A 57,671-nucleotide genomic window follows, 5' to 3' on the forward strand; every position below is an offset into this window, starting at 1 on the left:
ATTTATTTTATAACGGTCAATTATCTCATTTTGACCGTTTAATTGATGATACGACTCAAAGGCAATTAGTAGGAAAAGTACAAACATTTTATTTGCGTACAGAAAGTGAAGCTCACAAGGTTATCATTCAATCAAATAAACCTGTTTTAGTGAGAATGAAGAGCAGAAAAAGTAACTTTAATTATCAGCGCACTATTTGTGATAAAGAATGCCCCAGCTCTGATGATTTATTTGATATTGCAGCATGGTTTGAGCAACAAGCAAATAACCATTACACTTTTAATGAACAAGAGCAGTTAATTAAAATCCGTTCTTTTTTAGAGCCCGATGAAATACAAACAAGGGAGACGTTTTATCATTCGCGTGAATTATTTGAGCAGTTAGCGATTTCAAATACAGCATTAGTAAATAGCCCCTCTCGGTATTATCAACCTATCAAACCTGCCACGGTATTTAATTATGGTTTAATTGATAGCACCTCGCTTATAAACGCTATCTCTAATGTTGAAAATACAACCCAAGCTTCTGTCATTGTTAAACAACAAAAGCACTCGGCAAAAGAGCTCAGTTTAGATAACGCAACAGCATCTCAACTCAGTGAAATAAAAAGTGATGCGCCGTTTGTATATCAAAACTGGCAAGGTAAACGACCTTGGGTAAAGCAACGTGTTTATAAGCTATCTGCAAATAAGCCGCTAAATGTCACGTTTGCCAACGATCAGCCTTTAAGTCTTGTGCTAAAGGCCTATTCACATCAAGCTAATCAATTAATTAACTTAGATGTTTCGCTGAACGCTAATTATGTCAAAGGCTTAACGCAAGAATATAGTATTACAAATAGCCATTACCGTTTATTCCCAAGTAAGGAAATTGACGCATTTTTAGTTCATCCGCAAGATAGTTTATTACATACCTACCCTGCACTTACTAAAACGATAAATGCTGATATCAAAAACCTTAAAAGTGTTTCTATCCTCAGCCAAACTGATATTTGGATCACTGTATTAGAAGAATATGCTACTGAAGAGCAAAAAATAAGGTGGTGGAATGAAGATAACCAATAAACTACTTTTTTCATTTTTATGTTTTGTCTGCAGCACGCCTGTTGCTGCCGAGAACTCATCACCAAGCATTGAATATCGTACGCTGCAACTACAGTTTTCTCAGTGGTTGAAGCATGCTGAAGATAAACAACCCATACAAGGTTTTAAAGAACAAGTTACCCGTACTTTAATAGCCGATAGCTCAGTGGTAAGTGGTGGGGAATTTAAGCTGCAAACAAAAAATAAACAGTGCGTTTCATTTGCGCCGCATCGTTTTTTTGACAAACTTACTTATAAAATTGCAAGCAGTCTATTTAACTCCCAGTGTAATGTATTAATTGCCAATACACTGCACAGAAAAAAAACGGATAATAACAATCTAAAAATAGATTTAGCAAGCTATCAAAACAGTGCTGCCAATGCGTTTTTAATGGCTTATAGTAAAACAGTAGAGCATTTTTTTATATATCAAATACATGGGTTTGATGCGAATAAACGTAAAACTCATGCAGCTAAAAATGCAGATGTTATTTTGAGTCAAGGGATAAAAGCGCCATCAAGAACATTACAAGCAGTAGCAAATTGTTTAAATTCAGACTTAAATTTAAACAGCCTACTTTATCCAAATCAGGTTAAAGAATTAGGCGCAACGAAAAACATTTTAAATATTGTCGCGCCAACAAACAGTACTTTTTTTCATATCGAGTTAAGCTACTCTTTGAGAAAACGCTTAACCTCTGAACCTAATTTTATGAGTAAATTTAGCCAATGCGTCACGCTTTCATAATTATAACTTTCATTACATTGCTTTTAAGCCATTCAAGTGCTTTTGCCAACGCTGAGTTTGTACGCCAATCACCAAAATGGCTAAATGAAACGGCTGCGTTAAAGGTGAAAGAAACACAGGATGTTATGCATTTTTCACCAAACCAAAGTCGTACGCTATGGTTGGCAAACTCACAATGGTTAGAAATTAATAAAGAAGCGTTCAATATATTTGATATTGCAATCGGCCGGAGCGAGCAAGCCCTGCAGAAGGTAACTTTGCTCAATGATTTTAATTGTCAGCAATCACAATGCCAATTAGCTGCTACGGATTACAACCGTGTTGTTGTTTTTAATAATAAAAAAGAGCAAACAAGCAAGATTCAACTTATGGTTGGAGAAAATATCCAACACCGAGATAGTTTTCGCCGCACGCTAAAACTACCTAGAGAAGTGACCCGCCTGCAATACGGCCAAAAAGTGGAGCATTATTACCATTTCAATAAAGGTGAAAGCGTTACATTATTTTTTCAACATGCACGAAAAATAAAAATATCAGTGCGCAAAGATTTAACGCAATTTGATGATACCGGTAAGGTATATGCTTATTTAGATAAAAAGCTCAGTGCCATAATAGCCACCCCAGTGAGTAGAGCAGCCGAATTTAAACAACAAATTGGTATTGTAAATAATGAGTATTTAGCTGTTGCTAAGGGCGAATATTTAACCCTCACTAGCCAAACTGATGCATATATAAAAATAGAGCAAAGTCACAGAGGGATTTATGACTCAAGTGTTATGGAAAAACAGCAAGAGGCACTTTATCAACCCTACTGGAATAATAATTTAGACAATACATTAAGCAAAATTTATTTTGATCATGATTTATCGCCACTTGATACGCGAGTCTTTGTAGATAACGATCCGCTAGCACAAAAACGATACCAGAATATCCTTTCAACAGTATCGAAAAATAGTTTTTTAACTCCTAACGGAACTGAAAATAACCAGGTTATAAACCATACTATTAAACATTTTAATAGCCTTTCACAATTGCGTTTAGTCGATGATACTTTATACCCTAGATTAACGTCACATTATGGCAATATCATCGAGCTTACAAATAATAGTCATACATTTGATATTTCACATATCAATAACGTTTCACCAACGCTGACGCTATTTGCTCAAAGCCACTCTGATAGCCAATTACTTATTAGTACCACTCATCAAACGTGGACATTATCGTTAAAGCACAATACTAATTTTTTAACATTTACACTCCCGATAGCAATCAATGAAAAACAAATAACAATTACAAATTTAAACCCGCAATCACAACCTGTTTCGTATGCAATCAGCTTTCGGGAATTAACAGATCTGCCAAATAATGAGCTTTTATATTCGCAGCCCTATCCGCTTATTAAAAAAAGTCCGCTTTTAAAACAGCTACTTACCTCAAAATTAACGCAATTAAGTGAGGAGTATTTAGCAAGCATTACGCCATATAATGTAAATCGAGAGGCTTTACCCTCTAATGATAAAAAAATGAGCACAATGACCTTTTTGCATAAATTAGGACAAGTAGAATATTTAGCAAAATCAGATCCGATAAACGCATTATTAAAACTTAAACACCTAGTAAATGCACCTACAACTGAACTATCAATAAAAGCTTGGAAGCTGCGTATACAACTATTACAAAAACAAAATAAAGGGTTACTGGCAAAAAGTTATTTAGAGGGATTATTTAAAAGCAGCCAAAATCATAAAATTAAACAGTATGCTGCCAGCTCGTTAATCACACAATACCAACACTTACAGCAAGATAATTTAATGCTAGGTTTATGTGCCAGTGCTTATACTTTATTAACACAATGTCCAAATGTAATAATTCAAATTGCCTTAAAACAGAATAAAAATTTGCTGGCTTTATGGCTTTCACATGACTTTTCAGCGCAAGCAAATAACGCAGTTGGATTTAGCCAACTAAATTGGCGTAATTTTGCCCCAAGTGCCCCGCTTAAAAGCGAGTATTCTGCACAGTATGTAGCGAGTCAACTTTTAACCAGCTCAGAAAATGCTTATTCCGCAGTTAAAATAGCAGAAAATCAACCCTTGGTTATTGAAGCTGGTACTGCGCCACTGACAATTTCACTTCGAGCACGAACAAAAAGCGTACAAAACGGGCAATATAAAATGGCTTGGCTTTACGCAAAGAGTAAACAACAAAATAAGTTATTACCTATTTATGCTGATATTGCATCAAATACAGCACTGAATGAGACAAAAGAAAGCTTATCCATTGCAGCCGATGCGCTATTAACGTTGCAACCTGGTGAGCGTATTGTACTTAAGAGTAACCAAACAACATTTGTTACTTATACGGTTATCCCTGAATATCAAAGCGAGCAATTTACTTATAAAAATAGCGCTGCGAATAACTTAGTTACACACGATTTTATGGCATTACTATATAGCCATGATGTTAGTTTGCACGATATATTGACTGATGCCCTGTACAAATTATCGCAAAAAAAATTGAGCATAAATGAATATACTCAACTACTTTCTCGTACCGAAGTAACCCCTATTTCAGCACTTCTTGGTACCCTTTACTCACGTATAACCAGCTATGGTGAATGGGTTTCTATCCCACAGTATAATGACTTCGCTGGTACACAATTAATCAATGTCGATGCCATAGAAATGGCCAGCTATAGTGATCAACTTGTACGAAGTAGTACAGTAAAACATGCTGAACAAGGTATTTTACTGAGACCTTTTCATGAACTTAATATTGATTTAACACAAACGCGATCAACACAAATAAGATTAAATTTTAATTTCTCTGCAGCAGAGCTGTCACAAAAAAGTGTCGCCAATGTCGCTATCAATACAGGTTCATCAAATTCAACATGGTCTGTACCGCACAATCAAACAAGTCAATTTGGTTTTAATAAAACTGAACTCAAAAACAATGTGTTATCTATGCGCTGGTTAAACCCTTACCTTTCGCAAACATTAACCGTCAGTGCCGAGCAATATATTAAGGGCCACTGGGAGAAATTACAGCTACCTAACAAGCTATTATTTTACACTGCAACTAAAGCGCAGCCCGTGACAGTTAATTTAAGTGCTGATCGGTTTATCAAATTAGAACAAGTAAGAAAAAACGGCACTCAATCGATGCAACGTACTGAGCAACGTTTTATACACCCTGCGGGTAAAGTGGAAATTAAAACAGATAAATTAACGCATGTGCGCCTATATCAGTGGCAGTTAAGTGAATTTAATTCAAAGATATCTACTTTTAAGCAACCTACGCTTAAGTTTGCCGATAAAATTGTTTATAAAGCACCTAAGGGCGAACAGTACACACAAAGCAATGCGACATTAAAACCCGAAGAGTTAAATTGGCAAGCCTTTGTCGGTTATGACCGCCAAGGTATTTTTGAATCAGCTGAAGGCATTGCAACTAAAGAAAACATCGATTTTGGAGCCCGCTTTCGTTTAAATTATAACGAGCACTGGTATCGTGTAGATATCGCTCAATCACTGAGCAATCAACAAACTGACGTCGTTTCTGTAGATGGTTATTATAAATGGCGAGATCACCAAACACCTTGGTACTTTAACGCAGCACTGCAAACGACTTGGCAATATGCTAATGAAGGTAATAAGAGCCAACGCTCAGCCTATACCTATTTAGAAGCGGGACAAATTTGGCAAATAAACTCGACTCATCGTCATCAATGGCAAGTGAGCCCATTTTACAATTATAGTAGTGCGGATCTCACTGATTACTTACTCGATGATAAATTAAACTCTGATATTTATAATTTTTATCGTGATGATCATCGCTCAGGCTGGCAGGGAGAATATAATTACCGCTACCAACCTTGGGTTGATAACTACTTAGAATTTGGTGTAGCAAGTACTTCTAATGAAGACTGGACTAGCCTTGATAATATTAGCTTTTCAACATCGTGGAATCAGTTTTATCATGGCCACATCTTTAAAGCAGGTTTAACCAGCGCTTATCTTTTTGCCGATGATGATAGAGCAATAGATACTTGGCAGTATATTTCGGGTTTATCTTGGCAGAAGCAAGTTTGGTTAGGTAACTTTTCTCAAGGATGGTTGAAATTAAGCTGGGACCAAAACTGGTTTCATAATAGTCATAATATTGGCCTGGAATTTTCTACGGGAAACATTTCAAGAACAGGTTTTGCTCCTTTTGCTGATAATGAAATTATTTTTCCCTCATTACAATTTAATCACTTTTTAGAGCAGTATAACAATGACCAAAGATGATTTAAAAAACCAACTAGAAAAGATTTTATTTTCTGATATTTCTAGTTTTTGGTTAGATCTTTATCGAAAAAAATATAGTCAGTTAGTCAACGACATTGCCGCTTGGGATTTGATTCAAGATATGCCCGAGGATGAAGATGAAAATGCATGGTTACTTTTACAGACAATTGCTTTTTTACGGTATGAAATAGAAACAAAACAACAAAAAATTGAAAAGCTTGATACTGATTATTTATTATTTATAAAACGCTTAAGTCATGGTGAAATTAAAGCTGAGCGTGAATTTCATATTCTCGATTATGCTAAACAGCTTGGGGCGACAGCAGAAGAATTAAAAGAGGATAAACTCGCATTCAACCGTTGGTTTGACGAAGGCGCGGTAATTAATCGCTACCAAGATTCCGTCGCCGAAATTGAGCAGACTCTTAAGTTCTTAATAGGCAAATTAGGTGATTTAACGAATAACTATATTAAAAATCACGCAACAAAAGCTGAAGATGCGTGGATTAAGTTGGACTTAGAAAACTTTATCAGCCAACTTTTAGATAAATCGGATAATGATCACCTGCGTAATGGCCTATATCGCGCTTTAGCAAATCAAGTTCAGTTAATGTACTCGCTCGATATTGCACCAGAACTAAGTGCAGATCTAATTGCGAGTTTGGTTTTATCTCTTGAATTAGAACAAACCCCTCACGATGCCAAAATCGATATCCTCGAGATTTTAGTATTACAAAGGCCGACTTTTATCCAAGGGTATATTCAAACGCAAATAGAATTAAGTACAGAACACACATTAACCCCCCATACCCACTCAAAATTACTTTTTTTACTGAGTGCTTTTCCTGCCATTTTAACTAAAACACCGCAGCTAACAAGCAGTACTGAGCAAATATTACTCCAATTAGCACAGCACCCTTTTGATAGAGTAAGGCAAAGTGTGTATGAACAAGCTATCCATTATAGTTTTAAGTTTTTAGTCCAGTTACTACATTTTGGGCTTCAAACAGAAAAAGAAGACGCGGTTCGCTTTACTATTTTTAAGCAACTAACATTAGCAAAATTAACCCAAGACAATGTTGCTTTTAACTCTTGGAAAAGTGCCCTACAAAGTAATGAATGCTTTGAAATAAAACGTTTGCTGCTTGAATTGAGCACCCGGATCATGTTTAACCAACAGGTTGAGTCTGAAGATTATGAATTAATATTTAATCAATATATCACCATATTAAATGATCAACTCGAACATGAGAAAAACCTTGCTGTTAAACGTATCATCACTCGCACTCGCGAGCAGTTATTTTGCTTTATGCATCAAAACCATATGGCTGAATTCGATAGTGCATTATTGACTGACTCGCAAATGACGATGTCAAAATCAATTATCGATGAGCAACTGTTAGGTCGTATTTTAAGTCGTAAAGCACAGCAACACAGTGGATTTAACGTCAGCAGCAATAGCAAACATTGGCACATTACTCACGGTTATCAATTTGGTTTTAGACTATGGCGTTTTTGGCATGAATGGCGTAATCCAAGCTCTGATAAACGTCAAAGTTATAACCATATTAAAGCAAGAAAACCATCTGCATTCATGCATGTACCTAGCTCTACGGTTGCTGAAATCAGTGAGACAAATGTACCCGGTGAACCATTCTTTCATAGTGAGGAATTTAGTACTCGCACACACCTGCCTTTACTTGATTTTCTTTTATCGGTATTAAGCCAAGACAATATAAAAGGGGATGCTAAAACTTATACTCCCGATGGGATACTTTGCGTTACCCCCCCTAAATCGACATTAAAAAGATTAAAAGTATATTTTTGGTTATCGATGAACTACGCACGCTTAGATGCCTTAAGAAAAAGTAATGCAATAGAACAAACCCATTACTTAGAGGAACTTAAAGGGCAAGGTTTTAAATTTACTTTTAATAGTTATGGCGATCAACTCAATAGTTCTTTTCCGGTTGAATCATCAATATCTGCTTTATATCAACGTTTGAGCATCACCCCTTTAATAGCAAATATTTGGCTCAGTTTTAAAGAGTATTTGTATTCAATTTATCAAAATACAATCGGGCAATTAGTCTTTTTTGTTACCGCTTTTATTTTATACTTTTGGGGCCGCCATATTCATGCTAGTCGCCGGATTCGCAATGATAGAAAGCATATTCCTGTCAGCATCGGGGGCTGGGGCACACGTGGTAAATCAGGTACAGAACGTTTAAAAGCCGCTTTATTTAGTAGTCTTGCGTTAAAGTCTGTTACAAAAACAACCGGTTGTGAGGCAACATTAATTTATGCCCGCTCCAATGGTGAACAATTTGAAATCCCCATATTTAGGCCATTTGATAAAGCCACAATTTGGGAGCAAAGTGATGTATTGCATTTTGCTAAAAATGTTAAAGCCGATGTTTTTCTATGGGAATGTATGGGGTTGACGCCTCGGTATGTGAAAATATTAAGAACATGGATGCAAGATAACTTTTCAACCATTACGAATGCCTACCCCGATCATGAAGATATTTTAGGGCCAACTGGGGTCGATGTTGCCAGCGAAATGGCTAATTTCATCCCTCCTAAAAGTTTAGTATTTACGTCTGAGCAAAATATGGCTCCCATACTCGAACTCGATGCTCATCAAAAACAAAGTAATCTTATTCAAGTTCACTGGGGAGATGGGTTTCAAATCACTTCTGATATACGTGCACTATATCCTTATGAAGAACACCCTGACAATATCGCTTTAGTTTGTAAAATGGCTGAGCATATTGGTATTAACAAAGACTATGTGTTTAAAGAAACAGCGAAACGTATTGTCCCTGACATTGGTGTTTTACAGCACTTTAATGCAGCAAAAATAGAAGATAGCTCGATCTCCTTTGTTAATAGTATGTCTGCTAATGAACGCTTAGCGACATTAGAAAACTGGCGCAGACTGGATTTATTTTCACTTAGTAATCAACCAGACAAGCAAATTATTGCATTAATTAATAACCGTAACGACCGTGTTTCTCGCTCAAAGGTGTTCGCACAAATACTCGCGCATGATCTTCCATTTGATAAAATGGTGGTGATTGGGACAAATATTGACGGATTTTATAGTTATTATTTACAAGCAGTAGAAAAAAGAATCGAAAAAATATTAGTGAATAATGATTCTCAAGAATTTTCAGTTCTGTGTAATCAATTGCAATTAATTGACAAACAACAGCTCAGAGCTATTTATAATTACGCACTTCCCGACATCGACAGTGATGTTTTAGTTAACGAGCTACTAGAGAGTACCCAGCCACACACAGTATTGAAACAACATGCGCCAAATTTAACTACCGTACGCTACAATGCCCTAGCGCAAAAGCTTGAGCATTATAATTATTCACAACAGATAAAAATATTAGAAGATGATTTACTCTCAAATAAAGACGTCATAACAGCGCTGTTATTAGCATTTATAAAATCAAAAGTGGTACTCGTTGAAGAAACCAATATCAACCCCGATGAACTGACATCACGTATTGTCGATTTAGCCACACCTCATTGCCATCAAGTGGTGGTTGGAATGCAAAATATTAAAGGTGTTGGCTTAAACTATGTGTATACATGGCAACAATGGCAGGATGTTTATCAAAGTGTAGAAACGCTTTTGAACCCACAAAGTAGCAGCCACGAATTTAAAAAACAGCTATTAAAACTCAGTTTAGTATCGAACTATAGTTTACTCGGCGTTAACTTTATTAGTGACTCCATAGATGAAATAAAAAAAGCCACTCATGCGCAAAATGAATTTAGCCAAACAGAGATATTAAAAATTTCTGAAAAAATAGCTTTAACTAAAAGTAAGCAATCTAGTACATATAAAAACAGCACAAGTAATGTGTTTACTCGATTCATTACCCAAGTCATAGAGTCTTTTTTAGAGGCTGGGGCCGCTATAAAGCGTAAAAAGGTTGCTAATCAAGTATATCAAGATATTGCACAGCAAAGGATCACACTTGAAAAGGCAATTGAAGTACTTGCAAAGTTAAATCGAAATCAAAAACCAGGTTGGTTGTCATTAAATAATAAAAAGGATAACAACCCAATTGATTAGAGGTAATTAGTTTGGATGATAGGTAGATAACTTAATATAAACATAAGTACTACCTATCATTTTTTTAATAAAAAAAACAAAAAAAGTTAAAACACGCCCTCACGCTAAATAACAAAACAAAGTAAATTAAAAACAACAACTTATGTAAATGACTTTATATTTTAAGTTAATTTATCAAAATAAATCTTTGTTTCAAATTTGACCACAAACAAATAAAACCACATAATAGTACCAATGAATATTAATATTATGTTAACAAAAGTAATCATTACTTTTTAACAGGAGATTATAATGAAAAAATTTAAACTGGCTGCTTTACCACTATTAGTTGTATCAGGCCTTGCGACAGCAAATACTAACTTGGTAGAAAATGGGTCATTCGAAACGGATGTTGTTTCACAAAAGTGGGCGTTAGTAGATGTAATTTCAGGCTGGCAACGTAGTGACAATGCACAAGCAGAAATTCAAACGAATAGCTTAGGTATTATTGATGCTGTAGAAGGCACACAATACATTGAACTAGATTCAACTGAGAATTACAGCATCAAGCAAACTATTGCGACACAAGCTGGTAAAACGTACAGCTTAAGCTTTTCTTACTCTGCACGCGTTGCTGATGACGAAGATACGAATGCAGCTGAAGTATTATGGAATGGCGAAGTCGTTGCTGAATTAAACTCATCAACGCCTGGCTGGGAACAACACACAGTAACTTTAACCGGTGCTGATGATGTTAGTGTATTAACTTTTGCTGGTACAGGTACTGACGACTCTTACGGTGCTTTCATCGATGATGTTAAACTAGAAGCGGTATGTGATGTAACGACTGGTTTATACGGCATGAATAAATTTGGCTCTGCAAGCGAAGGGTTTATTTACCACCTTGATACAGAAACAGGTTCATCAACTAGCCTAATCGGTGTTAACAATACTGCGTCTAATATTGCAAGTAAAGATGGCGTTTTATACTTTATGGAACAACTTGATAGCTCAACCAAAGCGTCTCAAGTATTAGCGTATGACCTTGCTTCTAAAGAACAAACATTAGTTAACCAAACGGTATCATACCCAATCTACCGCTCTGCTGTAACACCAGACGGTTTATCGCTTCGCGCTACAAGCAAAACTTACATGTATGATTTTGATCTTGAAACAGGTGCTAAAACTGTACTGGGCAAATTAACTTACCCTGGTGATTCATTCTCTGATGGTGATATTGCATACTCAGCTGATAACAACGTACTTTACGTACTAACTGGTAAAGCATTGTATACTTTAGATGAAGGTTCGCTTGACCTTTCTCTTGTTGGTGAGCACGGTATTAACTGGGCTTCAGGTATCGCAGTTTCAGATGAAGGTACAATCTTTGTTTCTGGTCGTGTAAGCGGTGAGAATGCTAAGATTTACTCTTTAGATCAAAATACAGCTGAGCCGACCTTTGTAATGGAAGGCCCTGACCATATCAATGACTTAACATTTGTTAGTGACAGTATCTGCCAATAATCTATTGTTAAATAAAAAGGGTTAGCAATTGCTAACCCTTTTTTATTTCTGTTTATTGCTCACAGAATTAAAGCTTTAATGCTCTAGTTCTTAACATAACTGTATTTATGGCGTTAAGAACGTCGTTTATTCATAACAGTGCAATGTATGTATTTATTTTTATAGGTATTATTTAACTCTTTTTAATTCAACAACGTCAGATGAAACCGTTGTCTGAATACTGTTGATATAACTTTGCCCATAAATAGCTGCTATCACAAAAAGTATCAGCGTTACGCTCGTAAATCTTACCCACTGAGATAAATACCAATAGACAATACTCAATGTGAATACAATGAGCACTATATCGAAATTAAACAGGGTTTTTAGTAATATTAAGGTGTTGTCTATCGAATGTTGCTCAACGGTGTTATTCATAGCAAAGAGTTCTATGTAAAATAATGCAATTGCAATCACCACACAGACACATAATTTAATTTTTGTTAATGGTGTAGATGGAACCGCAATCACTAACAAAGCAAAAAAAGCGGCATTTTTTATGACATCAAAGTTAATGATACCGTAATACATTAACGCAAATTTAATTAAAAAATATAGGTTCCAAATACCCAGTCCAGTTAATTTCACGATTTATCCTTCTTATTTTCATATTTGTACGGTATTAAGTACTCATGCTTAAAAGTTATTTTTTTATAGTACGTTTTTACTTTTTTAACGATTAAAGAAGCTATTAAGCACAACAATGCGCCCCCTATAGCTGCAAAAAATGCGGTTATTAAAAACTGATTAAAACTCATTGTTTATCTTCTACCTGTAATTTTATACGTGTTGCAGCAGGTCTTTCATATGTTCTAAATTCTACTGGGGCTTCCTCAGTAGTCTTGCCTACACTCGGTGAATAGATATGTTCCATTAACTGGTTTGTGTAATCGGGAATATCTTGCCCAGCAAATAGCTTGCGTTGTTGTTTACACGATTGCTGAATATAAAAGTGCTCTGAAATAACTTCTGTTTGAGTAAAAAACTCTTTTAAGTTTAATTTAAATAAGTGTTTTATCGCTTTATCCACATCATGCTCTCTACATGCATGTAGATATAAATAGACCGAATTCCCCGCGGCACTTATTATATCCCCCTCTCGTTTGATATGAAATAAATGCAATGGGTGTATCGCTTCGATACGTGGTAATAACTCTAGTAAAACTAATACTCCACTGATCCCTAAATTTACAGCAGCTTCACTATTTTCTTCTACCTGTTGTATAAATTCATAAAATGGTAGGTACCCTTTGCCAAGTGAACTTGCCGTTTCAGTTAAAATTTCATCAACATTACTTGGTAATTGACGTGAAAACTGAAAACCTTGAATTGATTGTATCTGTGAAAACAACCTAGAAGGCTCAGAATAGCTATACAAAATAAGGTTTACACCTAATGTTAAGAATAAACATTCATCTTGATGGCGAATAATGCCATCGACATTTTGAATAACTAACTTTAACCATCGCCCACCTTTATTTCTTAACTCAAAACACATTTTAGCCAGCGCAACAAGATCGGTATAACGTGTAACGCTAAACACTAATGTAGCGGCGTTTAAGTCTTCTGCTAACTTGAGTAAGTCTTCATTATTTTCAACTGTTAAAAATAATGCAGGTAATTTTGTACCTTCTGGCACACAGTTTTTCACTAACCACACATTATCTTCATCTTGAAATTGAGAATGAACTAGCTGTTCATTTATATGAGGTTTTTCAGCAACGATATGAGAGCTTATTTTTGTAAATGTATATTGTGTTTGCGCCAACACCCCTTTTTTATGACTCCAATAATCATAATCAATCATGTTTACTGAAGAATCTTTATATATAAAAGCAATACCATTTAAGTGTCTATTTAAGCTTTTTGAAAGTTCACGGTATCGAGGCGTATCAGGTCCAGTTAACAGCAGTAACAGGGTAATATTAAATTTTAAAGCAAAACGATTTAGTTTAACTATTAATGATTCGAAGTTTTGCGTACTCAAACTAGCTAAATCTTTAAAATTAAAATGTAAAATAGTCAGTGAGTGTTTGATTTTATGATAACTACTTAACTCTCTAATTAACCCAGATAGAACAACATCAACACTTGTGGTTGAGGATTTTTCGGAAAAAGAGAAAGGGTGTAGACGACCCGATTCATATAACGTTATAAGTGATTGAGAATAATCAGTCTCAAAAAAAACATCGGCTTCTTGTGCAAGCATAAAAACATTTTGCGTATCGTCAACATAATTAACTGCTTGAAGCGCATAATCCAGTACCAAATCATTAATTGGCGATAGTAAAATATACCCTCCAGGATTCGCCAACTCTTGCGCTGCAGGTTGCAAACCATCAATGTTAAATCTGTGCACAATATTTACCTTAAATTTTTGTTAATTTTATTGAAACTGCTATTTATATAATACTAAATTACTGTACACTTATTGAATACAAAAATATATCGATTAACGCGGGGTATTATGCAAAACATTGAATTTAAAAGTATATATACTTTAACAAAAAGCGATATAGATAATTTAGTTAACCGTTTTGGTGGTGATAGCACGCAGTACCTTGAAATCACTGATAGCTATAAAAACAATCAAACAATTAAAAAATACCCGCTGATAAAAGAAATCCAAACCACTTTCATCTTAAAAAACGTGGATGAGGTGTAACTGTGCCTAGAATTTTTATAAAAGGCATTAAAGGCGGTGTTGGCACCACGACCGTTGCCGCAAACTTAGCTAGTATGTTAAAAAAATCAAACTTAGATGTACTGGTCGCTGAACTTGATTGTAAAAATGATTTAGGGCTGCACTTTGGCCTCCCCTGGGGCGAAAACTCAGGCTGGAGTTACGCTAAAAACTTTAACGATGTGAGTGAATGTGCATTTGTAGATAATGAAGGCATTGTATTTTTACCCTATGGAGAAAACTCAGCACCTGAACTAAGTGTTTCTTCACTTATAAATGACTTATCTGCGTATGCAGTGAAAAAAAAAGCATGGCTACTTTTCGATTGTCCAGCAAACATTAATCTAGCAGACCTTCCTCTCAATAAAAGTGATATTATTTTAGATTTAGTTAACTGTGATGCAATATGTCATAGTTTTATGTATAAAAAATTAAAGCTGCTTAGCCAGGTAAAAAGTGTTTGGCAACATTACTTTGTCGTTAATAAGTATAATTCATCTTCGGTCATTGAATTTGACTTGTATAGCTTATGGCAATCAACAATGCCACTTATTACACCTTTTTTTATTAATCATGATGAAGTCATAAAAGAATCGACTGCGTATAAAAACGTCGCTATTAATTGCGCCCCTTATAGCATTACTAAAGACGACTTTGAAACACTCGCGGGCTGGCTTGTAAGTAAAGTATCAAAATGAAATATTTCCAATCGCAGCACTTAAGCCAAAGTAAGCACTTCATTTATTTGATTCTATGTATCGTGTTTACAGATAAAATAGCGCGTTTGATACGATTTAAATTTAGTTGTTACTTTAAACAATACCAGATGAGTGCACTGGAAGCTTTTTTATTACCTTTTTTCACGCTTTCATTTAGTTTACTGTTTAAATTTAATAATCAAAAAAAACAAAATAAACACTTTTTAAAAAATAACTTCCCACATTTAAAAACGCCGTATAAACGCTATTTATATTCCAATGCCTTACGTTGCCTCTTACAAAGCTTATTTTTGCTATTGTTTAAAAACACACATAAAAGTAGTTACTTAAAAAAGCGGTTAGCACATTACTTTCATTTTTGGGTTCGCTATTTATTTAAACAATTTAAATGGATAGATTTAAAAATCGGAAAATTCTTTAAACGCCTGTTTTCTAAAAATAAAACGTCCAGAAAAAACAGTGCTTTTTATCACGTTGCACAAGCACGTATATGGCAAAACAAAATGGTTAAATATGCTATTTTTGCACTGACTTTACTACTGCTCGCTATTTTTATAACCATTCCTTTTAGTTTAGAAGCACAAGCTGTATTTATTAGCTTTATACTTATTGTGGCGTATTCACTTAGGCGAATAAAAGGCCAAATGGCGACGATTGTTATGATCACTTTATCAGTGACAACATCAACGCGTTATTTGTGGTGGCGATACACCGAAACCCTCAACTGGGACGACCCTTTAGCACTTGGTTTAGGCATAGGTTTATTACTTGCTGAAACATACGCTTGGCTAGTATTAATACTTGGCTTTTTTCAAACTATTAATCCACTAGAGCGAAAACCGGTTGCCTTACCAGAAAACACCGATTTATGGCCAACCGTTGATATATATATTCCGACCTACAACGAACCATTAAGTGTGGTAAAGCCGACAACCCTTGCTGCAATGAGTATTGATTGGCCACAAGATAAATTAAATGTCTATATTCTTGATGATGGAAAGCGACCTGAGTTTGGTGAATTTGCACAACAAGTGGGAGTTGGCTATTTAACTCGCCCCGATAACAATCATGCCAAAGCAGGTAATATGAACAGTGCAATGCGCTACACTGATGGTGAATATATTGCTATTTTTGATTGCGACCATATCCCTGCTCGTTCATTCTTACAAATGACTATGGGGCAATTTTTAAAAGATAGTAAAGTATGTTTAGTTCAAACCCCTCATCATTTCTTTTCAGCAGACCCTTTTGAAAGAAACTTAAATAACCACAGTCAAATTCCAAACGAAAATATGCTCTTTTATGGCTTGATTCAAGATGGTAATGATATGTGGGATGCTACTTTCTTTTGTGGCTCTTGTGCTGTACTCAAAAGAGAAGCATTAGAAAGTATCGGCGGTTTTGCATTTGAAACCGTTACCGAAGATGCGCACACCGCACTTAGAATGCAACGAGCAGGTTATAAAACGGCCTATATAAATATCCCACAAGCCGCAGGGCTTGCCACAGATAGTTTATCAGCACATGTTGGTCAGCGTATTCGTTGGGCACGAGGCATGGCACAAATTTTTAGATTAGATAATCCACTGTTAGGTAAAGGGTTAGGGGCGGCACAAAGATTGTGTTACCTAAATGCAATGTTGCATTTTCTTTCGGGTGTTCCCCGCATTGTTTTTCTAACCGCTCCGCTGGCATTAATCTTTTTTAATGCCTATATAATTTATGCACCTTTTATCGCTATATTTATTTACGTTGTACCTACATTAATACAAATAAAAGCAACTAACTCACGTATCCAAGGCAAATATCGCTATTCATTTTGGGGCGAAGTCTATGAGTCTGTTCTGGCTTGGTATATTTTAAAGCCTACCACAGTGGCTTTATTCAATCCTAATAAAGGGAAGTTTAATGTCACTGAAAAAGGGGGGTTAAATGATAAAGAGCATTACGATTGGAGTATATCTAAACCTTATTTAGTCCTGTTAGGGATTAACTTAGCAGGAATGGTTTTTGGTATATTTAGATTATTTTTATCAGACCCAACGCAAATTTCCGTGTTGCTTATTAGTATGTGTTGGGCAGCTTATAATTTAATTATTTTAGGAGCTGCTGTAGCGGTGGCCGCTGAGGCAAAACAAGTCAGAACGTCGCACCGAATAAAAGCAGACTTCTCTGGAGCCATGAGACTAAGTAATGGCCATACTATTAAAGTACAAATAACAGATTATTCAGATAATGGCGTAGGTATAAAAACCCAACACCAACATTTGTGCAAAGTTAACGACAAAGTTGACTTACTTATGTATCGAGGCAACAAACAGTTTTCATTTAGTGCGCATATATGTAATACGCGTGATCTACAAATGGGATTAACATTAAAAGATTTATCTTTAGATGAGCAAAAAGCATTCATACAATGTACTTTTTCAAGAGCTGATGCATGGCTAGATTGGCAAAATAACTTTTTGCATGATCGCCCTTCATATAGCTTCAAAGAAGTACAAAAGACCAGTTTAAGGGGATTTAAAAATTTATTATTTCATGCCCCAAAACCATTACAACCAATCATTAAGTTAATAACGAGTGTATTGACATATATACATTCATTTATTCCTACAAAACCAAAAGCGCAAAATAATTATGATCAAAACGTGGCTTAAAACAATTTATCCTATCGTACTTATATGTATGTCTTTCGCTTCTCACAGTGCGAATTACTTAACTGATAAGCCTGTATTTGTAAACGGTTATCCTGAAAGTGCTCAGGTGTCTAGTTTACAATTAGAGTTTAGTGATCTGGGTTTTAATGGTTACAGAATTGACGGGGTCAATAAAAATGCCTATGTTGATTTTACCAACCGTTTCGATAAATTGAGTAAAGATTTAACACTGCATTTTTCATATAGTAATTCACCTTCTTTAATCGATAATGTCTCGCACTTAAAAGTCTATTTTAACGATAACTTAGTCACCGTTTTACCAATTAACAAACAGCTAAGTATTACGAAAAATGCCGTCACACACGACATTAACTTAAATGCAAAATTTATTAAGGATTTCAACCAAATACGTTTTGAATTAGTGGGTTATTATGATTTAACATGTCAGGATTATTTTAGTAAAACCATTTGGACTGAAATTAATAAATCAAGCCATATAACTCTTAATCAACAGTCGTTAGCTATCGATAGCCACCTTGAATACTTACCACAACCTTTTTTCGATAAAAATGATTATTCGCAGCTAAACCTTCCATTTGTTTTTGCAACTCAACCCAGTAAAACAACACTAGAGGCAGCGACAACTCTTTCTAGCTGGTTTGGATCTCAAGCTGACTGGCGCGGTGCGAAATTCCCAGTAAGTATCGACACATCACCTAAGCAACATAGCGTTATTTTTGCCACTAACAATGCTAAACCTAGTTTTTTAGCCGATTACCCAGATGTTGATAAGCCAACCATTGAAATAATTTCAAGCCCTTTAAATCGCTATAATAAATTACTATTAATATTAGGACGTGATGATGCCGATTTAAAAACGGCCGTCACCGGATTAGTATTTGGACATCAATTAATGACCGGCCGTACAGCTAGTATTGATTCAATAAAACCCATCGCATTACGCAAAGCATACGATGCCCCGCGCTGGATAAGAAGTGATCGAGCTGTTAGTTTCGAAGAGCTAATTGACTATCCAACGCAATTACAATCAACAGGATTAAATGCTCCACCAGTAAAACTGAGCATGCGCTTTGCACCAGACTTATTTACGTGGCGAGAAAAAGGCATTCCGTTAAATCTGCTTTATCGCAATACACCAAATAATGAAAGTATTACGTCACGTTTAAACATCCTCATTAATAAAGAATATATTAATGGTTACTTACTGAGTTCTGATGGTACAACACAAAGTATTGAAGACACATTTATTCCTTTAATTACAGGTAAAGACGCGACACAAACTAACAATGCATTTACTTTAGATGGTATAGATTTAGCTAAAAGTAATGACTTTGAATTTGACTTTAAGTTTGGCTTTTCACAAGAAAAAGGACAATGTTCTGTCCCAGCAGGTGGAGAGTTTGGTGCAATTGAAGGTAGCTCAACTATTGATATCAGTGGCTTTGACCATTATATTGCCCTACCCGATTTAAACGTTTTTGCTCATAGCGGTTTTCCTTTTACAAAATATGCAGACTTACAACAATCGTTATTTTTAATTGAAAAAAAGGCCTCAACTCACGCCATTTCAACGTTATTAAATACAGCAGGTCACTTTGGTGCAATAACAGGCCACCCTGTAAATAAGTTAACGATAAATTACTTATCTGAAGATATAACAGACACTGATAAAGACATTTTAATCATTACAACTTCAACGCAGTTAGCTGATACAACAACACAAAACGTATTATTAAAAAATACTGCACGTGTAATCGATAACGCTTTGTATAATGGTCAATTTGATAATTCAAATACAGAAAAAGTACAAGTTAATTTAACCAGTAGTGGTGATATGGCTATTATAAGTGGTTATCAATCTCCATTTGATTCTGATCGCTCAATCGTGTCACTTACAGCCTCAACCTCTGATGCCTTTTATCTACTAAATGACACTTTATTATCTTCTGAAAAGCTAAATCAAATTAAAGGAAGTGCAGCAATCATCAATAGCCAACGTATTACTACGCTAAAAGCCGATGATCAATACTTTGTCGGTTATATACCAGTGCACACGTTAATTTGGTTCCATTTATCTGATCACCCAATCTTATTGGCGTTACTGTCTATTTTAACCTTATTACTCATTTCGTTTATCTTATGGCAAATATTAAAAGTACTGACACAAAAACGATTAGCTGAGGGAGACGAATAATGAATTATTTTAAACGCACTTTTTTACTGCTTAGTTTATTCATTTCATTTAACAGTACTGCTGCCCTAGAGCAGTGCGGGGCATGGCCTGAATGGGAGCATTTTAAATCTCATTTTGTAACAGAGAATGGTCGCGTTATTGATCTCGGTAGTAAGCAAAACATTACCACCTCAGAAGGTCAATCATACGCCTTATTCTTTGCCTTGATCAGTAATGATAAATACACCTTTGACAAATTATTAGATTGGACACAAGACAATCTAGCCGAAGGTGATTTAAGTACCCGTTTACCAGCTTGGAAATGGGGTGAAAATAACCGTAAAGTAGGCCGTATTTTAGATTCGACGCCAGCTTCAGATTCTGATTTGTGGATAGCATATAGCTTATCTCAAGCAGCAAAATTATGGGGCGATCGTAGATATGAAGTCCTCGCTGCGGTTATGGCAAAAAGAATTATCCGTGAAGAAACTCTGTTTATCCCAGGGTTAGGGGTTACCTTATTACCGGGGCCTGTAGGGTTTGAGTTAGATAATGGCCGATACAGGTTAAACCCGAGCTACTCACCATTATTTATTTACCGACAGTTTAATGAGTTATACCCGCACTCAGTCTGGCAAGAAGTAGAAAAAAGCTCAGCCAGAGTAATTATTGAAACCAGTCAAAATGGTGTGTCACCTGATTGGGTTTATTTCGACGAAAATAAAGGCTTTAGCTTTGATAAAAGTACAACAGACATCGGTAATTATAACGCTATAAGAAATTATTTATGGGCAGGTATGATGGCAGATGACGCTGCATATAAAGTAGAGCTAATAAAACAATTTCAGCCTTTTATAGCTAAAATAGAAAATAAAGGATACGTACCACTCAACACCTATTCACTGAGCGGGAAAGTCGATGGTGTAGGTCCTGCTGGTTTTAATGCGGCCCTCCTGCCTTTATTAAAAAACGACACAAACAGCAGCACGGCTACCAACATTAGACAATCACTAGCTAAAACAGCACAATTTAAGCAAAAAAACTACTACGACAGCGTATTATATTTATTTGGTACCAGCGCAGACGAACAACGTTTTACTATTGACAAGAAAGGTACATTACAACCTAAATGGAGTAATGAATGTCAGTAAGGCCATACCTTATTTTATGTGCTTTATTTAGCTCGTTTTGTCTTTATGCTGTGCAAAGTAAAGATATTGATAGCGATCCAGTGCATTGGCTAGTGAGCCAAATAGCGTTAGGTGAAGCCAAGCAAAATGAGGCATTAATAAGTGATAGCTTACAAAAGTTAATTGCAATTGCACCTCGGCGTATAGAAACCTTGTGTGCACAGGCTCATTATGAATTAACTCATAACAATATAGGTACAGCAAAAAATATTTATACTGATTTACAAAAGCATTTAGCCACAACTCATTCTTGTGTAAAAAAAGTAGAACAACTAATACGAATCTCTACCACGGCTAAAGCAACGGTAGAGCGAGCCAAAAACTATGCGGCACAAGGCGATTTTGAAAAAGCCAGTGCGTTATATACACAAATATTTAATGGCACTTACCCTACTCTTACCTATCAATTACAGCATTTAGATTGGCAAGCTCAAGATTTATCACAATGGCAAGCTGTAAATCGAAGCTATATGCAACTGCGCTTAAAATTTAAAAAAGTAGGTCAAATAGACATTGCTTACGCAAGGCACCTATTACGAAAAAACCCCAATAATATCAAGGCACTTAATATACTCAATAACTATCGTCATGCAGATAATTTCACACAAGAAGTAGAAGATATTTGGTTAAATGCATTGCAAAACATGCCTATTAACGAGCATACTTACTCTCGCTATCAATCCTATTTATCTGCTTACCCTTTTAGTAATAAAGGGGAAAATGCATTTACTCAATTCAAATCATTATTAGATAAACAACAGCACTTATTAGCCGATCCTGCCTATCAAGCCTGGCTTAAAGGTAATCAGTTACTTGAAGAAAATAACTTAAGCAAAGCAGAGCCTTTATTACTAAAAGCCTACCAAACCCGCAATACCGATAGCAAAGTATTACGAAGCTTAGGTTTGCTTTATTTAAAACGTAATAATAATCAGCAAGCACTCACTTACTTTAATCAAGCATTGCAATATACCGTACAAAACAGTGAGACATCTGAGCTAAAAACACTCGCAAACACCGCTAAATTTTGGCTTTATATTCAACAAGCAAAAGCGGCAACTAAAAAAAGTGATTTTACAAAAGCACAACTCAAAATTAACTTAGCGCGTACGATTAACCTTGCACCAAACACCGTTTTATTTGAGCAAGGACAGTTATTTGTAGCTCAGGGAAAATACGCCCAAGCCGAAACTATTTTTTATCGTTTATTAAACGTTGAGCCTGAAAATAAAAATGCATTAACGGCCTTACTCGCTATTACGCAGCGAGATGAAGATGAGCGCCATATGGTTAATTTTTATAATAACTTAGCTTTTAAACAACAAGTTATTGTTAAATCACAATACCAACAAGCATTAAGTAGTAAATTAAGAAAGAGCGCACAATTATCAATTGAAGATGCAGATGTTGATCAAGCAATAAAAACACTTCAGTACAGTATTAAGTCGGCTCCATCACAAGCGTGGCCTTATTATGATCTGGCATTAATTTATCAACAACAAGGCCTGACTGACAAAGCGCTTGCCTTATATAAAACGGCTTTAACTAAGTATCAAAACCACCCTACTTTGCATTACACCTATGCGCTATTTCTAAATAGTATTGAGAGGTACACGCAAGCATTAACAAGTTTAAATACTTTGCCAAAAAATCTTCATGATGATGATATTAAAGCACTTATTCAGCAGTTAAAAACCACTGAGCTATTTGCCAAAGCAGACAATTTGACGAGCACGGATGATAAAAATCAAATTATTTATCAGCTGAGTTATTTACAAGCACAACCATTAAGCCCGTTATTAAAAGCAAAACTCTCTCAAAGCTGGTATAAAATTAACGAAAACTTAAAAGCGATATCTTTATTAAAGCGTGCATTAGAAGAACAACCAACACTTGCTAGCTTTTGGCATAATTTATATGGCCAATGGTTATTACAACATGCTGATAGCACGGCAACAATGCAATGGTTTGAACATTACACACTCGCTAACTCAGCATCAGAAAAAGAAGTTAATCAATATATTACACTCGCTAATGCTTACTATGCTCGTTTTTATAAAGGGAGTGAGCTCATAGCAAAGCTCAATCAATTAGATCAAACCTATAAACAAAACCCTTTAACAGCGGCTGCACTAATTAAAACCCATTTAGCGTTAGGTAATGACGAAACTGCGACTATTATTTATCAAACTAAAATACAAAAAAATCTGGCTTTTAATTCAGATACTCAACTGTCTATTGTAAAAGCGTATAAAAAGCTAAATAAACCAACATTGGCACAACCAATACTCAAAGATGTCGTAGCCCAAAGTGCCTCGCAGCCAAGTTATTTTCAACAGCAAATAATGTCTTCTTTGTTTGATCTGACCGATGAATCTCATGCGCTTGCCTATGCTCAACAGCTAGTAAATAATGCCCCTGACGATCAAGCGCTCGCTTATTTGGCAGCAAAGCTGGCTGATTCATATCATAACCAAGCACTTGCAAATATGTGGTACCAACAAACACTCTCACCCAAGGTCCCATTAAACGAAACCCAATTACATACCGAGTTATCGGTTATTGATGATACAGCTCCTTGGTATATAACGAATGCTAAACAAGCACTAATAGAACAAAGTAAGAAAAATCAAGCCTACATTGCGGTTGGAGTTAACTTTTCAAATCAATCTAATAGTGAAAATGAATTAACCACCGATACAACAATGGTTCCAATTGAAGGCTATTTCCCCTTATGGCAAGGACATGGGTTTGTAAAATTAGATCCGATCACATTGAAAGCACAAACTAACTATTTTGACCAACTCACCTCTGGTAGCCAATATGGTCAAGGAGCTTTGTGTATTTTCACCTGCAATGAAAGTGAAATAACGCCTGAACAAAATGGGATAGATGTTGGTATAGGATGGGAAAATGAACATTGGCGTTTTGACATAGGAACCACTCCTTTAGGCTTTTTAGTTGAAGATATTGTTTGGGGGCTTAGATACACCGATAGCTTTAACGATTTTAACTGGCAAATAGAGCTAGAAAAACGCCCTGTCACCGATTCGGTACTGTCATATGCCGGCTTAACCGATGTCAACACAAACTCGGTTTGGGGAGGAGTACGCACAACTGGTATCACTCTCAATGGTGGATATAATATCAATGAGCAATGGGGTCTTTGGTCTGCTATAGATTATCAATTTTATGCAGGGCTAAATGTATTAGATAACCAGCGCTATCGTTTAATGGGGGGAGCATTTTATAAAGCAATTAAAAATCAACAACGCGAGCTTACTCTCGGAGTTAACTTATTTCATTGGGCCTATCAATATAACTTAAGTGAACAAACTTATGGCCATGGAGGTTACTATAGCCCGCAAAGTTACATAGGTATTTCATTGCCTTTCACTTACGATGCAAGGGTGGGCGAGGATTTTGTTTATCGCTTTAAAACGGATTTAGGCGTGGCAAAAAGTGATACAAATGCAAGTAACTATTTTCCAAACGATCCTCTTTTACAAGCCAGTGCGATTTTAAGAGAATCTGAAACAGGTATTAGCCCTGTTTTCGAGGCAAGCTCGCGAACGGGCTTATCTTATAAACTCGAAGGTAGTTTTGAATATAGAATCACGCCTCATTGGTTTTTTGGGGGCGCTTTCGCACTAGAACGTGCCGATTATTACGAACCAAACTCAGGCCAGCTGTATATACGTTATTTCTTTGATCCCGTTTATGGCCAGCTCTCATTTCCAGCAGAGCCGATAATCCCTTATTCAGATTATTAACACCGACATAATGGCATCTTTTTTTTCAATGTTGCCATTATGTACCTCACTAAAATAAACGTTTTTACCAAGTGCTGTATGTGTTTAATCCCCCTCACTAATCTCAACAAACAGTAGATACAACTTGCAGTACTTCCCCTTCTTGCCCTTGAGCGGTATACTCGGTGCCAACTGTAACTAAAATAATGGCTGGCGATTGCCTATTAACAGGGTTTATCTAATCAACCATTATCTTAATTACATAAAAACTTACACGACCAAGCATTCAACTATATAACGATACGAATGTATAAAATAAAATTATAAGGTCGTAACAACAACAATTATTGAGTTAGGAATAAACTATGAGTTCAGCTCCAAACAGTGGTTTTTTTGGCCACCCTAAGGGACTATCTACTTTATTTTTCACTGAAATGTGGGAAAGAATGAGTTATTACGGAATGCGAGCATTGCTCGTGTTGTTTATGACTGCCAGTCTACAAGAACAAGGATTAGCGTTTACCGTTGCTTCTGCTTCTGCTATTTACGGCTTATACACAGGTGCTGTTTACTTTTTAGGCTTGCCCGGTGGTTGGTTAGCTGACCGTTTGTTTGGCGGCCAACGAGCAGTTTGGTACGGTGGTATTGTTATTATGTGTGGTCACATAATTTTAGCTATACCTCACGATAACTCATTCTTTATTGGCTTAATTTTTGTTGCTATCGGTACGGGTTTATTAAAGCCTAATATCAGCGCAATGGTAGGCCAACTCTATGCCAGTGACGATGAGCGCCGAGATGGTGGTTACGCAATTTATTACATGGGTATTAACCTTGGTTCTATTGTGGGTTACTACGTATGTGGTTACTTTATGGAAAATGTAGGCTGGCATTGGGCATTTGGTGCTGCAGCTGTCGGTATGGGTATTGGTTTAATCCAATATCACTTTACCTTAAAAAACCTACCACCACATAGTTCACTCCCTGCAAATCCTCTTTCAGCAAAAGGTAAATCAAATACTTGGATTGCCATTGGTGCATTTTTAGCAGTTGTTGTCGGGGTTGTTGTCGGTGCCTCTACAGGTGCAATAACAATTAACCCTATTGTCATTGCAGGTTACGTGGCAGTTGCTTTTTCCGTTATCTTTTTTGTTTATTTTGGCCTTATTTACTTCAATGGTAATTTAAACGAAGCTGAAAAAAGACGTATGTGGGCATTGTTCTTAGTCTGTATCGCATCAGCTTGTTTTTGGTCTGGTTTTGAGCAGGCCGGTTCATCACTTAATTTATTTACCCGTGATTACACCGATCGTTTTATTGGTACATTTGAAATACCCACTGCATGGTTTCAATCACTAAATGCCATTTTCATTATTGTTTTATCGCCGTTTTTTGCCGCACTGTGGATTAACTTATCTAAAAGCATGCTTTCACCGTCGTACAGTATTAAATGTGCTGTTGGCTTAATTATTATGGCATCTGGCTTTTTAGTTATGTTTATGGCTGCACAATATGCTGCTGAAGGTCTTAAAGTGGCTCCTTATTGGTTAGTTACAACTTACTTTTTACATACTGTGGGTGAGCTTTGTTTAAGCCCAGTTGCATTAAGTGCAGTGAGTAAGCTTTCACCTAAACGTTTTTCTGGTCAAATGATGGGCGTATTCGTTTTAACCTACTCAATAGGCAATATCATTGCAGGCCTATTAGCTGGTAACTTCGATCCTGAGAACGTACACGAAATCCCTAATTTATACTTACAAATTGCGCTATTTAGTATAGGCATTGGTATTGTATTAGTACTGATTAGCTTTAAAGCTAAAGTATGGGAAAAACAAGGCTTAAACGACGAAGAAACAGCTTAAGTCGTATTAATAGTAATATCTAAAGGCAAGCGCACTCAGCGCTTGCCTTTTTTTATTGCAATAAAAAAATTCCGTAAGCCAAAAGAACGACATGCCAAAGTCATGTTTAAACACCTATTAAATACCCCTAGTAGTGAGGCATGCAAGATATAATGTAATCACCAAAACGTGTATTTTATGCAATGAAATTAATGAGCTATAAAAGCAAATAACAAGGTTAAATATATATGTAAAAATTATTACTGGCTTTTTCAGCCCAAGTTGGTATCTTAATCTGGTTAATAGTCAGTTGTATATTTAGTATGTCATTATTTATAAAGTCTTTTTATCATCGATGTTTTCCAACTCGCCAATTGCTTATACGCCAAAATGGGGAAGTTAAGCACCTTGTTTTAGCGCCTTGGTTACAACTTTTCACTATATTGGCTTTGTGTATTACTTTAATTTGGGTAACCGTTTCTAGCTTTAGAATATATAACCAAACAAATAAAATCACACACATTGAGCAATCACAACAAACCAAACAAACGCTTTGGCAACATCAAATCGAACAACAAAAGGCTCTGCAAACACAACAACGTGAACAGCTTGCTATATTAGAACAAAAACAAATACTGCTACAAAGTATGATCGAATCTTTACCAGCTTCTATTAGCAACGAAACGATTGATTCTATTAATGAACTCACTATTCCCATTGACGAAAAGAGTGATTTTCATGAACCCTTAGTTGAAGCGTCAAACAAACAAGCAGCACTCACCTATTCAGATGCATTTTCGACAAAATATGAACAATTAACTAAAGCTTATCAAAACAACTTTTTATACCTAGAAAAGCAAATTGAAAGCCGCCACAAAACCATTTTGAATATGCTTGAAGGGGCGGGTTTAGAGCTTGCATTAGCACAGCATTTAGCGCAAACAAAACCACTTGTGGCACAAGGCGGACCTTATAATAATTTTGATGAGAGTAAATTGCCTAAATCATTTTTAACCGTGGCTGATAAATTACTTGCGCTGAATAACCTCGAATCTTTTTTAACTGAATTACCTAATGCATTGCCTTTAGAAAAAGCTAAGTACTATATTTCAAGCCAATATGGGTTACGAAAAGATCCAATGAACAACCGTAAGGCCTTTCATAAAGGCGTTGATTTAGCAGGTTGGCATAAGACCGAAATTTTTGCCCCTGCGAATGGCACAGTTTTAAGAGCGGGTCGTAACGGGGGTTATGGCAATTTTATTGAAATTCAACATAAAAATGGATTAGTTACTCGCTTTGGCCATCTAAATAAAATAAAAGTTAAAAAGGGTCAAATCGTTGCTAAAAATGATGTTATCGGCTTAATGGGAAGTACAGGACGTAGCACCAGCACGCATTTACATTACGAAGTATTACTTGATGGCAATCATATAAATCCACTAAAAATAACAAAGGCGCTTTCTCGTGTTCGGTAAAAAAAAGCAGAATAAAAATACAACTAATACCTCTTTACGACGTACTAACAGTACACCCTCTATTATTTCTCAAGATGTTCGATTAACAGGGACTTTAACCAGTCAAGGCGAAGTTCAACTTGACGGTCGAATTGACGGCGATTTAAAGGTACAACATCTAGTTATAGGCACTACAGGGATAGTTGAAGGTGTTGTTGAAGCTAAAAGCGTTATTGTTAAAGGAAAAATAATCGGTTCACTTAATGCAAGCGAAGTGACGATTAAAAATAGCGCGCACGTTCATGGCGACGTATTTCATGACACGCTCAGTATCGAAGCCGGTGCCGAAATAGAAGGGAATTTAAAACAACGTTTTGAAAAAGAAAACATTGATTTAAACCCACCAAAAAAAGACGCTCAAGATAGCGAAGTAAAGCCACTCATAAATGATGACGACACCGGTTTATCATTTGTAAATAAACCGGCTCCAAGCAAAAAGTAATTATTTTTTTTCGGTAATATACATAGTGATATCTGCAGTGAATACTAATTCATTGCGGGTATTATATAATTTCACCGGAACAATTAAATCTTCTTTATCAATCCATTGCCTCGGCACGTCAATCTCTGCAATGGCAGTCACATCGGTATCAACTTTTGCTAAATAATGTACGGTCATCGCTTTAGGGATCCAACGATGGGTTTTTACAGGCACCGTTGCATCAACCATTACACCGGCACACAACTCAGCTAAGTTACATTGTGCAATAGCATGAATAGTCCCAATATGATTATGTACACTGCGTCGGTTTTTAACCATCGCACTGCAATGCCCTGCTTTTAAATCGAGTACATAGGGTTTCATCGAACCAAAATAAGGGGCTTTAAAACAAACCGCTTTACTAAAAAGCCAGTGTCCAAAAGGTAGTGATTTAAATTTTTCCCATGTTTTTAATAAAGATGATTTACCACTCATAAAATATTCCTTGTCAGTTTATAACCTGACGTTAACACATCAGACCAGTTTAAAAAAGCAAACATACGACGTCTTTTTTAAATTAATTTTAATCAAGCCAGTGACACGGGTCATAAGCCCTTCCTTTTTAACAGACAGATCCCTAAAATAGCATTTAAAAGGAGGACCAATGCAAACACCCAGTGCAAAACCCAATGTAACTTTGTTACTTATCTTAATATTACTCGTTATTTTCTGCCCGATGGCAATTGATATTTACTTACCAGCCTTTCCAACCATTGCTGAGCAATTACATGTTAGTGAGCAACAAGTACAACAAACCGTTGCTATTTTTATGCTTACAGTAGGATTAGGGCAACTTATAGCGGGTCCTTTAGCTGACAAATTTGGCCGTAAACCTGTCGCTATTGTTGGCATATGTTTATATGGCTTATCTGCTTTAGCGGCTTATTTTTCAACGTCGTTTGAAATATTAATGCTCGCTCGCGCTATCCAAGGTTTAGGAGCGTGTGCAACATTTGTGAGTGCTTTTGCTATTGTTCGCGATAAATATGGTCCAGAAAAAAGTGGGCAAATGATCACCTACCTCAATGGTATTGTGTGTTTTATACCCGCATTAGCGCCTATTTTGGGAGCATGGCTTACATTGCAATTTGGCTGGCGTATGAACTTTATGTTTTTAACTGTTTTTGCTGTTATAGGCTTAGCTGTAACAATCTTGTTTTTTCGCGAAACACGCCCTGCCGATAGTCATTATCAAGGTCATATTTTAGATTTCAGACGCTTTACGCCTATTATAAAAACCCCTATTTTTCTTTTTAATAGCTTAATTTGCATGATTGCCATGTCGGCTATCTTGGTATTTGTAACCTTAGCACCGGGCTGGATAATTACCGAGCTAGGGGGCAGTGTCACCGATTTTACTTTTTGGTTTACCCTAAATGCTATTTTAAGTATTGTTGCCAGTTTTTTAGCTCCCATTTATATTAAACGCAATAGTCAGCGTGCGCTTCGTGTCGGGCTCAGTTTATTACTTTTCTCAGGGGGGTTAATGTTGTTATTAAGCCGCGTTCACACCGCCCTTGCATTTATGATCCCTATATTAATATCAGCACTTGGGTTTTCGTTATGTTTAGGCTCTGCTGCTGGAATGGCACTATCGCGCTTTGCTAAACAAGCCGGTACAGCTTCGGCTTTAATTGGTTTAATGCAAATGAGTGGCGCCAGTGTGTTAGTGCTTATCAGCCATTATTTAGCACTAAGCGCACCTTGGCTAATTGCCTTTCATTTATTACTCCTTACCCCTTTATGGTTAATTTTAATGAGTAAAAAAGCACACTCATTACATCCAACTAAAGGTTAGCTATAATGATAAATCCTGATTATTTAGCCTCATTTTTATTGGCCAGTTTTTTAATGGCTGTTGCACCAGGGCCATCCAATGCATTTTTAATGGCGCAAACCTTTGCCAAAGGGCGTCATGCAGGTATGCAAAGTGCTTTTGGCTTTGCTTTAGGCGGTGTTATCCACACTTTTTTTGCTGTGGTAGGTTTAAGCGCTATTTTAAAAGCGTCTACCACCGCTTACGCCGCAGTCCAATACCTTGGTGCAGGTTATTTAGCCTATTTAGGTTTTATGATGATAAAAGAAAGTGTTATAAAAACAGCTAAGCCAGTAAAAAATGAGCAAGTAATGGGGACTGAAAAACAAAAAAATGTCATGTTCCAAGCTATGATGACTGAAGTACTCAATCCAAAAGTAGCCTTGTTTTTTATTGCATTTATACCTCAGTTTGTCGATCCAACACTATCATCGGCAACATTTCAATTGGCTTTTTTTGGCTTACTTTATCCTATTTTTGCTTTTCCGATAGACTGCACGTATATTTATTTTGGCGATAAAATTGCACTGTTTTTTCGCCGTAACCCAAATTCACAAATTTGGATTGATCGGATCACTGGCCTAGTATTTATTGCTTTGGCGATTAATCTTTTACTTTAATAAATAATAAGAAGTAATATGGAACAAAAACAACAGTCTCTTCCCGCACAAAAAAATATAGCCTTAGTAGCACACGACGGTAAAAAAGCCGCATTAAAGCAGTGGTGTGAAAAACATAAAACAATATTAAGCCAGCACACATTATATGGCACAGGCACGACAGGGCATTTAATCGAAAAAACAACAGGATTAAATGTGGTACAACTATTGAGTGGTCCTATGGGGGGCGATCAACAGCTTGGGGCAAAAATTGCTGAGCACGAAGTGCATATGCTTATTTTCTTTTGGGATCCACTAGCCTCTCAACCCCATGATCCAGATGTAAAAGCATTGCTTCGCTTAGCGGCTGTTTGGAATATTCCTGTTGCCTGTAATGAAGTAAGTGCCGACATGCTCCTAAGCTCACCTTTAATGGATGTTGAACTTGATCGCACCTTGCCCGATTACGAAAAATATCTCGCAACCCGACAAGTCGATTTATAACACATTATATTATTTAAACACCATGCTGGCCCATTTAGTTAGGCCAGCGGTTACACTGCCAAAATGGTCACCATTAAGCATTGTTATATTTCCTAAATGTTCATTTAACGCGGCTTTTATTAATGGCGATTGTGCACTTCCTCCCGTTAAATAAATTACATCAGGCGTTGTCGCTGCATCCTGTATTGCTTGCTTAGCAAGCGTTACAATTTGCTCAATGCTACTTTGTACTGCCAATGCTAAATCACTTACCGATAAGTTTTCAGTTAACCCGTGATTCAAAAACCCTAAATCACAATCAAATGTGTCAGCAGAAGATAACGCGATTTTCGCCGCCTCTCCTTGTTGTACCAATTGGTGCCCTTGTTTGTTTTGCTGTAAATGAATTAATCGTTTATAAAGCTCAGGTGCGCTTACATCACGAAGTTGCGCATTTAATTCACGAGAATGACTCTGGCTATAAAATTGGCTTTGTAAATTAACATCATTAATTTTGCATGCTTGCCAAAAGGGTTGATTCGGTAAAGGTAACCCCGATTTAAAGGTACTGCCTAAACCAAGTAAGGGCATGAGCCCATGAAAACTTAACGCAATGTCTAAATCATTTCCACCCACTCGTTTACCACTGTGCGCTAAAAAATCATGCGCACGTTCGCTATTGCCTCTAAAGCTTGGCCCCATTTGTACAAACGAACAATCACTGGTTCCTCCCCCTATATCAATAACGAGTACTTTTTGATCTTGCGTTAACTTACTCTCGTAATCGATTCCCGCAGCAAGTGGTTCATATAAAAACTCAACATCTTTAAAGCCTGCACGCTTTGCTGCTCGCTCTAAAATACCAACGGCTTGTTGGTTTGAGTCTTCAGCCCCTACGGCTTGAAAGTTAACAGGGCGGCCAATCACGGTTTGTGTCAGTGTATTATTTAAAGAGTCTTCAGCGCGTTGCTTAATTTTTAAGATCATCGCCGTGGCAATATCTTCAAAAAAGTTTATTTGCCCTTGTTTTAGGCCTATTGCGCCAAAAAATGATTTTGGCGATTTAACAAAATACCCTTCTTCAGGAAACTGTACATATTCATTTATCGCTTCGCGTCCAATAAATAACGTTTCATCAGAGGGTTGTAAATCTAAATCGGACTTTATACGCGGTAGTGTATTTAGTAATGCTTGGCGCTGGGTTAAAAAGTCGTTTTCGTGAGCCGATCCCTGTAGGTTTTTAGCTACAAAATCAACTACTAAAGCACTATGGTGGGTATAAAGCGTAGACGGTAGGTAATATTTACCTTGCTCAAGTGGTACTAATTGAACACTTTCTTCATTCATAACGCCCATAGCACAATTAGAACTACCATAATCAAAACCGACAAACATACTTCACCATACATTATCAAAAGGCCGCGCAATTTAGCACATTTTATAAAAATTATAAATGCTCTCTCACCCTTAAAAAACGAGCAAAGCGCGGCACCCCATTTTTTGTTAGGCCATGATATCGGAAGGTTATTGTACTTCCAATTTTAGGTGGGTTTATCCGTAGCATATCGCTAAAGCCGGTGCCTATTTTAAATATTTTACCTTCGGGTGTTTGTACTTTTAATGCGCCTAACATGTCTTGATACTTTCCTTTGCCTGGTAAATGCGCAATAACAGTGGCTTCAGCATCTAAATAAGGCTTTAGTTTTAACAATGTATTACTGCGGCCACTTTTGTATTTCGCGTTTGCTAAATGAAGCATAACGCCTTCTGCCCCCTGTTGCGTTATGTCATTAAAATAGGCCATTAATAACTGAGTATCGTTAAAGTGATGTTGCTCAACCGCCTTAATATGAGGCGCGTTGATGTTTGTAACTAAATCACGATAGTTTTTATAACGTGTACTAAAAGGAAGTGTACTATCTGGCATATCAAAAATTAAATAACTGATCTGCTGCCAGGCAATATCATTGGGAATTTGCGTTCTTACAATACCGCTTACTTGGGAAAATTTACCGCGCTCTATCCAAAGCTCTCCATCGAGCCAAATATTAGGTAGGGGATCACTAAACCAAATGGGGGGATGAATGGTGTTCCCTTTTCGCGTGATAAACTTTTCTCCGGTCCATATCGCTCTAACACCATCGAATTTTTCACTTACTAAATAATGGTTTATATTTTTATGTTTTTGCTCATTAAATACTTTTGCCAATAATACCGATGGCTGTGCATGTACTAACAAATTAAAACAAAATAATAAAGTGGCTAATAAAAATTTAATCACTCTGCTTGCATCCATGCAATAAGATATATGTAATAAACTATAGTTGAGATTCAAGCCATAGCAAAAATGCGTTTAAATCTTTCATCTGGTAGGTTGCGTTTGTAAAATCATGGGTATAAGTATGGCTATTTGCTATTGCAACCACAGCTAAATTAGCATTGTGTGCGGCTGTAACACCCGTGCAAGTATCTTCAATAGCAATACCATCGTGCGGGGGGATATTAAGTTGCTTAAGTGCCAATATATAAGGGTCGCCGGCAGGTTTTGGCGCATTAACATCATCTTTAGTTACTAAGGTGTCAAATAAATCATAAAACCCTAAGCCTGTTAATATTGGTTCAGCTTCACATCGCGCACTGCCAGTAACGAGGGCCATTTTTAATCCCATATTTTTAACCGCAAGTAATGTTTGCTTGGCATATGGCATTAACACAGGCAAATGACTCTGCACATAATCTGAAAATAACGAATGTTTTCTCTGTGCTAATTGCTCTGGCGTTTCAGGCAAATTATATTGCGTTATTATTTCCTTGGCAGCCTCAACGGTGGGGCGTCCTGAAAAACGTTGGCAAAAGTCATCTTCTTGATAGAACACATTCAATGGTGCGAGTATTTGGCTCCAACATTGAAAATGCATACTTTCAGAGTCAACCAAAGTACCATCCATATCAAATAAAACCGCTTTTATCATTATTAGCACCTTATTTTTGAGCATAAAAAAGGTGCCTAAGCACCTTATTATAATTCACTAAGCAGTTAAGCCTGCAGGCGGCTCACCAGTGGCTTCTTCACCGGTTTCAATATCAACTAACTCGTAACCACGCGCTTTACGAACCACCTTTAATACTGGCTTGTCGAACGCTGTTTTTAAACGTGCCGAGTCATCTTTTAATGCATCCAATGTTGTGCCAAAAGGAGCTGCACCCGTTTCAGACCAATTAGTTACTTTACCATTTAGGTTATATTCTACTTCGTGTATTTGATATTGCGCTGCTTCATCTTTCGTTGCTTCACAAAAAATTACACGGTAATTCCAAAATCCAGCCATTTTAATTTCTCTTCTGTATAATTAACGCTACTTTACCAGTTTTATAAAAACATAAAAGCCTGCACAAGGCAGGCTTTTCAAAAAATATGTTATTTAGTCTAATTAAAAGAAATCAACTTTAAATTCTACACCAACATAACGTTCTTCATTTACCATTGCGGTATTATTATTGAAGTCAATTGCACCAATAGCCACTTGTTCATTAAACAAGTTACGCGCAAAGGCTGCAACTTCATATTCGTTATCATTGCTTTGCCAAGTATAACCGGTACGAAGACCAACTTCAGTTAAAGGCTTACCTTCAAATTCAACAGCTTCGTATAAGAAGAAGTTCACCTCACTGCGATAAGATACATCGGTATATGCATAAAAAGTACCTTCAGCAAGGTCTTTCGTATAACGAAGTGTTAGATTCGAAATCCACTCAGGCGCATTAGGTAAACTATTACCATCAATCACGGCGTTACCATCTATAACAGTATCGGTAATATGCAACGTATCTCGAACTGGCACAGGGATAGTAATATCATCATCTTTTAGTTCGGTATTGTTATAGCTTAAGTTAAATGTTGCATTTAACTCATCAGTAAGTACCCATTGTGTATCTAACTCAAAACCATAACCAGTTGTTTTATCAGCATTAAGTAAGCTTGTTGTATTTGCATTACCCCCTACAGCCGTTAACTGTTGATCGTTCATCGAATAGTAAAATACCGTTGCATTTACACGGCCACGGCCATCTAATACATCCGATTTTATACCCGCTTCGTATGAAGTAACTGTTTCTGAATCAGCGGTGGTCACTTCATCAGAGAACGTAATACGACCTTGAATACTCGGTGCACGGAATGTATTTGCTACACGTGCGTATAAATTCACGTCGTCGTTTAATTTATACGCTGCCGATATATCCCAACTGACATGATCATCACTTACATCGGTACTGCGTGTAATGTCTGTTTGGCATTGCATTAGGTTTTCAGTACACTCATCAGCCACTATTTTACGCACTGCATCAAACTCTTTCTCATCGTCAGAGTAACGCAAGCCCGCAGTTAGTTTTAAAGCATCTGATACCGCGTAATCTACTGAACCAAATAAAGCCCATGCTTTAGTGTCTTGATGTTGATTAACATAACCATTTAATGCGCCACCCGTTAACGTATCATAGCTATAGTTTTCAATGGTTACAGATTCATCAAAATAAAATAAACCGGTTTGGTAATTAAACGCACCATCAAAGTTGCTTGATAAACGAAGCTCTTGAGTGTACTGATTATGATCAGGCATCACACTTTCACTTTCTGATGGGTAAGGGATATCGCCAGGACCTTCGTAATTATCTAAAAATACAGCGCCATAACCGCCATCAACATCACCACGAGAGCTTACTTCTGCACTTTCCCAACCAGAGATTGAAGTTAATGTTAAGTCATTAAAGTCATATTCAACTTTTAAGCTTAGTCCTTGTGCATCTACCGATTGCTTTTCACGCTCAGCAGCATCGTGATAAACCACGTTATAATCAAAATCATCAACTAAATCGTTAGTACCGCTTTTTATTGCATTTGCACGAAATGGGATAGGTGTGCCATCCATATTACGCACGTGATAATTTAGTAGTGCAGAAAAGTCATCTTTTTCGTATAAAAATTGAATACGCGCAGCACGGTCGGTGTAGCCACCTAACGCATCGTTTTGTTCATAATTTGGTGCGCGGTTATCAATAAAGTTATCTTTGTCTTGCCATAAAACAGACACACGAGCAGAAAGGTTATCGGTTAAACCACCACCTACAGCACCTCTAAAATCAATTGCACTATCGGTACCGTAAGAAACTGAGCTAAACCCTTCAAACTCTTGGCTTGGTTTAACAGAGTCAAATTTAACTAGGCCAGCCGGTGTGTTACGACCAAACAGCGTACCTTGTGGACCACGTAAAACCTCTACGCGCTCAACATCAAAAACTGGAAAGCCTTTTAAAATAGCATTTTCTTGTACTATATCGTCAACCACAAGAGACACAGGCTGAGAGGCATTTAAATCAAAATCGGTATTACCTAAACCACGTACATAAAAACGAGGGAAAGTACGACCATACGACGACTCAATAGCTAAGCTAGGTATTTTCGCATTCATAAAGCGAATATCCATCCCCGCCGAACTATAAGCATCTAGACTGTCACCTTGTAGAGCAGATACTGCGACAGGAACTTCTTGCGCATTTTCTACACGTTTACGGGCAGTGACTTGAATAACTTCTAACTGATTATTTTTTTGTGCAGATTCGTCTTCTGCAGCATGTGTAGCAAATGAAGTTCCTGCTACGGTAGAAAATAAAGTGGTATTAACGATAATAGCTAGTGCAGATTTCTTGATTGATTTCATGTAAAGATTAAACCTTGTTGGGTGCATTCTTGTTCAACGGTTAAAGTGTTGCGTAACATCCTCATTACGGGTTCGACCAATTTTTCGCGTATTGCGGTATTTTGCTACGCGGACCTTACTCTCAAGAATACAAAAATAGGATATAAGGCTGATCGAACGATTAACATTATACCAGCTTAAAAAAACATTACCCCGCTACAAATAGAATGAAAAAAAACCAAAAAAGCAACTTTAATTCAACTAAATAAATTAAAAGCATAAATAAACCTAAAGGATAATATTTAGTAACAAAGTGCTCATTTTAAATAAAAAAAAGCGGCTCATTTAAGCCGCTCATTGATAAAAAAAGTTTAACTTTTTTTATTTATCATAATCTCACCATCAATATGTAAATCTCGTTGTGGGAAAGCTATTTCTACATTATGTGTTTTAAAGATGGCATAGATACTAAAACGCAAATCACTGCGCACTTGCCTTAGCGTTGTTTCCGTATCGGCATTGACCCAAAAAGTCGCACTAAACAATAAAGAGCTATCGGCGAAATCATCAAATAACACGTTAGAATTTGGGGTTGTTAAAATCGCATCATGTTCATTAAGCACTTCTTGAATTAAGCGTTTAACTAAAACCACATCACTGCCATACGCAACCCCTACATTAACAAATGAGCGCGCGCACCTATCAATTAACGTCCAATTAGTGACTGTATTTTCAAGCAACTGACTATTAGGGATTAACATGTGCACGCCGTCATTACGACGAATTCGGGTTGAGCGCGTATTAATTGTTTCTACAATCCCTTTAGCAGCCCCCACTTCTAAAAAATCACCAATACGAATGGGCCGCTCCCACATTAAAATCCACCCACTAATAAAGTTATTAATAATATTCTGTGCTCCAAAGCCTACACCAATGGCGATAGCCCCCGATACAAATGCAAAAGCGGTAAGTGGAATATTTAATACCTCAAGAGAGGTAAAAATTAAAATAGCGACAGTTAAAATAAAATAAATACGGGTAAATAAATGCACCACATCTTGGTTCATTTTTTTTGCAAGCAATGTCTTTTTTATTAATTTACCAATACGGGTCACGACAAACCATATGACAAATAAAATCAAGGGGACCTGAACCACTTTTGCGACCGTAATATTAATGTCGTTATAACTAAATAACGAATACGCTAAAATTTGATTGATTGCTTCAAGGTTCATAAGGTACTCAAAAAAGAAGTGAATAAAATGGAATTCATAAGCTTAATACAACATAGTGTAACTTATACTGTGGTAAATAATTAAACATCATTATATTTTGCCAAATTATACGACAACCTAACTGAGTTTACTTATTTTATATATTAACTAATGATCTATTTTTAGCTGATAAAATGGCGTAATAGAAACCAGCGAGCTTAACTATAATTAAAAAAACAAACATAGCGCGAGCGCTTATTTTTGACACTACTTTACCTACATACCTGGCACTCTTTAGCTAATTTGCGTTTAAATCCCACGAAATACCGATAAACTTTATTGTATAACCGCCAAAATTTGATAAGTTAACGGGGTTAAATTAATCGCACAGCCTATTTCGGCAATTCTTTTTTTGGAGTTATTATGCGTAAGACCCTAATTGCAACCACTGTTGCTAGTGTTATTTTACTATCGGCTTGTTCTTCTACTGAAACAAAAAACACAGTCACTGAATCTGCAGAGCAAGTACAAGCCATGACCGACAACGTTTTATTTAAACCAAGTCCACTACAATATATGGCTCCTGAGTTTGATAAATTCGGTACTAAAGATTACGAAGCCGTATTTGATGCTGGTATTGCGCAGCATACAACACAAATTGCAGCCATTGCGAATAACCCAATGCCCGCTACATTTGAAAATACATTAGTTAAAATGGAATTATCGGGCGAGTTACTTGACCGTGTTTCAACCGCATTTTATAACTTATCGGGTCTAATTTCTGATGATGAATACCAGCGCATCAGTAAAAAAATGGCGCCCGTCTTGTCTGCTCACTCAGATGACATTTACCTAAATGGTAAATTATTTAGCCGCGTAGAAACTATTTACAACAACAAAGCATCGCTAAATGCAGAAGACCAACGTCTTGTTGAATTTTATTACAAGCAATTTGAACGAGCTGGCGCTAAGTTAAACGAATCTGAAAAAGCGCAAATGCGTAAAATAAACGCAGAGCTTGCTAATCTTTCAACTGCATTTTCACAAAATGTTTTAAAATCATTTAAAGAAGATGTCATCATCGTTAAAGATAAAGCAAAGTTAGCGGGTTTATCTGAAGGCGACATTGCTGGTTTAGCTGCTGCAGCTAAAAAAGCGGGCAAAGATGGCTATATGATCACATTAGTAAACACCACTCAACAGCCTATTTTAAGTAGCTTAGAGAACCGTGAATTACGCCAACAAATATTTGAAACATCGGCTAATCGCGCTGCTCAAACAAACGGTCCTATCATTATTAAAGAAACAAACTTACGCGCACAAAAAGCAGAGTTGTTAGGCTTTAAAGATTGGGCGTCATATGTAATGACCTCGCGTATGGCACAAACAACCGACAACGTATACGGTATTTTAGATGATTTAGCGCCAAAAGCCGTTGAAAAAGCAAAAGCCGAAGCCGCTGCGATTCAAAAGGTAATTAACGAGTCAGGTCAAAGTTTTGAGCTTAAACCTTGGGATTGGGCATTTTATGCCGAAAAAGTACGTGCTGAAAAATACGACTTAGACCCTGCCCTAGTTAAACCTTACTTTGAAATGCAATCGGTTATTCATAATGGTTTATTCTTTGCTATGAACAAACTTTACGGCATTACCTTTAAAGAGCGTAGCGATTTACCGGTATACCACGAAGATGTAACTGTTTATGAAGTATTTAACGAAGATGGTAGCGCCATTGGTTTATTTTACATGGACCCATATGCACGTGAAGGTAAACGTGGTGGTGCATGGATGAGTTCATACGTTGGTCAAAGCGGCCTTGTGGGAACTAAGCCTGTTATTTATAACGCGCAAAATATTCCAAAACCAGCAGCAGGCGAACCAACATTAATGACCTTTGATGAAGTGTCTACAATGTTCCATGAGTTTGGCCACGCCGCCCACGGTTTATTTTCTGATGTTAAGTACCCGAGCTTAGCCGGTACTGCTACAGCTCGTGACTTTGTAGAGTTTCCATCACAAGCACACGAAGATTGGATGATAGAGCCAAGTGTATTAGCAAACTACGCTAAACACTACAAAACTGGCGAGCCTATTCCACAAGCACTACTAGACAAAGTACTTGAGTCGCAAAAGTTTAACCAAGGCTTTGGCACAACCGAATACTTAGCGGCTGCATTATTAGATATGGAATGGCACTCATTTGGTTCTGATAAAAAAATTACCGATGTGCAAAAATTTGAGAGCGATGCGCTAAAAGCACACGGTATTGATTACTACCCAGTACCGCCTCGTTACAAATCAAACTACTTTAGCCATACTTTTGCTGGCGGATATTCTGCGGGTTACTATGCCTATTTATGGACCGAAGTATTTGCGGCTGATGCATTTGCACATATGGAACACAATGGTGGTCTAACGCGTGAAAATGGCGACAAATTCCGTAAAGAAGTTTTATCTAAAGGTAATAGCCGCGATTTAATGCAAAGCTATATCGAATTTAGAGGACAAAAACCAACTACCGACGCACTACTTAAGCGCCGTGGTTTAGTCGAGTAAGTTATTAATTACAGCTAATCATAAAAGCCCGCTTGCGGGCTTTTATTGTTTCTTAGATAAGGAATGCTAAACTAGCGAAATTACTTACTTTCATTGAAAAAATAATGATTTATTTATTTGCTGTCACCTTACTGTGGGCTTTTTCTTTTAGCCTTATTGGTGTTTATTTAGCAGGACAAGTTGATGCCTGGTTTAGCGTATTAATTCGTATTGCTTTAGCAACATTGGTATTTTTACCCTTTTTAAAACACACACCAAAAGCACTGGCATTTAAACTTATGCTTATTGGCGCTATTCAACTTGGTGCTATGTATAGTTTTTATTACCATTCCTTTTTATATTTAACGGTGCCCGAAGTATTACTTTTTACCGTCATGACCCCTATTTATATTACCTTGTTAAATGATGCACTTGAGCAGCGCTTTAACCCGGGCTTTTTTACTGTAGCTTTGATTGCTGTATGCGGCGCGATTACCATTCGTTACGATACAATAAACAGCCATTTTTTAATTGGGTTATTGTTAGTCCAAGGTGCCAACATTTGTTTTGCTATCGGCCAAGTAACGTATAAGCGTTTAATGAACCATCACCAAATAGAGCATAAAACGACCTTTGGCTGGTTTTTTATCGGCGCCTTAATCGTGGCTGTAATATGCTATGTCTTGTTTGGTAACCCGCAAAAGCACCCGAGCACCGCGATACAGTGGGGGGTTTTATGTTATTTAGGGATTATTGCATCTGGGCTGGGTTATTTTGCTTGGAACAAAGGCGCAACCCTAGTTAATGTTGGAACACTTGCGGTTATGAATAACTTACTTATTCCTGCTGGGATTTTAGTTAATATTATCATTTGGAATCGAAATGCCGACCTACTACGTTTAAGTATTGGTGCAGGCATCATGTTATTAGCACTAATAATTAATTACCGTATTAATAAGCAACGTCATTAAGTAAGCACCTTATAAAACGATTCATTGTTAATATTAAGTCGTTTAATTAAATGCGCTCAGTTACACTATTATTTTTTAACTGCTGAGCGCAATAATGATCATACAACAACAAAATGCAGAACTTAAAACTGCAACAGGGATAATGCAAACCAGTCTATACAGACCGGTACAAGCAGGTCAATTTCCAACTATTATTTTTTATTCTGAGATTTTTCAACAAACTGCGCCTATTGCTCGAAGTGCTGCTATTTTAGCAAGTCATGGTTTTGTGGTGTTAGTCCCCGAAATATTTCATGAATTAAACCCAATGGGTACCGTGTTAGCCTATGATGATGTAGGTAAAGATAAAGGCAACGCCGATAAATGGGCTAAACCGCTAGAGCACCACGACAGCGATACAGATGCAATGATAGAGTTTGTAAAACAACAGCCCTTTTGCAACGATAATATCGGTGTAATGGGCGTATGTATTGGCGGGCATTTAGCGTATCGAGCCGCATTAAACCCTCAAATAAAAGCTGCATTTTGCTTATACGCTACCGATATACACAGCGATACCCTTGTCGCACAACCGGGTAATAACTCATTTGAGCGTATGGCCGATATACAAGGAGAAATTCACTTTGTATGGGGCAAACAAGACCCTCATGTACCACAAGAAGGACGCAATAAAATTTACCAACAACTACAAACCACCGCAATAAACTATCATTGGCAAGAAGTAAATGCACAGCACGCTTTTATGCGTGATGAAGGCGAGCGTTACGACGCCGCGTTAGCCATTACTATGTACCAACAAGCGGTTGCTTTGTTTAACCGTGTTTTATAGCGTTAATGGCCCACTTTAAGCATACCAAATGCGGTATGCTGTTTTGTAAAGTACGCTTTTAAATAGTCGATAAACAAACGTAATTTTTTAGAGCTTGTTGCACCCGGTGGAAACACACCATATAACTCAATATCTTTAGTACGGTAATCAGCTAATATAATTTCAAGTAAACCTGCTTGTACTTTAGGCCACGCATCGTAAAGAGGAATACGGCTAATACCATGGCCCGCTTCGACAAACGCAGTGCGTGCCGCTGCGTTATTTGTTCGGATCCCACCTTGCATTGTCACATCAAACTTTTTGCCTTCTTTGTATAAACTTAACGTTTTATTTGATAACTGATACCCGACCCATTGGTGGTTGAGTAATTCATCGGGATGATGTGGTTTGGCATAATGTTTAAAATACGCTGTAGAGCCGCAAATACAGGTACTCATTGTGGCAAGCTTAGTGGCTTGTAAGTTTGAGTCAATTAATGCAGCCCCGCGTATCGCAATATCAAAACCATGTTTAATAATATCAACCACATCATCACTTAACTGTATATCGATTATAATTTTAGGGTAACAGCGCTTAAACTCACTGATAGCGGGCACAATCAGTTGCATACCAACATTTACCGGACAACTTATTTTTATTAGTCCTTGTGGTTCTTGTTTAATATTTTCAATTTGTAAGTTAGCTGCATTTGCTTGCTCTGCAATCACCCGACAACGTTCATAATAAGCAATACCCGCTTCGGTTAAAGCCATGGTTCGCGTAGAGCGATTTAATAATGTGACTTCTAACTGCGTTTCTAATTTTTTCAAATGGTAACTCGCAACGGCCCGGGTAAGCCCTAATTGCTTTGCTGCACCGGTTAAACTTCCTTGCTCAACAATATGTGCAAATACCACCATACTTTTTAACTGTTCAAAAGACACTTTCATAATATATTTACATTGTATAAATTATTAAACCAATATAGTTAAATTTATCATCGTTGTTTAAACAAGTGCTAGTCCTTATAGTAGTTATTAACGTATTTTATTAATCAAAAGGCACACACTATGGCTAAAAAAGTATTAATCGTTTTAACATCACATGCAGAGCTTGGTAATACGGGTGAAAAAACCGGCTTCTGGGTAGAAGAATTTGCCGCACCTTATTACGCATTTGTTGATGCTGGCTTTGAAGTTACGCTCGCTTCGGTAGCCGGTGGTCAACCGCCGATTGATCCAACAAGCACACTGGCCGATTTTGAAACACAAGCAACTAAACGTTACGATAACGATAGCCACGCAAAAACGTTAATGGCCAATACCAGTAAGCTAAGTGATATTAATGCCAATAACTACGATGGCGTATTCTATCCAGGCGGACATGGCCCGTTATGGGATTTAGTAGATAACCTACACTCTATTGCGTTAATTGAAAGCTTTATTGCTCAGAGCAAACCTGTGGCGGCGGTGTGTCATGCAAGTGCTGTGCTGTTAAATGCACAAACAGCCGATGGTAAATCGTTGGTTGCAGATAAAAAAGTAACCGGTTTTAGTAATAGCGAAGAAGCCGCTGTGCAGCTTGTTGATGTAGTTCCTTTTTTAGTTGAAAACGAGCTCATTAAAAAAGGCGGTGATTATAAAAAAGTTGACGATTGGGGCGAACTAGCACTTGAAGATGGTTTATTGATTACCGGTCAAAACCCAGCCAGCTCTGCATTAACCGCAAAAAAACTAATCACTAAGTTAAGTTAATTAACTATTTTTAAAGATGCAGTGATTAAACTGCATCTGCTTAGTTTATTTTTATGTTCTCTTTTAAAACAGCTAATCCTATACTGGCATAAAATAACGCCTTTTTAGAGACTTAAATGACTAAAAAATCTTCCCAAGCTTTATTAAAAAGTACCCGTGTTGCCATTTTAGGGGTGATTATTATTTGTTTTATTTTGCAAGTAATTAACTCTTTACCCGGTATTAATTTAAATGGGCTGGGCATATACCCACGTCATACTTCCCATTTAATTGGCATTATCTGCGCCCCATTTTTGCATGGTAGCTGGTTTCACTTTACCAGCAACATGGTGCCGTTTGCTATTTTAAGCTGGCTAATTTGCCAATATAGTGTCGCACGGTTCTATTATGTTTTTGTATTCACCGCATTAATGGGAGGCTTATTAGTATGGTTATTTGGCCGAAGTAATATTCATGTCGGACTCAGTGGTGTAATTTATGGATTGTGGGGCTTTTTATTAGCTTACGCTTTAATTAGGCGCTCGCTTAAATCTATTTTAATTGCACTGTTGGTGGTCGTTTTTTACAGCGGATTTATTTGGGGAGTACTCCCTCAACGTCAACATATATCATTCGAAAGCCATTTGTTTGGTGCTATTAGCGGGTTTATTTTGGCTTATATGCTAGCTAAAAAAGATAAATTAAAAAAACGCTAAACGTTATATTTTTATTTTCAACTAAGGAGTCTTTATGAGTAACAGCTATGTACCACCTAAAGTATGGAAAAACGACGCCGCGGGCGCTAATAAATGGGCTAATATTAATAGCCCTATCTCGGGCGCACGCCACGAGCAAGCATTACAGCAAGGCGAACACCCTTTTCAATTGTACTCTTTAGCAACACCTAATGGGCAAAAAGTAACCATACTTTTAGAAGAACTCCTTGAGCTGGGGGTTGAACAAGCACAATACGATGCCTATTTAGTTAACATAGGCGAAGGCGATCAATTTTCATCGGGGTTTGTAGATGTAAACCCCAATTCAAAAATCCCCGCCTTAGTCGATCACTCTAATGGTGAAGCGATCAATGTTTTTGAATCGGCATCAATTTTGCTCCACTTAGCAGAAAAATTTCAACAGTTCTTACCCACTTCAGGCGTAGAAAGAACAAAAACCTTTAACTGGCTGTTTTGGGCTCAAGGTTCTGCCCCATTTTTAGGGGGTGGGTTTGGTCATTTTTATGCGTATGCTGACGAAAAATACGAATACCCAATAAATCGCTTTGCTATGGAAGTAAAACGCCAGCTTGATGTGCTAGATAAGCAATTGGCACAACATGAATTTGTTGCTGGGGACCAATACACGATTGCCGATATGGCTATTTGGCCGTGGTATGGAAACTTAGTATTAGGTAACTTGTATGAAGCAAGCGAGTTTTTACAAGTACACGATTACACGCACGTACAGCGCTGGGCAAAACAAATACAAGCACGCCCTGCTGTACAACGAGGTCGTATTGTAAATAAAACATGGGGTGAGCCTTGGGAGCAATTAGCTAACCGTCACAGTAGCAAAGAGATTGATGCGGTATTAAAAAGTAAACCTGTTACTTAAACCTATACACTCATGAGACAAAACCAAGTGCGCTTACCTTGTTCACTTGGTTTTTCTATAAATTAAAAGCAAAAAACATTTACTAATAGCGGGTTCTCGATTAAATTACTAAAATAATAATTTTTGCAGATAAAGCAATAAAAAAGCAATAAAAAACACCTAGCTTTAATCCATTACTATCGAGATCACCTTGTCATTAGCTACAACTAAATCAAGCGAACAACTTGAAGCCTTGAAAATACTTTACGCCAATACTAGCCACGGCTTAGTTATATCTATATTTGTATCTATTATTATCGTATTTGGTTTAAATTTTAAAGTTGATCAATCCATTACCTTAGGCAAAAGTGTATGGTTGTGCACTATATTATTTACTCTGTGGCTTAGGTATCTAGATGCCTTGTATTTTAAAACTAAAATTCGAAAGCCTGAGCCTGTAAATATAAAATATCATCAGTGTCGCTTCTCATCAGGCTGCATAATTACAGCCTGTCTCTGGGCCATTTTTGCTATCGTATTTTATGATGCTAGCAATATCTTAGAAACAACTGTCATTACCATTATTTTATCGGCTCTAGCAGGTGGCTCAGTCAATGTATTATCAGGTCATCGATTCACAGCGATTATTTATAGCGCTATTTTATTGATTCCATACTCCACTTTTTTATTATTTACAGAGCTGTATTATTTACAAGTTTTAGGTGTTTTAGGGCTTTCATTTAGCTTTGTAATGATAGCCTCAGCAAATAAGTCAGCTCGCTTCACATTACATTCTATTCGTTTACAAAATCAAAACGAGCATCTGCTACAAGAAATGGAACGTAAAGTTGAGCAACGCACTGAACAAATATCTCGGCTTTCAAATACCGATCCATTAACCTCTATGCCGAACCGCAAAGCATTTTTATCTAAAAGCCAACAGTATATAATTGATAACCCAACAAAATCATTTGCTCTGTTTTTTATAGATTTAGACATGTTTAAGCAAATTAACGACACTTTAGGTCATCAAGTTGGTGATCGGGTACTTAAAGAAACAGCAAAGCGGATAGAAAATGCCAGTTTATCAGTACCATGCAAGTGCCGTTGGGGGGGCGATGAATTTTTATTACTCATGCCTTATCAAAACCAAGAGCATTGTAGTTTATTAGCACGTCAACTTATTGCGACTATTTCTAAACCTCACCCACAGCTTGGCGATCACGATTGGTTATCGGCGACTATTGGTGTTGCTGTATATCCTCAGCACACAAATGATTTATCTAATTTAATACAATTTGCAGACATTGCCATGTACCACCAAAAGCGCAAAGAAAAAGGCGGCGTGGCTTATTTTGATGACTCATTACAGCACACTTTAGATCGTGAATTACTGTTAAGTACTCGTTTGAAAACTGCTGGCGATGAAAATGCACTGCGCTTAGTATTTCAACCTATTGTTAACAGTCAAACCCATCACATTAGTAGTTTCGAAGCTTTATTACGCTGGCAGCTAGATGGGCAGCCTATTTCTCCTGATGAGTTTATTGCTATTGCTGAACAATACGGGATCATTAACGACTTAGGGTTATGGGTATTTGAACAAGCATGCCAATATGTAATCGACTTCAAATTAGTTGAACGAAAATTAACTATGAGTGTGAATGTCTCTGTCATGCAATTACAAGATAAACGCTTTATTACTAAATTACGCAGCTTATTAACTAAATATCAGTTAAGCCCATCGGTATTTCACCTTGAAGTAACCGAGTCAATATTTGCAGCAGATAAAGCCCATTTCGCAAATACGATTAAAACCCTACAAGAAAATAACTTTGTCATTTCAATCGATGACTTTGGCACGGGGTATTCATCTTTGTCTAATATGCTTGATATCGGGGTTGATATTGTAAAAATAGATAAAAGTTTTGTGCAAAATATGGATAAACGAGGATTAAGTGTGATCAATGCGGTCGTTAATATTGCTGAATCATTAAAATTTACGACCGTGGCTGAAGGCGTTGAAACACAAGAACAAGCAAACACGTTAACTGAAATTGGGGTTACTCATTTACAAGGCTATTACTTTGCAAAGCCACTTGAAGTTGAAGAAGTTCATAGCAAACTTGCTTCATAAAATACAACTTAAATGACTTTGTAATACGCAGAAAAATTATTAATTAAGATTATTTTTCCCATAAAAAAAGCCCAATAAAATTAATGGGCTAGTTACTTGGTCAGACTATTAATTAAATTTAAGCAGTGACACTTAACAATGAATCGCTTTCACTTAAACCAAATTTTTCTTGTACCGAAGCTAAAATAGACTCTTTGTCTTCATCATTTAATTGCTCCGAGTATTGGCCTAATAGCTCATCTAAATAACTCACTACTTCTTCAGTATCAACAGATTCTAATGAGTTTTGCGGCGGTGGTGGTGGACGCTGACCTTCTTCTGAACGAGCCGCATCACCAATGCTTTGTGCATCAAATTCAAGCTCAGCCATTAATTGAGCTAACTCTTGTGTTGGTTCAATACCTTGCTCTTCAAATGCTGATTGAATAGCTTGTGCATCTTCTGTTGATAGATTTTGCGCATCGTATTCAGAGAGTGTTTGTGTCACAAAATCACTTTGTTCAGTGCTTAGCTTTGACGATTGTGTTGTTTGCGAAGTCATAAAGCTGGCATTGGTATTATTTATACTGCTTATCATTTTTTAATCCTTAGCGTTCTCGGCGTGCTGGTTTATGGCTTGAAAACTCATCTTCGCTGATTTCACCGTTACCATCAGTATCAATTTCGTCAAATATTGATTGTACATCATCAATATGAGGCGGTTTTTTTGCGTTAAATTCGTCATAACTAATGCTACCGCTACCATCGCTATCAATTGATGAGAAGTCAGGTTTTTGTGGCGGACCAGAGCGATCTTGCGCGCCAGCATTGGCTGTAAATGCAAGTAAAGCTAAAGTGATTAATGTAATAGGTGTGCTGCGCTTCATAATAGTAACCTTACCTTGATTCAATATACTAAAAGGATTCAACCGTTGTGTTGATAAGGTTACTTTACAAACAAAAAATGCAAACAATGTGCAAAAAATAAGGAACGTCGCTTATTTTTCAGGTGGAATAAAACGGTAACCGACTCCATATACCGACTGAATAATGCTTTCGGTTTTAGTGAGTTCGTCTAACTTTTTACGTAGCTTTTTAATATGGCTATCGATAGTACGATGGCTCACAATACGTTGATCTGAATACATAGTATCCATCAGGCTATCACGTGAGAAAATACGGTTAGGGTGATTAAAAAGTGGTTTAAAAAGCTGAAATTCAAAGTTAGTAAGCTCTATTTGTCGTGTTTTATATTTAACACTAAAGCTATTTTCATCTAATATAATGGAGTCTACTTGTTCGCTATTATTATCAATGCGTCTTAAAATTGCTTTAACACGCGCAACCACTTCAGCATAACTAAAGGGCTTACAAATATAATCATCCGCACCTAACTCTAAACCTAATAAACGATCAATTTCATCTACTTTTGCCGAAGCAATTATTATGGGCACATTTGAAAAAGTTCTAATTATTTTACATAATTCAATCCCGCTTTTACCCGGCAACATCACATCTAACAAAATAATGTTCGGGTTATTTACTTCTAACCACGCAATAACATCGTCACCGTGGTGAATTTGATGGGTATTAAAGTGATGACTTTTAAAGAAGTCACTTAATAAATTAGCTAATTTAACTTCATCTTCAACAATTAATATTTGTTTGCTCATATTTAACCTTTCAAAAACACCTTAAACTACAGGTAATTTAATTACAAAACCTAACCCACCTAATGCAGAACGCTGTGCTTTTATTTCACCATTATGACCCATAATTATATGATGACATATAGAAAGCCCTAATCCAGTCCCACCTTGTTGACGATTACGGGATGAATCAACACGATATAAATATTCAAATAAATGAGGCAAGTGTTCTTCATTAACCCCAATGCCATTATCTTCAATCATGATCTCTATAAAGTCTTGCTCATTTACTTTTATATTTTGAACATTGATAGAAATTTCAGAGCATTGGGCATAATGTACCGCATTCATTAAAAGATTATCAATAAGCTGTAATAAACGTGTTTTATCCGCATTTATATATGGTTCATTTGCCATATTAACGATACAAAAAACAATTTTATGCTGCCTAAATAACACCTCATATTTTTGCTGTATTAATTCAAATATTTCACTCATATTTGTTGGCTGCATATTGTAATGCATGCCTCCAAGCTCTGCGCTATTAAGTGTATGTAAATCTTCAATGAGCCTTTTTAGGTGCAGCGCCTCATCATTAGCTGAACTAATATTTTGCTTATTAGCCTCTCTAATACCAAGTAGCATGGCTTCAAGCTCACCTAATAAAATACTGATTGGTGTACGTAACTCATGAGAAATATTTGCCAGCCAACGCTTTCTTACCTGCTCATTTTGCTCAAGTGTTAACGCTAACGTGTTAAAGTCTTTACTCAGTTGCCCCAGCTCATCTTTTCTATCAAGTGTCAGCGTCGTATTGTAATACCCTTTTTTAAGCTGATGCATGCCACTGGCTATGCGCTTTACAGGGTAAACTAAGTGCCTTGCGAGTAAAAAGGCAATGAGTAATGTAAATAGTAAGACTGTAAATGCAATAATCCATAAGTAGGTTGTTTGCTGTTTCAAAAAATCCAGCTCATAGCCATCTGCCAAATTTTCTCTTTTAGATACAGCAAGGTACCCTATAATTTCATCGTTTAATTTAATGGGGGTTTGTATATATTTTAAATTAGGGTATTGCTTTCCTACAACTTTTTTCGCTTGTTTATCAAGCAGCGCATAATGTGCTTCGCGCCCCGGAGGAGGTCTTCTTCCTTGCATTGGCTGCTCAGCGTCATTAGGAGGAAAGCGAGGACGTCTCTGCATTCTATCGCCAGGACCCATAGGCATATCGGGTAAAAATTCACTATTACGTAGCTGTACTTCCACTAATCGTAAAAAGCGCTCATCACTTATTTTTAGCGCAGACCACGAACCGCTTTTTTCGTATTGATGAGCAAGGCTTACAGTAAGCGGTTCAAGCGCTTTAATCTCTTTTGCATTAACAAAATTAATCATGCCCTGCCCAATACTCCATTGCATTAGCAATACAACAGCAACAATCATAAAAAAAGTAAAACTAAAAAGCGCGATAAAAAGTTTATTATGAATTTTCATTAACAGGAAAGCTCTCGAACTTATAGGTAATTGGTTTTGCTAACAAAGTATTAATGTACAGAGTCGACACTATTTTTTTGTCCTGTGCAGTCCAATACATATGGCCATGATTATTGAGTGTAACAGAAATAGTATTCATACCATTTTTAAATAATGATGCAGGTAAATGTAGAGCATGACCATAAACACGTTGTATTTTAATGCCATTAATATACAAATGAGCATGCCCTTGCAAAAACCCCGTATGCTGATTAAATGCGGGGCTCATCATAGCTTGCATATCCATTTTTCCTGCCGGTGGCACAGATAAATCATAGCGTTGAGTGTCTAAAATTAAGTTATACCCCGACATTGCATCGACAGTTAACTTTAAGCTTAGCGCTGGAGTCGGTGCATTACTAGGAACAACTATCGGTAAATGGCTGTGATCCATCATCTTTTGTTGTGCTATTGAGTTAACACTAAAAAGCACAACAAATAAGCTTAACGCTAAATAAGTTATTTTATTCATCGTTTACTAACCTTGCGGTGGAGGCCCCATCGTATCACCGGTATCACAACTACCAAACGAATTGTCGGCAAGTTCACCTTTAAAACGTGGCCCTATTTGATATGGAAATGCCGGAGATAAATTACCGTCATCATCAAGCGTTAGCGTAATATGATAGTGATAACCTTTACCGTCATTTGTATCGTGACCATTATGTTCATCTAACTGAGCACCACTGACCTCAGTTTGGGTGTAATAATAATCTTCAAAATAATAACCATCATCAGCTGTTAATGTATTACCTGAGAGTGTCGTTACAGACTCACCAATATCAGGTCCAGACTCACTGCTTTCTACACCTTTTGAAATATCATACTGATCAACCAAAGTACATGTACGTTCACCTGGAGTATCACATCCACCTAAGCTTTCTGATGCACCATAATCACGCATAGCCCATCCACTTAAAGCAAGTTGCCCGTCACTTTCATAAGGGCCATAAAGTGGATAACCATCTGCAGCAAAACCATAAATTGGTGAGTGTTCATCGCCATCATCATTCACTAATTCAGCTAAACAACTTGTATAAAAGTGATGATGATACTCACCATTCGCTGCATGACCACCACACACATCCACATCATATTGCTCGGCGATAGGTGCTAATGTGTACCACACATTATTACCATAGCTCATGCCGTCACCCCAGTTAAAAATACTGGTGCCGTTAACCATTAACCCCACTGTACCTAAACCGGTTTCGCAGGTTGTATCTCCAGAAACCGCCGGTGAAACAGGAAAATAAGCTTCAACCGACTGTTCAGTAGGACAACCTGGTCCTGGCGGCCAATATCCCGCCCCACCGGTATCATCACAGTTTTCTGAACTGCTGTTGTAACCAATATCCTCTCCAAACAAAATAGTTTGGCCTGCTTCTGCACTGGTTACTCCGTTAGCAAAGTCAGAGGCTGCTTTAGGACGATTATTTAACGCATCAATTTGAGCTTGCGTTAATGTCACATCATATTTTGGAATGTCGGTTGCGCTCACGAACATGTAGTCAACATCACTTGTTTCTTCTGAAACAGTTACAATTTGAGCCGATTGTACATTTTCTACAACCGCGCCATTATTTTGTATATATGTTGATGTTGTTTCATTATTAATTAACCAGCTTGCTAAGTGATTAGCAGACAGGCTTGAATCTTCCCCACCTGATTCATCATCACTATCATCTGTTGCTAATACAGTGATAGTGACAGTATCAGTCACCTCATCGTTAGTACCATCATCAATACTTAGCTCAAATTCTAATACTTCATCGACACTGACCGTAGGTGCAACAAATTCAATTGTTAATGTAGACACATCACTTAAACTTACATTTGTTCCTTGTGTTTGCGCCCATGTAATACTGTAATCACCATCATCCTCAACGCTGCCTGAAAGCGTAACGGTATCGCCTTGCTCGACCACTTGATCGACACCGGCATCAACACTCGGTGCACTATCAGTAACTACACTCGTACTACTATCACTTGAACTGCTGCCACAGGCCGTTAAAAATACACAACTAACGACTAAACTCATCACTTTTACTGTGTTAAAAAATAATTTCATAATATAAATCACCTCATTTATTACTCATTAAAGGAAATTTAACAAAAAAATGTGTAAACAATGTGCATTTAGTTAACTAAATTATATCAAGTTACATTATTTACAAACGAGTATTAAGCTAAGTAATCGTACTCAAAAGTTAAGTTTATTTTTGCTGTTTGACGCTGCTAAATTAAGCTTTACCTAATTAGCATCAGGTTAGTGCGTACATGAATAGTGTTTTATTATCATTTTGGTCAAAAGAATGAACTTGAAACTATTAATTATTCAAGTTCATTTTTAAATGAAGGAGTAAATTAATCTTTTAAGTGTTTATCAAAAAAATCTAAAAAAGCTTGTAGGGTTTTAATCCGATGAGGCTGATATGATAAATAATGATCGCCATCTTCAAGCTCAATATAAATCACATCTTTATTTTTATCTTCTAATTCATCGGCCATTTCTCGGCTATGATAAACGGGCACCACACTATCATCACTACCATGAACAAGTAAAATTGGACGGTTCATTTGCTGTGCAAAATTAACCGGAGAACGGGCCTCTAATGCTTGGGAATCAGTGCCAAACTGCTTTCTCACAATTTTTTTATTAGTGAAATGGCGCGCTTTATTTACAATGTATTCTAAATCACTAACACCACCAAAGCTTGCTGCACACTTAAAGGTTTCAGGGTGTTTAACAATGGCCATCATAGCGGCATAACCGCCGTAACTTGCGCCACCAATACAAATTTTATCTTTATCAGCAATGCCTTCAGCGACTAACCAATTAGCCGCATCTTGCAAATCATCTTGCATTGCTAAACCAAACCCTTTAATTGATTGCATTAAAAAGTCATAGCCATAACCACTTGAGCCCCTAAAGTTAGGCTGTAAAACGCCGTATCCATGATAAGCGAGCAATGCTGTCCAATAATCAAAGTTTGCATAGTCTCGCGCCATTGGCCCACCATGTGGAAATATAATTGTTGGTAATTTATCTCCTTTTTTATACCCTACTGGCAGTGTTAAATACCCTTCAATTTTAAGCCCATCTCGCGCTGTATAGCTTATACTTTTTTTACCTGCATACACTGTTTCATCTATATCAGGATACACATTAGCGAAGTTTGTTAGCTCACCTTTAGTACGATTACCCAGTAAATATGCACCTGAAGAAGAGTGACTACTGACATATAAAACATATTGCTTTTGATCATTACTGGTACTCACTATATCAATGTCGTAATCATCTTTAGGTAGGGCTTTTCGAAGAGAACGATGTAACTTAGCTAAATCGTTATCCCAATACATTACACCGTCTTCAATATGAGGGTCGGTAAAACCCGCAACTTCACCTGTATTTTGTGAATAAAATATACCGCCACTAAAATCATAGTCGGGATTACTGTAAACAAGAGCTCTTTGTTTTGTTGTTAAATCGTATTTAAATAAAGCAGTACGCCCCTCTTCCAGTGCCGTTATGTAAAGTAAATTAGGGTTTTTATCAAACCCTAAAATAGAGACACTTTGTTTACTAAACACCTCATAATCAAACAATGGAAGCCAATCATCCTTTTCTTCATTGTAAAGTTCATAACTAAACGTTGTGCCATCCATTTTTTTAGCAATACGAACCTTGCCCTGCCTATCAACATACCAACGAATTACATCTTCTCGTGCTTTTTGTATTTTTCGTTTGCGAAGAGTGGTTAAATCAAGTTCATAAACGCCGGGCGTATTAGGTACTTTAAAGTCGCCTTGCATTATTATTTTATTTTTTTGTTCAGGGAAAAAGCTTAATACTTGATCGGAAAATTGAGGTTGCTTTTCATTTCTTAACTCAACAGCTTTGAATGCGGCTTTAACCGGTTCTTTTGTTTTAATATTATACGAAAGCATCGATGTTTTAGTGTACCTTAATCCACCACGTTCATACTGAATATAACGCGCGCCAATAAGTAACACATCATCATTAGCCCAACTATACCAATCTAAAAACACTTCATGGTTATTTGATTTTACAACAGGGACTCTTTTACCTGTTTCAAGCTCGTTCACCATTAAGTACAGCTCGCCACTAACGTTGGTAATAAAAGCAATATTTTCGCCATTTGGCGATAGTTTTACATTATTGACACGTTTAAGGGCCGCGAAGGATTCAATAGGTAGGCCTGTATTAGGGGCAGAAACAGCAGAAAAACAACCTACCATTAGCAGTAATATAAATATGTTTTTCACATAAAACTCCTTTTATTAAACTTCACTCTATCTCAGTTTTTAATAAACTAGATTGACGGTGTAAATCTTGTTGTTAGTCTCGTTATATCGCCCTAACCATGTCCCCAGTATTTAATTTTTTTTTGTGTAATTGCATTGCTAATCGGTAAATAGTCACGCTTAATTAAACCGCAGTTTAAAGTTAAGGTTTTCATAAAAAACAATAACCTAACTTAGTTTACCTGGTTATGCAAACAAACACTTAAGGCCTTTTAATTGAAAACAAGTCTTTCGTTGTCGAAAAGTAATCTCCTCCCATTTTACCAACAGTCGCTAACTGATTTGGGGCTATCACATTATTTTTTAGTATTTCATCGTTGACAAAAATACCCTTTACATTAAGTAATAACATTTTCCCACTGCCTGGTTCATCACCAAAACTGATCACGTCTTTTAGCTCACATTCATACCTAACTAACGCACTTAACGCTCCAGGTGCTTTTACTAACGTACTCGCAACAGGCTCTATATCAAGCGCACTAAATTCACTCACCGACGTTGGGAAATTGGCGCTACTGGCATTCATTTTTTCAACAAAAGATTGGCTTACAATATTAACAACACACTCTTTTGTAGCCATTAAATTAATGAGCGTATCTTTAGCTGGTTTATCTCTGGGGTTTATATGCGTCACACTCAAAATAGCAGGAAGACAACTTGCCACAGTAAAAAACGAGTATGGCGCAATATTAGTTATCCCCTTTTCAGAAACAGTACTTACCCATGCAATTGGCCTTGGAGTAACGCTATTTACAAAATAAGAATAAGCATTTAATTTGGGGTCATCCGTTAAATCGATAAACATGTTTACTCCTAATGTTAACTACGCCGACTCAATAGCAGGCATAAAATAATTATAACGAGGTGTTTAGCTCGGTAATAAAGGCATGTATACGCTGTGCGTTTTTACCTAAATCACTGCGACCTACACGCGACTTACTTCTAATATCAACAATGCGCTGCATTGCTTTATCTTCAATACGAATAACAATATCGTCTTTAAAACCGTACCAAAACGTAGTGTCGGTTGCTTCAATCTGTCCGGTATTAACGTTTACATTAACCAACTCCCAGCCAAGTGCCGCTATCGCTTTTTTACTTGCTGATATTATTTCTTCTTGTGATTGAGATAGTTTTAAACTTTTTAACTCTGGGTATGCTCTTAATTGTTGCGCAGCAATGTCGGCACCTTCATAAGTAATAGGATTAGGCGCATCTTTACGCAAAGGTGCAATCGCAATAAATTCTGGAGGGTTCATTACATCTGTTGAAATGTCATGAATAGCAGGTACTGACTTTGCTTTATTCATCATGCTAAGTGGCATAGCAATAGCAATAACAGCAAATAAGGTAGCCAAAGTGGCAGGTATTAACGACACACTTCTGCGCATAAAGATCACTTGCACAGCCAGTAAAATTAAAGCCGCAGCGCCAACAAAAACAGCATAACGAAACCCAGTAAACGCCGTTCCTAATTCCATTATTTGATATTTATAAAGCGGACCCGGTAAAGTAACGAGCAAAAGCGCAATAAAACTAACAATACTAACCAATGCTTTCATTTATATTCTCTCCAACAACTGTAAAAACAAAAAAGCCATGTTAGCAGCATTAAAGTAATTTATATATTTTTCCCTGTTATAGCTAAAAAAATGACGCTAAGCCTTGACTAAATTTAAAAAAAACACACACTGCATTGATATTAGTCATCACCTTTTTTAATAACATGAAAACAGAAATACGCTTTCGCTTTGCCACCTCACAAATTGCTAATCGTTTTGTCCACGAACTTAAAG

Annotated in this window: 44 protein-coding genes (2 of these 44 cut by a window edge); 25 read left to right on the plus strand and 19 right to left on the minus strand. The window is 36.9% G+C overall.

Annotation, left to right across the window (positions count from 1 at the left end):
- The 5 genes from J8L70_RS07535 to J8L70_RS07555 all read left to right on the plus strand — a co-directional run.
- On the plus strand, positions 1 to 1,064 hold the final stretch of the coding sequence (locus J8L70_RS07535) for a hypothetical protein (protein WP_211054929.1). Its footprint begins 1,210 nt before the window's first position; the window shows 1,064 of its 2,274 coding nt (coding positions 1,211-2,274); its start codon lies beyond the left edge, outside the window; the stop codon is at positions 1,062 to 1,064.
- A complete protein-coding gene (locus tag J8L70_RS07540; RefSeq protein WP_211054930.1) occupies positions 1,048 to 1,830 on the plus strand; it encodes a hypothetical protein in 783 nt (260 codons plus the stop codon). Before J8L70_RS07535 ends, J8L70_RS07540 begins: the two co-directional genes overlap by 17 nt.
- Positions 1,812 to 6,125, plus strand: coding sequence for a hypothetical protein (locus J8L70_RS07545; RefSeq protein ID WP_211054931.1), 4,314 nt, complete (start codon positions 1,812 to 1,814; stop codon positions 6,123 to 6,125). Before J8L70_RS07540 ends, J8L70_RS07545 begins: the two co-directional genes overlap by 19 nt.
- Positions 6,112 to 10,221, plus strand: coding sequence for a poly-gamma-glutamate synthase PgsB (locus J8L70_RS07550; RefSeq protein WP_211054932.1), 4,110 nt, complete (start codon positions 6,112 to 6,114; stop codon positions 10,219 to 10,221). Before J8L70_RS07545 ends, J8L70_RS07550 begins: the two co-directional genes overlap by 14 nt.
- A gap of 291 nt (positions 10,222 to 10,512) precedes the next feature.
- Positions 10,513 to 11,724 carry a DUF642 domain-containing protein gene (locus J8L70_RS07555; protein WP_211054933.1) on the plus strand — a complete coding sequence of 404 codons (1,212 nt, stop codon included), beginning with the start codon at positions 10,513 to 10,515 and terminating at the stop codon, positions 11,722 to 11,724.
- Positions 11,725 to 11,892: 168 nt separating this feature from the next.
- Here the strand turns inward: J8L70_RS07555 and bcsG are convergent, their stop codons facing one another.
- Positions 11,893 to 12,351, minus strand: coding sequence for a cellulose biosynthesis protein BcsG (bcsG, locus tag J8L70_RS07560; protein WP_211054934.1), 459 nt, complete (start codon positions 12,349 to 12,351; stop codon positions 11,893 to 11,895).
- A gap of 166 nt (positions 12,352 to 12,517) precedes the next feature.
- Positions 12,518 to 14,122 carry a cellulose biosynthesis protein BcsE gene (gene bcsE, locus J8L70_RS07565; protein WP_211054935.1) on the minus strand — a complete coding sequence of 535 codons (1,605 nt, stop codon included), beginning with the start codon at positions 14,120 to 14,122 and terminating at the stop codon, positions 12,518 to 12,520.
- A 108-nt stretch (positions 14,123 to 14,230) separates the two neighbouring features.
- Between bcsE and bcsR the strand changes: the two genes are divergently transcribed.
- From bcsR to J8L70_RS07610, 9 genes are all read left to right on the plus strand, one after another.
- On the plus strand, positions 14,231 to 14,428 hold the full coding sequence (gene bcsR / locus J8L70_RS07570) for a BcsR/BcsP family cellulose biosynthesis protein (protein ID WP_211054936.1): 198 nt from the start codon (positions 14,231 to 14,233) through the stop codon (positions 14,426 to 14,428).
- Positions 14,429 to 14,430: 2 nt separating this feature from the next.
- Complete coding sequence (bcsQ, locus tag J8L70_RS07575) at positions 14,431 to 15,144, plus strand: cellulose biosynthesis protein BcsQ (protein ID WP_211054937.1); 714 nt, start codon at positions 14,431 to 14,433, stop codon at positions 15,142 to 15,144.
- On the plus strand, positions 15,141 to 17,825 hold the full coding sequence (bcsA, locus tag J8L70_RS07580; protein WP_211054938.1) for a UDP-forming cellulose synthase catalytic subunit: 2,685 nt from the start codon (positions 15,141 to 15,143) through the stop codon (positions 17,823 to 17,825). Before bcsQ ends, bcsA begins: the two co-directional genes overlap by 4 nt.
- The gene (gene bcsB / locus J8L70_RS07585) at positions 17,806 to 20,040 is read left to right on the plus strand and encodes a cellulose biosynthesis cyclic di-GMP-binding regulatory protein BcsB (RefSeq protein WP_211054939.1); all 2,235 of its coding nucleotides are present in this window, start codon (positions 17,806 to 17,808) and stop codon (positions 20,038 to 20,040) included. The genes bcsA and bcsB overlap by 20 nt, the downstream gene beginning before the upstream one ends.
- Positions 20,040 to 21,170 (plus strand): cellulose synthase complex periplasmic endoglucanase BcsZ, encoded by a 1,131-nt coding sequence (gene bcsZ, locus J8L70_RS07590; protein WP_211054940.1) that lies wholly within the window; start codon positions 20,040 to 20,042, stop codon positions 21,168 to 21,170. The genes bcsB and bcsZ overlap by 1 nt, the downstream gene beginning before the upstream one ends.
- Positions 21,161 to 24,982, plus strand: a complete 3,822-nt coding sequence (locus tag J8L70_RS07595; RefSeq protein WP_211054941.1) for a cellulose synthase subunit BcsC-related outer membrane protein — start codon at positions 21,161 to 21,163, stop codon at positions 24,980 to 24,982. The genes bcsZ and J8L70_RS07595 overlap by 10 nt, the downstream gene beginning before the upstream one ends.
- 344 nt (positions 24,983 to 25,326) lie before the next feature.
- Positions 25,327 to 26,823, plus strand: coding sequence for a peptide MFS transporter (locus J8L70_RS07600; protein WP_211054942.1), 1,497 nt, complete (start codon positions 25,327 to 25,329; stop codon positions 26,821 to 26,823).
- A 302-nt stretch (positions 26,824 to 27,125) separates the two neighbouring features.
- Entirely contained in the window at positions 27,126 to 28,280 is a 1,155-nt protein-coding gene (locus tag J8L70_RS07605) for a M23 family metallopeptidase (protein ID WP_211054943.1), read from the plus strand.
- Positions 28,270 to 28,761: a polymer-forming cytoskeletal protein gene (locus tag J8L70_RS07610; RefSeq protein ID WP_211054944.1), complete on the plus strand. Its 492-nt coding sequence runs from the start codon at positions 28,270 to 28,272 to the stop codon at positions 28,759 to 28,761. The genes J8L70_RS07605 and J8L70_RS07610 overlap by 11 nt, the downstream gene beginning before the upstream one ends.
- Here the strand turns inward: J8L70_RS07610 and J8L70_RS07615 are convergent, their stop codons facing one another.
- A complete protein-coding gene (locus J8L70_RS07615) occupies positions 28,762 to 29,235 on the minus strand; it encodes a hotdog fold domain-containing protein (RefSeq protein ID WP_211054945.1) in 474 nt (157 codons plus the stop codon).
- Positions 29,236 to 29,404: 169 nt separating this feature from the next.
- On the opposite strand from J8L70_RS07615, the gene J8L70_RS07620 reads away from it, so the two are divergent.
- The 3 genes from J8L70_RS07620 to J8L70_RS07630 are packed head-to-tail and all read left to right on the plus strand — an operon-like array spanning position 29,405 to position 31,719.
- Positions 29,405 to 30,598 carry a multidrug effflux MFS transporter gene (locus J8L70_RS07620; RefSeq protein WP_211054946.1) on the plus strand — a complete coding sequence of 398 codons (1,194 nt, stop codon included), beginning with the start codon at positions 29,405 to 29,407 and terminating at the stop codon, positions 30,596 to 30,598.
- 5 nt (positions 30,599 to 30,603) lie between these two features.
- Positions 30,604 to 31,236 (plus strand): LysE family translocator, encoded by a 633-nt coding sequence (locus J8L70_RS07625; protein ID WP_211054947.1) that lies wholly within the window; start codon positions 30,604 to 30,606, stop codon positions 31,234 to 31,236.
- An 18-nt stretch (positions 31,237 to 31,254) separates the two neighbouring features.
- A complete protein-coding gene (locus J8L70_RS07630) occupies positions 31,255 to 31,719 on the plus strand; it encodes a methylglyoxal synthase (RefSeq protein WP_211054948.1) in 465 nt (154 codons plus the stop codon).
- A 9-nt stretch (positions 31,720 to 31,728) separates the two neighbouring features.
- On the opposite strand, the gene yegD is transcribed toward J8L70_RS07630, so the two are convergent.
- From yegD to J8L70_RS07660, 6 genes are all read right to left on the minus strand, one after another.
- On the minus strand, positions 31,729 to 33,093 hold the full coding sequence (yegD, locus tag J8L70_RS07635; protein WP_211054949.1) for a molecular chaperone: 1,365 nt from the start codon (positions 33,091 to 33,093) through the stop codon (positions 31,729 to 31,731).
- Positions 33,094 to 33,145: 52 nt separating this feature from the next.
- The gene (locus J8L70_RS07640) at positions 33,146 to 33,994 is read right to left on the minus strand and encodes a DNA ligase (RefSeq protein WP_211054950.1); all 849 of its coding nucleotides are present in this window, start codon (positions 33,992 to 33,994) and stop codon (positions 33,146 to 33,148) included.
- A 22-nt stretch (positions 33,995 to 34,016) separates the two neighbouring features.
- Complete coding sequence (locus J8L70_RS07645) at positions 34,017 to 34,673, minus strand: HAD family phosphatase (protein ID WP_211055001.1); 657 nt, start codon at positions 34,671 to 34,673, stop codon at positions 34,017 to 34,019.
- A 54-nt stretch (positions 34,674 to 34,727) separates the two neighbouring features.
- A complete protein-coding gene (locus J8L70_RS07650; RefSeq protein ID WP_211054951.1) occupies positions 34,728 to 35,027 on the minus strand; it encodes a hypothetical protein in 300 nt (99 codons plus the stop codon).
- A 102-nt stretch (positions 35,028 to 35,129) separates the two neighbouring features.
- Positions 35,130 to 37,415: a TonB-dependent receptor gene (locus J8L70_RS07655; protein ID WP_211054952.1), complete on the minus strand. Its 2,286-nt coding sequence runs from the start codon at positions 37,413 to 37,415 to the stop codon at positions 35,130 to 35,132.
- 350 nt (positions 37,416 to 37,765) lie between these two features.
- Positions 37,766 to 38,629 carry a mechanosensitive ion channel domain-containing protein gene (locus tag J8L70_RS07660; protein WP_211054953.1) on the minus strand — a complete coding sequence of 288 codons (864 nt, stop codon included), beginning with the start codon at positions 38,627 to 38,629 and terminating at the stop codon, positions 37,766 to 37,768.
- Between the two features lie 402 nt (positions 38,630 to 39,031).
- Between J8L70_RS07660 and J8L70_RS07665 the strand changes: the two genes are divergently transcribed.
- The 3 genes from J8L70_RS07665 (at position 39,032) to J8L70_RS07675 (ending at position 42,943) form a co-directional block, all read left to right on the plus strand.
- On the plus strand, positions 39,032 to 41,164 hold the full coding sequence (locus J8L70_RS07665; protein ID WP_211054954.1) for a M3 family metallopeptidase: 2,133 nt from the start codon (positions 39,032 to 39,034) through the stop codon (positions 41,162 to 41,164).
- Positions 41,165 to 41,268: 104 nt separating this feature from the next.
- Complete coding sequence (locus tag J8L70_RS07670; protein WP_211054955.1) at positions 41,269 to 42,114, plus strand: carboxylate/amino acid/amine transporter; 846 nt, start codon at positions 41,269 to 41,271, stop codon at positions 42,112 to 42,114.
- A 94-nt stretch (positions 42,115 to 42,208) separates the two neighbouring features.
- Complete coding sequence (locus J8L70_RS07675; RefSeq protein ID WP_211054956.1) at positions 42,209 to 42,943, plus strand: dienelactone hydrolase family protein; 735 nt, start codon at positions 42,209 to 42,211, stop codon at positions 42,941 to 42,943.
- A gap of 2 nt (positions 42,944 to 42,945) precedes the next feature.
- On the opposite strand, the gene J8L70_RS07680 is transcribed toward J8L70_RS07675, so the two are convergent.
- Positions 42,946 to 43,872: a LysR family transcriptional regulator gene (locus tag J8L70_RS07680; RefSeq protein ID WP_211054957.1), complete on the minus strand. Its 927-nt coding sequence runs from the start codon at positions 43,870 to 43,872 to the stop codon at positions 42,946 to 42,948.
- A 120-nt stretch (positions 43,873 to 43,992) separates the two neighbouring features.
- Here J8L70_RS07680 and J8L70_RS07685 point away from each other — a divergent pair, with 120 nt between their 5' ends.
- From J8L70_RS07685 to J8L70_RS07700, 4 genes are all read left to right on the plus strand, one after another.
- Positions 43,993 to 44,676 carry a type 1 glutamine amidotransferase domain-containing protein gene (locus tag J8L70_RS07685; protein WP_211054958.1) on the plus strand — a complete coding sequence of 228 codons (684 nt, stop codon included), beginning with the start codon at positions 43,993 to 43,995 and terminating at the stop codon, positions 44,674 to 44,676.
- A 116-nt stretch (positions 44,677 to 44,792) separates the two neighbouring features.
- Positions 44,793 to 45,371, plus strand: coding sequence for a rhomboid family intramembrane serine protease (locus tag J8L70_RS07690; protein WP_211054959.1), 579 nt, complete (start codon positions 44,793 to 44,795; stop codon positions 45,369 to 45,371).
- 34 nt (positions 45,372 to 45,405) lie between these two features.
- On the plus strand, positions 45,406 to 46,269 hold the full coding sequence (gene yghU / locus J8L70_RS07695) for a glutathione-dependent disulfide-bond oxidoreductase (protein ID WP_211054960.1): 864 nt from the start codon (positions 45,406 to 45,408) through the stop codon (positions 46,267 to 46,269).
- 190 nt (positions 46,270 to 46,459) lie between these two features.
- Positions 46,460 to 48,385, plus strand: a complete 1,926-nt coding sequence (locus J8L70_RS07700) for a GGDEF domain-containing phosphodiesterase (protein WP_211054961.1) — start codon at positions 46,460 to 46,462, stop codon at positions 48,383 to 48,385.
- Positions 48,386 to 48,503: 118 nt separating this feature from the next.
- On the opposite strand, the gene J8L70_RS07705 is transcribed toward J8L70_RS07700, so the two are convergent.
- From J8L70_RS07705 to J8L70_RS07745, 9 genes are all read right to left on the minus strand, one after another.
- Positions 48,504 to 48,962 (minus strand): hypothetical protein, encoded by a 459-nt coding sequence (locus J8L70_RS07705; RefSeq protein WP_211054962.1) that lies wholly within the window; start codon positions 48,960 to 48,962, stop codon positions 48,504 to 48,506.
- Positions 48,963 to 48,972: 10 nt separating this feature from the next.
- Complete coding sequence (locus J8L70_RS07710; RefSeq protein ID WP_211054963.1) at positions 48,973 to 49,251, minus strand: EF-hand domain-containing protein; 279 nt, start codon at positions 49,249 to 49,251, stop codon at positions 48,973 to 48,975.
- A gap of 111 nt (positions 49,252 to 49,362) precedes the next feature.
- Positions 49,363 to 50,037 (minus strand): response regulator, encoded by a 675-nt coding sequence (locus tag J8L70_RS07715; RefSeq protein ID WP_211054964.1) that lies wholly within the window; start codon positions 50,035 to 50,037, stop codon positions 49,363 to 49,365.
- A 21-nt stretch (positions 50,038 to 50,058) separates the two neighbouring features.
- The gene (locus J8L70_RS07720) at positions 50,059 to 51,507 is read right to left on the minus strand and encodes an ATP-binding protein (RefSeq protein ID WP_211054965.1); all 1,449 of its coding nucleotides are present in this window, start codon (positions 51,505 to 51,507) and stop codon (positions 50,059 to 50,061) included.
- A complete protein-coding gene (locus J8L70_RS07725; RefSeq protein ID WP_247664735.1) occupies positions 51,494 to 52,018 on the minus strand; it encodes a hypothetical protein in 525 nt (174 codons plus the stop codon). Before J8L70_RS07725 ends, J8L70_RS07720 begins: the two co-directional genes overlap by 14 nt.
- Positions 52,019 to 52,024: 6 nt before the next feature.
- Positions 52,025 to 53,617, minus strand: a complete 1,593-nt coding sequence (locus tag J8L70_RS07730) for a YHYH protein (RefSeq protein WP_211054966.1) — start codon at positions 53,615 to 53,617, stop codon at positions 52,025 to 52,027.
- Between the two features lie 296 nt (positions 53,618 to 53,913).
- Positions 53,914 to 55,836: a S9 family peptidase gene (locus J8L70_RS07735; protein ID WP_348772139.1), complete on the minus strand. Its 1,923-nt coding sequence runs from the start codon at positions 55,834 to 55,836 to the stop codon at positions 53,914 to 53,916.
- Between the two features lie 241 nt (positions 55,837 to 56,077).
- Positions 56,078 to 56,680 carry a flavin reductase family protein gene (locus tag J8L70_RS07740; protein ID WP_211054967.1) on the minus strand — a complete coding sequence of 201 codons (603 nt, stop codon included), beginning with the start codon at positions 56,678 to 56,680 and terminating at the stop codon, positions 56,078 to 56,080.
- 49 nt (positions 56,681 to 56,729) lie between these two features.
- A complete protein-coding gene (locus J8L70_RS07745; RefSeq protein WP_211054968.1) occupies positions 56,730 to 57,437 on the minus strand; it encodes a DUF1499 domain-containing protein in 708 nt (235 codons plus the stop codon).
- 164 nt (positions 57,438 to 57,601) lie between these two features.
- On the opposite strand from J8L70_RS07745, the gene J8L70_RS07750 reads away from it, so the two are divergent.
- Positions 57,602 to 57,671: the 5' end (the start) of a hypothetical protein gene (locus J8L70_RS07750; protein ID WP_211054969.1), read on the plus strand. It continues 146 nt past the right edge of the window; the window shows 70 of its 216 coding nt (coding positions 1-70); the start codon lies at positions 57,602 to 57,604; its stop codon lies off the right edge, out of view.

This window comes from Pseudoalteromonas sp. MMG010 (genome assembly GCF_018100905.1).
Lineage (GTDB): Bacteria > Pseudomonadota > Gammaproteobacteria > Enterobacterales > Alteromonadaceae > Pseudoalteromonas.

What these genes read in the sequence shown, in the direction of transcription:
- J8L70_RS07650 (WP_211054951.1), bottom strand. Translation starts at nt 35,027, where the DNA reads ATGGCTGGATTTTGGAATTACCGTGTAATTTTTTGTGAAGCAACGAAA.
- J8L70_RS07720 (WP_211054965.1), bottom strand. Translation starts at nt 51,507, where the DNA reads ATGAAAATTCATAATAAACTTTTTATCGCGCTTTTTAGTTTTACTTTT.
- bcsA (WP_211054938.1), top strand. Translation starts at nt 15,141, where the DNA reads ATGAAATATTTCCAATCGCAGCACTTAAGCCAAAGTAAGCACTTCATT.
- J8L70_RS07740 (WP_211054967.1), bottom strand. Translation starts at nt 56,680, where the DNA reads ATGTTTATCGATTTAACGGATGACCCCAAATTAAATGCTTATTCTTAT.
- J8L70_RS07685 (WP_211054958.1), top strand. Translation starts at nt 43,993, where the DNA reads ATGGCTAAAAAAGTATTAATCGTTTTAACATCACATGCAGAGCTTGGT.
- J8L70_RS07545 (WP_211054931.1), top strand. Translation starts at nt 1,812, where the DNA reads ATGCGTCACGCTTTCATAATTATAACTTTCATTACATTGCTTTTAAGC.
- J8L70_RS07595 (WP_211054941.1), top strand. Translation starts at nt 21,161, where the DNA reads ATGTCAGTAAGGCCATACCTTATTTTATGTGCTTTATTTAGCTCGTTT.
- bcsZ (WP_211054940.1), top strand. Translation starts at nt 20,040, where the DNA reads ATGAATTATTTTAAACGCACTTTTTTACTGCTTAGTTTATTCATTTCA.
- yghU (WP_211054960.1), top strand. Translation starts at nt 45,406, where the DNA reads ATGAGTAACAGCTATGTACCACCTAAAGTATGGAAAAACGACGCCGCG.
- J8L70_RS07655 (WP_211054952.1), bottom strand. Translation starts at nt 37,415, where the DNA reads ATGAAATCAATCAAGAAATCTGCACTAGCTATTATCGTTAATACCACT.
- J8L70_RS07660 (WP_211054953.1), bottom strand. Translation starts at nt 38,629, where the DNA reads ATGAACCTTGAAGCAATCAATCAAATTTTAGCGTATTCGTTATTTAGT.
- J8L70_RS07555 (WP_211054933.1), top strand. Translation starts at nt 10,513, where the DNA reads ATGAAAAAATTTAAACTGGCTGCTTTACCACTATTAGTTGTATCAGGC.
- J8L70_RS07705 (WP_211054962.1), bottom strand. Translation starts at nt 48,962, where the DNA reads ATGATAAGCAGTATAAATAATACCAATGCCAGCTTTATGACTTCGCAA.
- J8L70_RS07690 (WP_211054959.1), top strand. Translation starts at nt 44,793, where the DNA reads ATGACTAAAAAATCTTCCCAAGCTTTATTAAAAAGTACCCGTGTTGCC.
- J8L70_RS07665 (WP_211054954.1), top strand. Translation starts at nt 39,032, where the DNA reads ATGCGTAAGACCCTAATTGCAACCACTGTTGCTAGTGTTATTTTACTA.
- bcsB (WP_211054939.1), top strand. Translation starts at nt 17,806, where the DNA reads ATGATCAAAACGTGGCTTAAAACAATTTATCCTATCGTACTTATATGT.
- J8L70_RS07670 (WP_211054955.1), top strand. Translation starts at nt 41,269, where the DNA reads ATGATTTATTTATTTGCTGTCACCTTACTGTGGGCTTTTTCTTTTAGC.
- J8L70_RS07710 (WP_211054963.1), bottom strand. Translation starts at nt 49,251, where the DNA reads ATGAAGCGCAGCACACCTATTACATTAATCACTTTAGCTTTACTTGCA.
- J8L70_RS07615 (WP_211054945.1), bottom strand. Translation starts at nt 29,235, where the DNA reads ATGAGTGGTAAATCATCTTTATTAAAAACATGGGAAAAATTTAAATCA.
- J8L70_RS07680 (WP_211054957.1), bottom strand. Translation starts at nt 43,872, where the DNA reads ATGAAAGTGTCTTTTGAACAGTTAAAAAGTATGGTGGTATTTGCACAT.
- J8L70_RS07540 (WP_211054930.1), top strand. Translation starts at nt 1,048, where the DNA reads ATGAAGATAACCAATAAACTACTTTTTTCATTTTTATGTTTTGTCTGC.
- J8L70_RS07625 (WP_211054947.1), top strand. Translation starts at nt 30,604, where the DNA reads ATGATAAATCCTGATTATTTAGCCTCATTTTTATTGGCCAGTTTTTTA.
- J8L70_RS07725 (WP_247664735.1), bottom strand. Translation starts at nt 52,018, where the DNA reads ATGAATAAAATAACTTATTTAGCGTTAAGCTTATTTGTTGTGCTTTTT.
- J8L70_RS07640 (WP_211054950.1), bottom strand. Translation starts at nt 33,994, where the DNA reads ATGGATGCAAGCAGAGTGATTAAATTTTTATTAGCCACTTTATTATTT.
- J8L70_RS07730 (WP_211054966.1), bottom strand. Translation starts at nt 53,617, where the DNA reads ATGAAATTATTTTTTAACACAGTAAAAGTGATGAGTTTAGTCGTTAGT.
- J8L70_RS07620 (WP_211054946.1), top strand. Translation starts at nt 29,405, where the DNA reads ATGCAAACACCCAGTGCAAAACCCAATGTAACTTTGTTACTTATCTTA.
- J8L70_RS07605 (WP_211054943.1), top strand. Translation starts at nt 27,126, where the DNA reads ATGTCATTATTTATAAAGTCTTTTTATCATCGATGTTTTCCAACTCGC.
- yegD (WP_211054949.1), bottom strand. Translation starts at nt 33,093, where the DNA reads ATGTTTGTCGGTTTTGATTATGGTAGTTCTAATTGTGCTATGGGCGTT.
- J8L70_RS07550 (WP_211054932.1), top strand. Translation starts at nt 6,112, where the DNA reads ATGACCAAAGATGATTTAAAAAACCAACTAGAAAAGATTTTATTTTCT.
- bcsR (WP_211054936.1), top strand. Translation starts at nt 14,231, where the DNA reads ATGCAAAACATTGAATTTAAAAGTATATATACTTTAACAAAAAGCGAT.
- J8L70_RS07600 (WP_211054942.1), top strand. Translation starts at nt 25,327, where the DNA reads ATGAGTTCAGCTCCAAACAGTGGTTTTTTTGGCCACCCTAAGGGACTA.
- J8L70_RS07630 (WP_211054948.1), top strand. Translation starts at nt 31,255, where the DNA reads ATGGAACAAAAACAACAGTCTCTTCCCGCACAAAAAAATATAGCCTTA.
- J8L70_RS07715 (WP_211054964.1), bottom strand. Translation starts at nt 50,037, where the DNA reads ATGAGCAAACAAATATTAATTGTTGAAGATGAAGTTAAATTAGCTAAT.
- J8L70_RS07745 (WP_211054968.1), bottom strand. Translation starts at nt 57,437, where the DNA reads ATGAAAGCATTGGTTAGTATTGTTAGTTTTATTGCGCTTTTGCTCGTT.
- J8L70_RS07675 (WP_211054956.1), top strand. Translation starts at nt 42,209, where the DNA reads ATGATCATACAACAACAAAATGCAGAACTTAAAACTGCAACAGGGATA.